The sequence below is a fragment of the Yersinia aleksiciae genome, assembly GCF_001047675.1.
Classification (GTDB): Bacteria; Pseudomonadota; Gammaproteobacteria; order Enterobacterales; family Enterobacteriaceae; genus Yersinia; species Yersinia aleksiciae.
Genome location: NZ_CP011975.1, coordinates 3,742,461 through 3,800,131, shown reverse-complemented (window position 1 = coordinate 3,800,131; position 57,671 = coordinate 3,742,461). Strand labels below are relative to the sequence as shown.

Genomic DNA, 57,671 nt, shown 5'->3' with positions numbered 1-57,671 from the left:
AACCTAAATCATTGAGATTGCTTCCCTGACCAATACGCGGGTCTGATGCCATCGCTTTGCCATCGAGGGAGTGGGTTCTGGCCCCCATCTCGCGATGCCCATAGCCATGCTCAATAGCCACTACACCCGGCATAACGCCATCCAATAGGCTGACCTGCACCTCCATCTGCCCTCCCGGTGTCATCAGTTGCACGACATCACCCTGCTGTATGCCATAGCGGCTGGCATCAACTGGGTTAATGGCAACCAGATTGGTGGGTTTGACCGCCCGCAACCGCTCAATCATTGCCGTCGAGCTGCTCATCAGATGTGACTTGAATGACATCAAGCGCAGTGGCCACTCCGCCGCCGGATAGTGCTGGAACACATCCGAACCGTCGGCTAAACGCGGTGGATACCACGTTGGGCAACCGCTGTAGCGCTCGCCGGTAATGGCATGATGATGTTTCGCCACATTTTCATTCCAGATTTGCAGTGGTTTTTTCCACTGTGGGCCAGTGGCATCGCCATTCCAGCTTTTCTCATAGGGGGCAAAACGGCCACCACGCGCCAGCAGATAGGCGACACGGCGCTGTTCATCCCCTTGCAAACTGCGCTGTAATGCAGGCCACAAACGATCTACACCAGTGAGCTTGAGTTCCTCATCTGCCGCCGCAGGCAGCGGTTTCTCGCCGCCATAGGCGATATTGGCCGCCGCCCGCAAGTAGTAATCCTCCGCCCGATCCAGCGACAGATGATGGCCCTCACCGTCCTGCATGGCATTGGCACCAAAGCCCGGCAGTTGCAGCGCCTTCGCTACCGCAATCAAGAAACTCTCCATCGCCACTGGTTCGCCCTGCGCAGTGCGGGCAGTGCGCGACTCCACCACCGGCCAACGGGCGGTACTGGCTTTGACCAACACTCCCGCCCATGGCGCACTGAATCCCCAGCTCTCAAAGTTATGGGTATCCGGCACGATATAATCCGCCAGCGCGGTGGTTTCATTCATAAAGGCATCGATGGCAATGAACAGTGGCAGATGGCGCGGGTCTTGCAGTTTTTCCTCAATCAGATTGCGTAAACCCGCCACCCCATACAGGGGATTGGTCATGTGGCTGATCCAAACTTTTAACGGGTAAGGATATCCGGCCAATGCCGGAGCCAATTGCTCGGTCAGTTGCCCGCCGACAAAGGGATACCATGGGCCGCGAGCCGGATAGCCGGACTGGCCCTGCTTAATTTTTTGCTGATACTCCGCTGACTGCTCATAGGGCTGTTTGCTGCGCGACAGTGGCAACCCTTTGGGTTTGACCATGCCCTCAAAAGTTGCCAACTGATAGCGCGGCCCATCGGCAAAACCATCAAATTTACCGCCGCCGACTGACACCCCGCCTTTCAGATTCAGGTTACCAATCAAAGCATTGAGCATCATCACCGCCCACGTGGTATAGAAGCCATTGCCCCCCATCATCCCGCCATGGGAGATCACCGCCGCCTGCCGCTGATACGCGGTAAATTCACGTGCCAAACCAATCATCGTGGCTTCTGGCACGCCACATTGCTGGCTGTACTCGGTCAGTGAGAAACGCGCTGCCGCCTGTTGCAGGCAGCTCATGCCCGATTGCACCTGCACAGGCTGCCCATCATGTAAGGTCACTTCTCGCGTGACGAACAATTCCGCCTGTAGGGTGGAAGCGGCGGGTTGCAGTGCCGCGTCCGATGTCACTTGTACCAATACTGGGCTCTCCTCCCCCTCAGCCACCGATTCACCGCTTAAATGGCTCGCGCGCAGGAATTGACCCGCCAATGGATGAGTTGGCGTCATAATCACCAGATGGCTGGCATTGGTCCAACTGCGCTCTCCGGCAGCCTGCATCGCGGTTTCACCGGGCAGCGACAGGTAACTGTTATTGAAGCGATTTTGTTCAATAATCCAGCGGATCATCCCCATCGCCAACGCAGCATCGGTTCCCGGCAACACAGGCACCCAGCGGTTATGCTGATTGGCTAAGGTGGTGGTGAGCGGCAAGGCGGGGGCGACCACCACATAGTTGAAATCATCACGCTGGCGCGCATTGGCGAGCTGACGCCCCTGGCGTTTGAAGGGGTTACCCGATTGCGCGGGCGAGGTGCCGAGGAACAGCGCAAAACGGACATTATCCCAATCAGGTTTCACGTGGGCATTTTTGTCTAAATCCCCCATCAGCGCACCGGAACCGGCACGGTAAGCCAGCCCGCAATACGCGCCGTGGCTGCCGAGATTTTTCGTCCCGAACGCCTGATTGGCAAAACGCTGGATAAAGGCGTCGCGCCCATCGTCACCGGCATTGGTCACCAGTAGCTGATTGGCTTTGGGGCCAAGAGAGGGCTGTTTGGTGTCAATTGGCGTCACCAAATCACGGATCGCCCGCAGCCCTTCGACTGGCCCCTCACCGAACAGATCACCGCCCTCGGTCACTTCTGCCACCAACTGCTCAAAGCTGATGCGCTGCCATTTTCCACTGCCCCGAGGGCCGACTCGCTTCATCGGTTCGGTGATGCGATAGGGGCTATCGACCCCCTCTAACAGCGTGGCCCCGCGAGCACAGGCGGTCGAGCGCCCCTCCATACCCTGTTCACCGCCGAGCCGTTGTAGCGCCTCACTCAGCGGCAATTGATAGGGGAAATGGTGGTCATGGGATAAGGGATGGTAAGGATTACCGGCGATGCGCAAAATCTTATTCTGCTGGGTATCGACCCGCACTCGCAGGCCACAGAGTGTCCAGCAACCGAAGCATTGCGTCATCGACACCGCTTGTTGTGGGTTGGCCTGCCACTGCGGCCCGACCCGCCCTTCAGGGGGCAAAGCATTGGCGCTGATAGGGTCGAGTGTGAGCTTGCCCGCGCTGCCATCCACCAGTCCGGCCACGGTTTTGCGCGCCACTTCATGGTAACTGGCAGCAAACGCCGCCACGCCACCCAAGGCTAAGCTGCCTTTTAACCATTGACGCCGTGTAAACTTAGCCATGATGCATTTCCCCTTCGAATGTTTTTCTGCCCGAGACTTTTTGTTCCAGCCAACAGATACCTTCCCGTGCCGCAATCATCACAGCTATCCATAATCCGAATGTGCCGATAATCGCCAGCAATCCCTCGCTGCCCAGTGGCAAGGCGTAAGGATTGGCTAAGATATTGTATTTAGGTAAAGTTTGAGTTTGCATCAGTAGCAACCAGCGCACCGACCAACACAGACTGAGGGCGATCAATACCTGCACCACCACCAGCGGGATTGATAAGTTTTTGTGCAAATTGGCCCCTGCCAGCCCAAGTAGTAGCAACCACAGCACGATGGGCAGTGCTGCCAGCATCGGGGCATCACTGGCCCAATCGCGCAGTGCCTGTGCCGACGGATTATCGCCACTGGCCCACAGTAGGGTCACCCCCGCCAGCGCCACCAAATTAATCAACTGCCAGCGCGCTAATGGCTGCTGATACTGTGGTTTACGCCATAGCCATGTCGCCAGCAGCGACGGTATCGCTTGCCAGGCGCTGAGGAAGATAAACAGTGGTAGCCATAGGCTAAACCACAATGGTTGGGCGCGTAATATCGACACCTCACGGCCGGTGTAGAGCAAAATACTGATGGCAGAAAGCGCACAGAGCAGTGCCAGCCCCGCCAATAGCCGTGGTCGTGCTTTGCCCCACAAACGGCTGTGGGTGAGCGCCAGAAAATAGGCCACCACCAGCAAGCTAAACAGCGGTAAGAACACAGACCCCCATGACATCCATGACCACGGCGTAAAATGGGCATAAAAGTGCCAGACACGGGCCGGTTGATGGAGATCCGCATTCAAGGCTAACGGAGCGACCACCACCGCCGTCACCGCCAACATCAGTGCGGCAAACTCCAGCGGGTTTGACTGTTGGCGAGAGACGATCCGCTGCCAGCCAGCAAACAGCACCGCGCTACAGGCCAGTCCGATAAAGAAGAAGTACTGCACCGCCCAAGGTAGCCAGGCGATATCCTGCGGGTGGGCTAACATTTCGCGGATCATGGATGTACCTCCTGCCACAGTGCGGGTTGGCCCTGTAATGGGCGGGTAAAGACCTCATTCAGCCCAAGGTAAAACACCTGCGGATGGGTACCCTGTTCCGGTTTCAACACTTTGATGTCGGCCGCATGTTCCAGCAGCATTTTGCGTATTGTGCTGTTGCCATCGCGTAAGTCGCCAATGATGCGCGCCCCGCCGACACAAGACTCAACACAAGCAGGCAGCAGCCCAGCATCCAGTCGGTGCACGCAGAAGGTGCACTTATCGGCGGTTTGGGTGCTGTGATTGATAAATCGAGCCTCGTAGGGGCAAGCCTGTACACAATAGGCGCACCCGACGCAGCGGGTATTGTCGATCACCACAATGCCATCTTGCCGCTGATAGGTGGCTTGCACTGGGCAAACCGGCACGCACGGCGGGTTATCGCAGTGGTTACACAGCCGTGGCAACAAGACGTTGGTGACACTTTCTGCACCCAACAGCGCTATCTGATACTGATTGACCGTGGTGCGAAACTGGCCTTCCGGCAGTTGGTTTTCGATGGCACAGCTGACGGTGCAAGCCTGACAACCAATGCAGCGGCGCAAGTCAATCAGCATGGCATAGCGCCGCTTGATATCCCCCTGTTTGCGCACTGGCTCCATCTGCCAGCCCGCGTCTGCCAAGGGCACCAGTGCGGCTCCGGCGGTTAACACCCCCAACCGCTGTAAAAATGCTCTTTTCCCGTGATCCATTTTTCTGCTCATCTTTTTTAATAAGAATCTTCTTGGTGATCAGCAGTGTAGAAATCCGCGAGCAGAAGCCCTATTGTGGTTTTCCACATTCCCTTTAGGGACTTGATCCAGGACAATTGCACACCGCGATCGGGATCATAAAAAGGACAATGCATGTATTTCAGAGTGCTGGCGATCTTGCTCTATTTGTGCATTTCAGCCGCTCATGCTCGTGATTGGACTATCGGCGTTTTGGCCTTGCGCGGCGATGCGCAGGCGCAGGCCCATTGGCAACCGCTGGCCGATCGGCTGAATCAGCAGTTGCCGGATCAACACTTTCAGTTGTTGCCGCTGGATTTGAATGCGATGAAAACCGCCGTGGCGCAGAACCGCATCGATTTTCTGCTCACCAATCCAGCACAATACGTGCAAATTGATAACCGCTACCCTCTGCGCTGGTTAGTGTCGTTGCGCTCCAGCCATGAACCGGACAGCACCAGCCGCAATGTGATTGGCAGTGTGATTCTGGTGCGCGCTGACAGTGATATCCATAGCCCGCAAGGCTTGATGGGCAAAGGGGTCGGCGCAGTTTCACCCGATGCGTTTGGCGGTTATCTCTTGGGCTACAAAGCCTTGCGTGATGCAGGGCTTCAACCTGAGCAGGACTTTCAGTTACATTTTTCGGGCTTCCCGGTGGATGCGTTGATCTATCTGCTGCGCGATCGTGCCATCTCCGCCGCCATTGTCCCCACTTGCTTGTTGGAGGATATGCAGGCCGAGGGGTTGGTGCATGCGGCTGATTTTCGCCCATTGCTGGCAAAGCAGACCGCCATTCCCTGCCTGACCAGCACCGAGTTATACCCTAATTGGTCATTTGCCGCGTTATCCCAAGTGCCTGATAAACTTGCCGACAGTGTCACGCGGATTTTACTCAGCCCCGATAGCAGCAAAAATCCACAGTGGGGCGCGGCCTCCTCCACCAGCCAAGTGGAAAGCTTGCTGCGCTCAGTCAATCAACACCCGCAACAACCGCAGATTTGGCAGCAGATGACCGATTGGGCGCAGCAACACCGATTATTGATCGCCGCGATTGGGCTGATTTTACTGCTACTTGGGGCTAATCATATCTGGGTGGCTTTTTTGGTCCGTCGCCGCAGTCGCCAGTTGGAGCAATTACATCAACAGTTGAGAAGCCGGGAGATCGCATTGGAGCAGGCGCAGCGCCTGAGTATCTTGGGCGAGATGGCCTCAGGCTTTGCCCATGAATTGAACCAGCCGCTCAGTGCCATTCAACACTATGCCGAAGGCTGCGCGATCCGCTTGCAGCGAGAACGAGCGGATCATCCCTTGCTGCCGATTCTCGGGCAAATCAGCCATCAGGCCCAGCGCGGGGCTGATACCATTGCCAATCTGCGCTTGTGGGTCGGGAAACAACCTGCGCCAAATTCGGCGGCCAATCATTCAGCCATCGACCAACCGCTGCATGCGTTGCTGAGCCATATCTGGCAGTTATTGGGAGCCGAGCGCCATCAACCACCCTGTCAGTTACAGCTGGATATCGACAACGCATTGACGCTGCATCTGCCGCCCACCTTGCTCGATCAAGTGTTATGCAACCTGATCACCAATAGTTTGCAGGCGGGCGCGCGTCAGTTAACCTGCAGTGCCTTTCAGCAGGCGGGCGTGGTCACCCTGATATTGCAAGATGATGCCGGCGGCTTAGGTGCGGAACAACTTAGCCAGCCCTTTATCCCCTTCCGCTCAACCAAAAGTGATGGACTGGGGCTGGGATTGGTGATTTGCCAGCGATTGATAGGCAGTCAAGGCGGTCATCTGACCCTGCTTAATCATCTGGCTATCAATGGTAAAATGGGGCTGCAAGTGACCCTGACATTGCCACTTAACCCAAGTAAGGAGCTGACTTTTGTCACTAATTCATCTGGTGGATGACGATATTGCCGTCACCGACGCCTGCCGCTTTTTGCTGGAGAGCCTTGGCTACAAAGTGAAGGTGTGGCACGACGGCGAGCGTTTTCTGGCACAAGCTGATTTACATCAGCCCGGCGTATTGCTGCTGGATATCCGTATGCCATTGCTGGATGGCACCGAGGTTTATACCCAGATGCGCCAAGTAGAGAGCACGCTAGCGGTGATCTTCCTGACTGCCCATGGCGAGGTGCCGCAAGCGGTTGAGCAGATGAAACTGGGGGCGGTGGATTTCTTACAAAAACCGGTGGCGACGGTCCCCTTGATTGCTGCCTTGCAGCAGGGTTTTCGGCAATCCGAGCAGTTAACTGCCCGTCGACAGGTTGAATTGCGCTATGCCACCCTTACATCACGAGAACAGATGATTGCGCAATGGGTTATGCAGGGTTTGATTAACCGCGACATCGCTGATAAAGCCTGTGTGTCAGTCAGAACAGTAGAAGTGCATCGGGCTAAAGTGATGGAGAAGATGGCGGTGAATAGCCTCGCAGAGTTAGTCAGTCTGCTGAGTCCGATAAAGTAGGTGTATGGAATTTAGGTTATTTTACGTTCATAGCTATGATTAACCTGTCGGAATATTCAACGAAATGGCATAAAAATGGTTTTTTGGTGCGGTCTTTTTTCCCGTAATACACTAAAAATGCCACAATAGTCTATCTTAAACCACTGATGAGACAGCTAAACAGGTCGGCATGGACTGCCCATCGCGATTCGCTAATGCACACTATGTCCGCCATCAAGACTAATTGTTAACTGTCCGAATAAATAACAATGACGCTGAGAACAGATATGCAAGTTCCTTCTTTTGATCGCTCACTGCTGCACCCTCGTTATTGGCTGACCTGGCTCGGCCTCGGTATTCTCTACCTGTTAGTGCTGCTCCCCTACCCGGTTATCTATGTCATGGGCACCTCCCTTGGCCGCTTTTCTATGCGTTTTCTCAAACGGCGCAAACAGATAACCCAGCGCAATCTGGAGCTCTGCTTCCCCAATATGCCGCAAGCAGAACGTGATGAGCTGCTGGTGAAGAATTTTGAATCGGTCGGGATGGGGCTATTTGAAACCGGCATGGCATGGTTTTGGCCAAACTGGCGCATTGAGCGCTGGTGCAGTGTCAGCGGGCTAGAGCATATCCAGCAAGCCCGCGATGAAGGCAAAGGTGTGCTGCTGATTGGCTTGCATTTTCTGACTCTGGAGCTGGGTGCGCGTATCTTCGGGATCTACAATCCGGGGATTGGCGTCTATCGCCCCCACGATAATAAAGCCATGGATTGGATGCAGACATGGGGCCGGATGCGCTCAAATAAGGCCATGCTGGACCGCAAAGATCTGAAAGGGATGATTCGTAGCCTAAAACAGGGCGAGATTATCTGGTATGCGCCGGATCACGATTACGGCCCGCGCAGCAGTGTCTTTGTGCCACTGTTTGCCGTCGAGCAAGCCGCCACGACGACTGGGACTTACCTACTGGTGCGCATGGGCAAACCGGCAATTATTCCCTTTACACCACGGCGCTTATCGGATGGCAGAGGCTATCAGCTGATGTTGCAACCCGCGGTAGAAGACTTCCCGCTGGAAAATGAAATAGCTGCGGCGGCGTTTATGAATAAAGTGATCGAAAAAGAGATTATCCAAGCCACAGACCAATATATGTGGTTGCACCGACGGTTTAAAACCCGCCCAGAGGGTGCACCTTCGCTCTATGAGTGACATGCCTTATTCTGAAAAGTCATAACACGAATGATAATGAGAATTAGTTTATATCAGTTTTTTTGATATAGTCTGTCAGTATTATCCGCTAGAAATGTAGTATCTATCTGACAGATAATTAAAAGTAATTAATCCTAGTTATTATATGGTTATTTTCTTAATAGGGATGTATATCCAAAGTAATTGGGGTTGCAGGTCAGCAGCAAACGAAAGAATCCCCCCTGAGCTTATGCAAGTAACAGTAAGTGATTCGGGTAAACAAGAGCAGCTCACAATGCTGCAACTTCAATTAAGAAGGATATACCCATGTTGGCAAGTTTAAATCTCTGGTTCACACGCATAACCAATCATCCAGACGGCGGCAAACTCTTATTACGCCTGACGTTCGGTATTCTTATGTTGTTCCACGGTGTAGCAAAAATTCAGCACGGCACCAGTTGGATCGCGGCATCTTTGCAAGCTCAAGGCATTCCCGGTTTTGTTGCTTATGGCGTTTACATTGGCGAAATCATTACCCCACTGCTGATCATTCTTGGCCTGTTTACCCGTCCTGCGGCATTTATTTATGCAGTTAACTTACTGGTGGCGGTATTGATGGTCGGTACAGGTAAATTCTTTACCCTGACTCAGGTGGGTGCATGGGGTCTGGAAAACGAAGCCATGTATTTCTTGGGTGGCGTGGCCATCATGCTGCTGGGTAGCGGTCGTTACTCTATTACCAAAAACGAAGCTTACCGCTAAACCCTTTGCGGTGATATTGAGCCACTCCGCGCATTTCGGGAGTGGTTTTTCATATTGGCGACCTATTTATAACTGCTAGCGAGGGCGTTAACTCAGCATTATCGCCAAAATGAATAAGCATATTCCAGCATTTCAAACTCCCCTTCCATTTTAATAAAAACTAATATTCATCTTATTGATGTCAATCTCCCAAAAGCGCATACTTACCAAGCTAACTGTTTTCTTCTTGCGCTTTGCCCCTTCGAACGCCCCAACCGACGAATAAAGAGATGCAAAGCGGCCTGCTTATTTAAAATCAGTCACTTGCTTATTCGGTAGATTATGACCCCGGCTCGACAACCTGTTAATTGGAAGCGAAACCTCTTTGTCACCTGGCTTGGCTGCTTTCTAACTGGCGCGGCCTTTAGCTTGATCATGCCATTCCTACCACTTTATGTGGAAGAGTTGGGCGTGAGCGGTCATCAGTCACTGAATATGTGGTCTGGGCTGGTGTTCAGTATCACCTTCCTGTTTTCTGCCATCGCCGCCCCTTTCTGGGGGAGCCTTGCCGACCGTAAAGGCCGTAAAGTGATGCTGTTGCGCTCCGCGTTAGGCATGGGGATTGTGATGGTATTGATGGGGATGGCGCAAAATATCTGGCAATTCTTGGCGCTGCGCGCGCTGCTGGGCTTGCTGGGTGGCTTTATTCCGAATGCCAATGCGCTGATCGCCACCCAAGTGCCGCGCAACAGAAGTGGCTGGGCGTTGGGTACCCTCTCAACTGGTGGGGTGAGTGGTGCATTAATTGGGCCACTGATTGGCGGCCTATTGGCGGATAACTACGGTTTGCGCCCAGTGTTCTTTATTACCGCGGGGGTGTTATTTGCCTGTTTTGTGATGACTTTGCTCTATGTCAAAGAGCAATTCGCGCCAGTGTTGAAAAAAGATATGCTCAGCGGGCGACAAGTCTTTAACTCGCTGAAAAATCCTAAGTTAATTTTCTGCCTATTTATTACCACCATGATTATCCAGATTGCCACCGGATCCATTGCGCCTATCCTGACGCTCTATGTCCGCGAGCTGGCGGGTGATATTCACAATCTGGCTTTTGTCAGTGGCATGATTGCCTCAGTACCGGGGGTCGCCGCGCTGATCAGTGCCCCTCGATTAGGGAAATTGGGCGATAAAATCGGGCCGGAGCGCATTCTGATTGCCATGTTGGCACTGTCCATTCTGATACTTATTCCGATGGCATTTGTTCAAACCCCGCTACAACTGGGCATTCTGCGCTTCTTATTGGGGGCAACGGACGGTGCGCTGCTGCCAGCGGTGCAAACACTGTTGATTTATAACTGCACCAATCAGGTGGCAGGCCGAATTTTCAGCTATAACCAGTCGTTTCGTGATGTCGGGAATGTCACTGGCCCGCTGCTAGGGGCCGCAGTCTCTGCCAGTTACGGCTTCCGCGCCGTGTTCTGCGTCACGGCGTTGGTGGTGCTGTTTAATGCCCTTTACTCTTACTGGTGTTTACAACGTCATCCGGCAAAGCCCCGCCAGAGTGATATTCAGCAACCGCAAGATAACTAAAGATTGCGCGATGACCACTTAACATCAGCCTAGGCGCAGGGATAAAACCGCCTATTTCCCTGCATTTTTTCAGCATCAAATCCCATCGCTGTGATCCCACAGGAAAAAGCTGAAAAAATAATTATATTCGGATTTAACTGGTTGATAATTGTTATGAGTGTCGACTTTTCATCTAAAAATACGATATAACCCAGAGTGAAAACAAAAAATGACGTTATTACTGCGTTAAATTCTATGGGAAGACCTTATGCAAACCTCTGTTAAATCTGAAGGTGGCCGAACGTTCTTTGGCCACCCTTACCCGCTTAGCGGACTGTTTCTTTCCGAAATGTGGGAGCGTTTCTCGTTCTACGGCATTCGCCCACTGTTAATTTTGTTTATGGCCGCCACGGTTTTTGACGGTGGTATGGGACTGCCTCGTGAACAAGCCTCGGCTATTGTTGGGATCTTTGCCGGTAGCATGTATCTGGCCGCCCTGCCCGGTGGTTGGCTGGCAGATAACTGGCTCGGTCAGCAACGGGCGGTCTGGTATGGTTCGATTCTGATTGCACTGGGTCACCTGTCGATTGCGCTATCCGCCTACTTCGGTAATGACCTGTTCTTTATCGGTTTAGTGTTTATCGTGCTCGGGACTGGCCTGTTCAAGACCTGTATTTCGGTGATGGTAGGGACACTGTATAAGCCGGGTGATGCTCGCCGCGACGGCGGTTTCTCACTGTTCTACATGGGCATCAATATGGGGTCGTTTATTGCGCCGCTGCTTTCTGGCTGGTTGCTTAAGACTCACGGCTGGCATTGGGGCTTTGGGATTGGTGGGATCGGGATGCTGGTGGCATTGCTGATTTTCCGTTACTTCGCCATCCCATCCATGAAACGCTATGACGCCGAAGTCGGTTTAGATTCCAGCTGGAATAGGCCCACCAATAAGCGCCAAGGGGTTGGCAAGTGGGTTGCGGCTATTATGGTATTAGTCGTGGCAATCATCGCCATGATTTCACAAGGGATTATTCCAATTCATCCGGTGCTGGTTGCCAGTCTGCTGGCCTATATTATTGCCGCCTCGGTGACACTCTATTTCGTCTATCTGTTCGCCTTTGCCAAGCTGAGCCGTAAAGATCGCGCCCGCCTGCTGGTGTGCTTTATTCTGTTAGTTTCAGCCGCCTTCTTCTGGTCAGCATTCGAACAAAAACCGACCTCATTTAACCTGTTTGCCAATGACTATACCAACCGTATGTTTATGGGATTTGAGATCCCAACGGTGTGGTTCCAGTCAATTAATGCCCTGTTCATCATTATCTTAGCGCCGGTATTCAGTTGGGCATGGCCTGCACTGGCGAAGAAGAAGATCCAGCCAAGCAGCATCACTAAATTCGTTATTGGAATTTTATGTGCCGCCGCCGGTTTCGCCGTGATGATGTATGCGGCACAGCATGTGCTTAACAGTGGCGGTGAAGGTGTTTCCCCGCTGTGGCTGGTGATGAGTATTCTGCTACTGACCCTCGGTGAGTTGTGTCTCAGCCCTATTGGGTTGGCGACCATGACATTACTGGCACCAGACAGAATGCGCGGTCAGGTGATGGGATTGTGGTTCTGCGCCAGTTCACTGGGTAATTTGGCGGCGGGCTTGATTGGCGGTCATGTTAAAGCTGATCAGCTTGATATGCTGCCTACTCTATTTGCGCGCTGCTCAATCGCCTTGGTGATTTGTGCCGCCGTGCTGATCTTGCTGATCGTGCCTATTCGTCGTTTGATGAATAACACCCAAGGGCAGCAAGCAGCCTGATAATGATTGATCTACCCGAAAATCTGCCCTAAAAAACCACCCCGTTCACTTAAGCTATTTTGAGTGAACGGGGATTTATATAACTCATTGAAGTGGTTATTATTTACTGCAAAGACTGTCGCTGGGATGGTGTGTGGCTACTGCCCGTCAGCGGGTGTGTATTTCGTATTAATGTTTAAAGCGACCATGGCCGTTGCTGCAATACCACCCGATAACCATCGGTATCTTCGAAGGTTTTACCGCTAATATCCCAATAAGGGTTATAAGACGCGACCACGAGAAAACCTGCCGCCAGCATTTGCTGACACTGACGACCCCACTGCGCTTCATCCGGCAAATAAAATACCAGCAAGTTATCTTGCGTCGGTGCTCGCCCTACCTGGATACCACGGTGATACGTAAACTCTAAATGATAAGCGTGGTAAGGATGACCAAGGATCACACCATCAAATCCCTGATGGTCAGCAAAACGGCCCAGTTCAGTGAATCCCAAACCACGACAATACATCTCGCTGATGGTATCAAGATGATCGGTGGGTCTGGCGACCCGCATCACCGCGGTTAACGGCAATACCGGTGAATGAGTCTCGGACGATTTGATTGATTCATCTGACATCTTTTTATCACCTAAGCATTGGCACCTAAGCATTGGCACCTAACATTATTCATACGGCCCATGCTGGGCATCGATTGGCAGCATAAAGGTATCCACAATCATTGACAGCGGCACGTCAATTACCGTGATGTATTTCCACATCCCATCCCTCATATCCCACTGCACACCGGGATAGTATTGGTGCCCATGGCCCTGCCCCGGCACAGTGCGGCTAATGATGCTGCCACAACCGGACAGCAGGACAATCCCCATCCCCAGCACGAGGGCGCGGATGACGATATTCGTGCGTTGTATCAGTTTAACGATGAGATTCACGCGGTCACTCTTTTAGATTCACAGAAAAAAGCGGGCAATACACATGTATGCCCGCTTTTTGTCCAGATGACAATCGCTCAGTTGCCGTTACTTCGCGGTAGGGATCGCCTCTCTATTATGCGCCAGTTGGCGATAATAACCGCTCCAGACTTGATACTGCTCCGGCTGCTGCCACACTTGCTGGTGCAGACGTGAGATCAATACTGGGTCACTGAGCAACTCTAACCGCTGAGATTTAGCCAATTTATCCGGTCCGGCTTCCAGCGCCGATGCGACTCGTTCGGCGCGAACTTGCTCGATAATCGCACGGGTGTGATGACGGGCAGTTGCCATGGCACTGGCGAGGGCGTTATAGGATGGATTCATCACCGCATGCAAGAAGCCATGACTCAGCGCCCGCTGATGGTTCAGCTTCAGATAGGTTTCCGTCGCCAGTAGCTCCTTCGGCGGATTGTACTCTTCCGGGATCAAGAACAACTTGGCGCGCTTACTGGCCAGCCCCAGTGTACGACGGCTGGAGAGCACCGAGACCACTGGAGAAAGAATCAGCGAGAAGACAATTGGCGATAACCACCACAGGAAGCGCAGATCCAGCCAAGCGACACCGCCAGCCCAGACTAAGCCCAGCAGCAGTTGTGGGCCGTGGCGCACCATGGCTTCACTCCAGGGCGTGGCATCATCATCACGCTGCGGCGAATTCCATTGCACCGACCAACCGAGGAAGGCGCTAACCACAAATACGGTATGGAATAGCATCCGCACTGGTGCCAGTAATACCGAGAACAACATTTCCGACAGCATGGACAGCAACAGTCGAATCGCCCCGCCGTACTCTTTCGCGCCTTTGGCCCAGATCAAAATGATGCTGAGTAATTTCGGCAAGAACAGCAAGACCAAGGTGGTGGAGAACAGCCCAATGGCTAACTCTGGTCGCCACTGTGGCCAGACCGGGAACAGCTGACGCGGTTGCAGGAAGTATTGCGGTTCCATCAGGGTATGCACCGCTTGTAACGCGGTACACAACACCAAAAACATAAACCAGAGTGGTGCAGAGAGATAGGACATCACGCCAGTAAGGAACACCGCACGATGAACCGGATGCATGCCTTTTACCAAGAACAGGCGGAAGTTCATCAGGTTACCGTGACACCAACGGCGGTCACGTTTTAACTCATCCAGCAAGTTAGGTGGCAACTCTTCATAGCTGCCCGGCAGGTCATAAGCAATCCACACTCCCCATCCGGCGCGGCGCATTAAAGCGGCTTCCACAAAGTCATGTGACAGGATGGAACCGGCGAAAGAGCCCTCTCCCGGCAGCGGCGCCAAAGCACAGTGCTCAATAAAAGGTTTCACCCTGATGATGGCGTTATGGCCCCAGTAGTGGGATTCACCCAACTGCCAGTAGTGCAAACCGGCGGTGAACAGGGGGCCATAAACCCGCGTCGCAAACTGCTGAATGCGGGCGTAGAGTGTATCCATCCCAGACGCTTTCGGCGCAGACTGAATGATCCCGGCATTCGGATTGGCTTCCATCAGCCGCACCAGTCCCGTCAAACACTCGCCGCTCATCACGCTATCGGCATCCAGAATCACCATGTAGCTGTACTGGCTGCCCCAACGACGGCAAAAATCATCAATATTACCGCTTTTGCGCTTCACCCGACGGCGACGGCGACGATAGAAGATGCGGCCATGGCCCTCAACATCACGACACAGCTCCAGCCAGGCTTTCTGCTCCGCGACACAAATATCGGGATCATAGCTGTCACTCAGCACATAGATATCGAAGTGCTCGAGTTGACCCGTCGCCGCGACAGACTCGTAAGTGGCACGCAAACCGGCAAACACCCGCTCCACGTCCTCATTACAAATCGGCATAATCAGCGCTGTCCGATGAGCCGGATTGAGTGCCTCATCCCCTTTAATCGTGGACGAAATGCTGTATTTGTCTTTGCCAATCAGCAGTTGCAGGAAGCCCATCAGTGCAGTCCAGAAACCCGCCGACACCCAGCAGAACAGAATGGCGAACAGGATCAGGATGCCGGTTTGCAGTAAATAGGGCAGCAATTGCATCACTGAAACCTGCCAGTTCTGCTGCCAAATCTCGAAAGGATCGAGTAGTGCCCAGCCCTGATAAGGCAGGATAGTCTTCATATAACTGGTAGCAATGGCAGTTTGCAGCACAATCAATATCAGCAATATGTAGCGGCGCAGAGAACCAACGCTACGCCATTTTTTCTCAGCGGCAGCCTGTTCATGTGTCTCGGCACGGGAAACAGGATTGCGACCCAGCAGTGAATCCCAAAAGCGCCCGACCGGATTAGTCCGCCAGGCTTGCGGCGCCATGCTGGTACGCTTGATGGGCGGCGTGGCATGAATCACCGTGCGCCCTTCGCTGTCTTGTCCCAGCACGTTATCGCCATTAACGGCGTCCGGCCATGCGGCTTGCAGACGGGCATTGACTGATGCCAATGCACTGTCCTCTGCACTGAAAGCAGTGCTTTCAACCCTGTTGGCCGCCAATTGCTGATGCAAACGCAACATGGCATCAGGGGGACTATCGGGTAGCATATCTTCAGGGAGAGCAGCGCGCAGTACCCCTTGCTGCTGTGCAGTCAGGGGCAACTCCGCAATGTAATCCTGAACAGGGGATTGAGTTGACTTATTCATTGGCAGGTAGCTGATAGCTCCAGGTTTCAGTCAAAGTTTTATCACCATTAACCAGCGCTGCGCGCATCTCTATGGGCTTTTTAGCGTCCTTAACTTTCAGCCGCAGTGTCAAACGCCAGCCCTTGGTCACCGGGTTATAGCGCACACTGTTTTCGATCAGTTCACCGTTATCATCAATACTGACTTGCGACGCCAACGGAGTTTTCTCATCCAGTGCTTTCAGCGATGGACCGACAAAATCGACCAAGAAAGCCACACTGCCGTCCGGTTGACGAATCAAGTTCGACTGTTTCACATCACCGGTTGAGCGCAGGGTCTGTTTGACGTAGCCCACATCAGCTGAATGTAATTTCTCTTCATCACGGGTGAAGTGCAGACGATAGTTCAGATCGAGTGATTTCTTCGCATCTGGCAGCACGTCTGGGGTCCAGAACGCCACGATGTTATCGTTGGTTTCATCGGCTGTAGGGATCTCCACCAGCTCGACTTTGCCTTTACCCCAATCGCCACGAGGTTCAACCCAAGCACTTGGACGCAGATCGTAACGGTCATCTAAATCCTCATATTGCGAGAATTCGCGGCCACGTTGCAGCAGACCAAACCCTTTTGGATTTTCAACCGTATAGGTGCTAACCGACAGATGTTTAGGGTTATTCAGTGGTCGCCAAATCCATTCACCATTACCGGCATGAATAGAAAGACCATTGGAATCATGCAATGCCGGACGATAGTTCAGCACCGCCGACGGTTGGCTTGGGCCAAACAGGAACATGCTAGTTAATGGTGCAATACCCAGTTTCTCCACTTTATCGCGCAGGAAGACTTTGGCCTGCACATCAATGGTGGTATCGCGGCCCGGATAGATAACAAACTTATAAGCGCCGGTGGCACGTGGGGAGTCCAGCAACGCATAGATCACCAGATGCTTATCATTGGGTTTTGGTCGCTCAATCCAGAACTCACGAAAACGCGGGAACTCCTCACCGGAAGCCAAGGCCGTATCAATCGCCAACCCGCGAGCAGAAAGACCATAAACCTGACCTTTACCAATCACGCGAAAATAGCTGGCACCGAGCATACTGACGATTTCATCTTTTTTATCCGCTCTATTAATCGGATAGAGCACTTTGAAACCGGCAAAGCCCAGATTTTTGACGGAATCAGGATCGTGCTTTACTGTTCCAAAATTGAAATAGTCGGGGCTGTATTTGATAGGTTTAACACTGGTCGCGGTGACTTCATTAATCTGCACCGGCGTGTCGAAGTACATGCCCTGATGATAAAACTCTAATTTGAATGGCGTATTCAGTTTGGTCCAATAGGACTTATCGTGGTTAAACTGAATCTGCTGATAGTCGGCAAATTTCATTTCGCGAAATTGCGATGGAAGGTTGCTTTTCGGTGCTTCGAAGCTTTTACCCGCCAGGGTCTGCGCCTGTTTAGCCACATCATCGAGCGAAAAGGCCATCGCCTGAGACGTCAATAATGACAGCAAGAGAGTGACCCCCACCCATCCGGCGCGGTTCGACCATGACCCTTTCGACATTTTATTAACGTTTGAAAAAATATTAACTCGCACATCTCCCCCTAAACCATAACAGCCAAATTATTGACGATTCATCCAACAGGCCAAGCAGATAAGCTCAGGTAAACTTGATGTCCGGAGTTATGCTGCCAGCTTATTGTGCAAACCAGTGGCTAAGCCACGAGCCATGCTAAAATACGCGATGGAAAATTATTAACCCTTATAGTAGTGTTTCTCGCCGTACTGATCCATTAATAACGTATAGAGTTATCAGCGATATGCTTACTATAAAAAATACGCTGGTCAAAAATCGATACCTTATTCTATTTTCGATAACAACTTGCGAATAAGTATGAAAAAAAACACTAACCAGCGGGAGTACTTTCTAGACGCCATTCGCGCCTATTTGATGTTGCTCGGCATTCCTTTTCATCTTTCTCTTATATACTCCAGTCATCATTGGGCGGTAAACAGCAGCCATCCCTCACTGGTATTTACTTTGTTGAATGACTTCATTCACGCCTTTCGCATGCAGGTATTTTTTGTTATTTCCGGCTATTTTTCATTCATGTTATATCAGCGCTATGAGCGCCAGCGCTGGCTACAGGTCCGTCTGGAGCGCGTGGTGATTCCTTTACTAGCGGCCATCCCGCTAATTACGCTGCCACAATTTTTTCTTCTCAAGAATTACACCAACAAATTACAAGATTGGAATTAATTTACAATTTATCAAAAAATAAACATTGCTATTTGGGAACTCGTTTCGCACTTATGGTTTTTGTTAACACTCGCATTACTGACGGGCATCTGTTTTTATCTGTTTAAAAGAATAAAGCACAACCTACAAAGAGTTCCGGCATTGATAAAGGGAATGAATAACATAGGAAAAGTCTCACTATATGTATTTCTGTTTGTATTAATTTATTCTGTAATACGCAGAATAATATTTTCTCTTAACCCTGAAATGCTCTTTAATAGCATCTTCAATTTCACCGTTATGGAGACGCTGTTTTATCTTCCCTTCTTCCTTCTTGGTGCCTACAGCTTTATCTACCCGCCACTCAAACAGGTATTTCTTACGTTTTCACCCGGTGCGTTATTCGCCTCAATACTGCTATTCGCGGCTTACTATGTGAATCAACATACTAATAGTGCTGAATTTTTTGCCTTTGAATTGGACCTGATTATCAAAGCATTAATGGGAGTGACCATGACGAATCTGGTCTTTTCCCTCGGGTATAAATTATTAAACTACCCCTCCCCTCGTATCACCTATCTGGTGAACGCTTCACTCTTCATTTATCTGGTGCACCATCCATTGACCTTGATTTATGGCGCCTTTATTACGCCACAAATTAGTAATAACGGATTCGGATTTATCGTAGGTATGCTGTTTGTTTGCCTGGTTTCATTTTCACTGTACGAGGTTCATCGCCGCATTCCTTTGCTTAAATTCTTGTTTTCTGGCAGAAAACCGCAGCAAAAGGTGTAATCAAATTATTATTCAAACGAATAATGTTATTGCTAAGCGATATTAATATCCGAATACCGCTTATGTGATAAACCCGCTACACTGATCAACCATCATTTAGATGCGGGATGGCTAATGCCTCACTGTGCGCTCTGCTTTCAGAGCAAGTATCCTGTAGATTCCTTATCAGGATTTGTTTCACTTGCAGTGACAACAAAAAGAGGAATTGTGATGAATAAGCAAAAATCTATTGAGAATAATCCCACGTCGGATACACCTGCGATCGCCGAGTTCGCAACCCTGTTAGCCCTAGTGAGTCGTCTTAGCGGCGCACTGGACAGCGCCATCACGGGGAAAGATCGCAGTGTTTTAGTCAATGAGCTTTCACAATTGTCTGTTGATAGCTTGCCTGAACCGGAAAAAACGCTGACAACTGAGGCGCTAAAAAGGGTACTGGCAACACTTAAACGCGACTAGTTTATCATCCAACGCTCACCCTTGATTCCCCGTCGGGCGATTAAAGGTGAGCGATCTGCCCGTGCTTCCCCCCATATACAACAGCTAAATATCCTGATTTAACACATTGAATTGGGTCATATCTTCCCATCGCAGCCGAAAAATTTGTGTATAATAATCTTTCATTAACATTCGCTCGCCATCCATTCGTTTGCGTATTACATCAGGAGAACTCCCACATTGGACGCCATCACTATTAATAGCCTCTTTTTGATCGGCGCAGTGCTGGTGGGAGCCAGTATTTTACTCAGCTCATTCTCATCCCGGTTAGGTATCCCCATTCTGGTGATCTTTTTAGCTATCGGGATGTTGGCAGGGGCCGATGGGATTGGTGGAATTGCTTTCGATAACTACCCCGTCGCTTATCTGGTCAGTAACCTGGCATTAGCGGTAATCCTGCTGGATGGCGGTATGCGCACCCGAGCATCATCCTTCCGTGTTGCCCTCTGGCCTGCCCTCTCCTTGGCAACCGTCGGCGTGCTGATTACCGCAGGGCTGACAGGTTTGGCGGCCGCCTGGCTGTTTGATTTAGATCTTATTCAAGGTCTATTAATCGGCGCAATTATCGGTTCGACGGATGCTGCGGCGGTTTTCTCACTGTTAGGCGGCAAAGGGCTGAACGAGCGCGTCAGCGCCACGCTGGAGATTGAATCCGGCAGCAATGACCCGATGGCCGTATTTTTGACCGTGACCTTGATTGCCATGATTTCAGCTGGCGAAAGCAGCCTGAGCTGGATGTTCTTGGTGCACTTGATTCAGCAGTTTGGTCTGGGAATTATGATCGGGCTGGGAGGCGGCGGGTTACTGCTGCTGCTGATCAACCGCATTGAGCTGGCGAACGGTCTCTATCCATTACTGGCTGTCAGCGGCGGGATTTTAGTCTTCTCACTCGCTACCGCGATGAACGGCAGCGGTATCTTAGCGGTCTATCTCTGCGGCCTATTGCTCGGTAACCGCCCCATCCGCAACCGCGCTGGCATATTGCAAACCTTCGATGGGCTAGCATGGCTCAGCCAGATTGGCATGTTTCTGGTCTTGGGACTGCTGCTTAACCCGAGTGAGCTGTTGCCGATTGCCATTCCGGCCTTGATCCTCTCATTGTGGATGATTCTGTTCGCCCGCCCGCTCTCGGTGTTCATCGGCTTGCTGCCCTTCCCGAGTTTTAATCTGCGTGAGCGGATTTTTATTTCATGGGTGGGTTTACGCGGTGCGGTACCGGTTATTCTGGCAGTATTCCCAATGATGGCGGGCATCCCCAATGCGAATTTATTCTTTAATGTCGCCTTTTTCGTGGTGCTGGTATCACTACTTCTGCAAGGTACCAGTCTCTCATTTGCCGCCCGCAAGACGAAGCTGGTGGTGCCACCCGCACTGGCACCGGTGGCGCGTATTGGCTTAGATATTGATAAGAATAATCAGTGGGAACAGTTTATTTACCAACTCAGTTGCGACAAATGGTGTATCGGTGCCGCCTTGCGCGATTTAGAGATGCCCCATGGAACACGTATTGCCGCCCTATTCCGCGGCAAGGATCTATTGCACCCCACCGGCAGTACCCGCCTGAAAGAGGGGGATATTCTGTGTGTCATTGGTCAGGAACATCACTTGCCCGCATTGGGGAAACTCTTTAGTCAGTCCCCGAGCATCCAGTTGGACGAGCGTTTCTTTGGTGATTTTATTCTGGACGCCGATGCAAAACTCGACGATATATCGCAGATCTATGGCCTCAATCTGGAACCAGGCATCGACAAGCAACAGACGCTGGGTCAATTTGTCTTATATCTGTTTGGTGGCGAGCCGGTTATCGGCGATCAGATTGAGTGGGATGGCCTGACCTGGACCATTGCCGAAATGGAATCTGACCGTGTCGTGCGAGTTGGGGTGAAAATCGTTACCGATAAAGCCTGATTACTCTTGCAATGGATGGTGGCTGTGCTGACCGAAATTTATCATCATAGAATTCCGGTTAGCACCCAACCATTACAGTCATAGCCGCTAGACTCTGCTCTGCTTAATTCTATTAACCATAACGATCCCCACACAGACCAATATCAGTGCAATGGCATACTTCCATTCTAAAATACTTTCGTTGAGGAAGATGGCGGAGAGAACTGCGCCAGATACCGGGATAAGAAAATTGAACGGGGCCACCATCCCAACCCGATTATATTTCAGTAATAAGCTCCACAGTGCAAACGCGGCCGATGATAACAGCACCAGATACCCCAGTAATAACAAAGCGCGCCAGCCAAAATCTGCCAAGTTGCCGCCAAATAGATAACCCCCAACCGTCAGCACCAATCCGCCAATCGCCAGCTGATAGCCGGTCATTACCGTGGTATCCATGGTCTGCGAAATACGCTTCCCGTAAATACTGGCAGCGGAAAGAATGAAAGCCGCGAGCACGACACTCCCCTCGCCTATCAGTGAAAAATTAAAATCCATTAAGCCTGAGCCGAAGTTCACCACCATGACGCCAGCAAAACCCAATGCGCAGCCAATAATTTTATTGAAGGTTAGCCGGTCATTTTGATAAATGTAATGTGCTAACAGCACACTGAAAAATGTCCCGGTCGCATTCATGATTGAGCCTTTCACCCCCGTGGTGTATGCCAGGCCAATATAGAAAAAGACATACTGTAGCGTGGTCTGTGTGAGCCCCAGAATAGCTATCTGCTTATATTGACCCTTGTTGAGGCGGCCAATAGCCTTACCGCTGACCATCGCCACAATAAGCAGTACCAAACCGGCCAACAGAAAGCGGTAACCCGCGAACACCATTTTGCTCGGAATATCATCAGGGGCAATATGAAACAGCACATAGCCATTTTTTATCGCGGGATACGCACTCCCCCAAAGGAGGCAACAGAAGGTCGCAACGAGGAAAACAAATTTTTTATTGGTAAAAAGCGGAGAACTGCGGTCCACGCGAACATCCTTTTCGAACAAAAAAAATGAAATAATGTTTCGTTATAACTATTCCCTATCGAAAAGTCTTGCAAGATATCACTATTCTCTTAAAAACCCGCTGATAACCCCGTGGTTCCGCACTAATAGTGCATGCTGACTAAAAATGAATTGTATACTGCCGCATGGTTCGTAGAATAATTGTACTGTGAATATGGCGTTAATGGGTTAGTCATACTCAAGCCAATCTCGTTCAATGTTTGCACTGACAGACAAAGATCGTGTACGATGCTGGTTTAATTAAATAACTTTGGTTTTCATTATGTTAAAACTATTTAACGTAAACTTTAACAGTATGCCTGAAAGAAAGTTAGATGAGATCTTCACACTTAGAAAAATAACATTTAAAGATCGGTTAGATTGGAAAGTAACCTGTATTGATGGTAGAGAAAGTGATCAATATGATGATGAGAATACCAATTATATATTAGGCACAATAGAGGATACTATTGTTTGTAGTGTTCGATTTATTGAAATGAAACACCCGACAATGATTACTGGGCCATTCTCCCCTTATTTTAACGATGTTAACTTACCAATTAATGGCTTTATAGAGTCCAGCCGTTTTTTTGTTGAAAAAGCATTAGTCCGAGACATGGTCGGTAATGATAGTTCACTTAGCACGATACTGTTTCTGGCGATGGTTAATTATGCCAGGAGTCGTGGATATAAAGGTATATTGACCGTTGTCAGTCGAGGTATGTATATCTTGCTGAAGCGTTCCGGATGGAGCATTACGGTTTTGAATCAAGGTGAATCCGAGAAAAACGAAGTTATTTACCTTTTAAATTTGGGTGTCGATATTGATAGCCAGCAAAAACTCATAAATAAAATATGCAAAAAACATCAAGTCGATCCTGACATCCTTAAAACCTGGCCATTGGCCGTGCCTGATATTATTAAATAGGCTTAATCAATTTCAATTCGATGCCAAGTCTTATTGCGTGCTTGGCATTCAAAACACCTAGCTTTCTGACCACATTGCCAATATGGAATTTAACCGTACTTCTTTTTATTCCCAGAATTATAGCGATTTCTGAGTAGGTTTTACCGACACTGGCCCAATATAAAATCTCGTTTTCTCGAGGGGAGAATATTTCTCGCCCACCAGGGGTTTCTTCTAGTGCCTTGTTTTCATTGCTATTTTTTTGATAAAGCCCAAGCATCTTATCATGTGTCAAAATAAGCAGCATTTGAATCTTTTCTTTATTGGTTTCAATGGTCTCATCAAAATAAATACTGTCATCGCTTCCATTTGAGATGTTTAGCGTTGCCATATTATTGTTATTATCATGGAGTACAAATGTATAGCCATTAACAATATTATATTCTCTCGCCAGATTAAATACAGCGGAGTCAGTTGATTTCTTATTGATAACTGAATTATCGTCCCAAGCAAACGGGGCAACCTTGTCTTTTGCCGTCAAAATAACAGGATCAATAAGATGGTAACTATTCTTTTTGTATTTTTTCACCCAATCCAATGGATAGTTAGAAATAATAGCCGGATGTAATGGTGTTTTCTTATTCATCACCAGATAAGAGTAATGAAGATCACCATAAGCCTTTATTCTTCTTTGAATATAGTTTTTTATGTCTTCATTAATGCTTTCATTATCAAAATAATCAATTATCATAACAAACCAAGCTCACTATATACATTGCGCAACAATACAATTTTATCACATTGTTTTCAATAGAAATCAGTGTATAAATAGACTTGCAGATATTCCTCAGATGCGACTAACACGCCGATAAAAATAACAAACCTAGACCAAAGGATAGTTTTTCAAACTAGACCTAAGGTTAGCTATTATTATAGCCCCATGTTAATTAAACTGTTTTCGCTTTAAACAATTAGCTTTAAATATAATTGAACTAATATCTTAGCGCATCGATGCCAAGAAAGTTAGTCTGAAAAGAATATAATTCTGCCAATACCAGGGGACTTTTTAAGTCCAATAGTACCGTTTTACCCCGCCATCTGGATGTCTTTACATTCAGATGGCTGTAATGCCTCATCTACGTTAAACCTCCCCATAACACCGTGACAATCGCTTATTTATTAGCCCAACCCTGCAAAATACCCTGCACTGTGAGCGCAATCATAATGCTGCTGCATGATGTGCTAAAGATCACATTTCCGCTATATCGTTTAAAAATCAAGCAAATAATAACCTCCTTCGACAAATATCTACCAATTACAATGGATAAATACTCTTTTTACGTATATAAACATTAAACTTATTTATGTAATTTTGATAAACTTGACTTAAGTCATGTCCGTAACCGAAATTAATCGTATGATAAATCAACGGATATAATGTTTCCCTGGTGTTGGCCGAATTGGCATCCCTTACCAAATGAGATTGGTAAGGGTTTTTTTTGCCTACCATTCAGGCTCGGTGGGAGTTTTAAGACGCCTGTTGCATCATCCGAGCTAATGCTAGCGCTTGAATAATCACCGCACGATCGATCTCAGGATTATCGCTGTCCAACAGCCGCTGCCAAATAGCGATGGCCTCGACATAATGTGCATGTGTATATTTATCTGAGGCTTGCAACATTAATGCGGTGTACTGCAACGGCTCTTTTGCCAATGCCTGCTGTAGCCAATAGGCCACATCAGCAGTCATATTTTTGCCCGCCTGGTAATACAAGATGGTCGCGCGAGCCGCATCCAGCGCCGCATTAGCCCCCTGTAGACGTTCTGCCTGCTGCAATGCGATCAACGCATCGTCAAACTCATTACGATATAAATAATATTGCGCCAAACTAAACCAGCCGACACCGTTATCCGGTGATTGGCGAATGCGCTGCTGTAAGCGATATAAGGTGGGGTCACTGCTTTGCTTATCTAGCATATTATTTAATCGTTTAGCTTCTTGTTGCCTCAGTGCTTCCTGCTGCACCAAGGTATAACCGCCCAGCTGTTGATACCCCAAAAGAGTCAGGGTCAGCACCACCAGTGTGAATCCCACGGGCCAGCGCCAACTGATACGGCCATAGTGCGCGAACCATGGCCCTCCTATCCCGATAAGCATCAGCAGCAATAGGATCGCCAGCCCGATAGCCAACACCATTAACGTGATCCTCTCGGCTGTAAGGCGGTTCGCTGGCGTATTTTGAAAACTAATCCCCCCAACACGCATATCAACAGCACCCCTGGCCCAAACCACAGTACCAGTGTGGCGCGGCGCAGTGGGGGCTGATAGAGAATAAAATCCCCATAGCGCTGTGTCATTAATGTCATGATCTCCTGCGAACTATGCCCCGCCTCGACCAAGCGGTAGACCTCTAAGCGCAAATCTTGCGCAATGGGTGATGTCGATTCCAGCAAGTTTTGATTTTGACATTGTGGACAGCGCAGCTCTTTTGCCAGCGCCACTGCTTGTTGCTGACGTTGTGGTGAACTGAAGCTGTAGGTGTCCACCAGATCAGCTAGCCCCCAAGGCGAGATGAGCAGTGATAGCATCAGCAAAATGATTTTCATGATGGCCCCACATTTGTCCATTGCGCCAATAGCGGCATAAATTGCTGCTGCCATACCGCGGGTGTCATCTCCCCCGCATAACGCTGACGAATAACCCCGTTAGCATCAATTAGCCAGGTTTCTGGTGTCCCGTAGACCCCCATCGCCAGTGCTAAGATGCCCTGTGGGTCATATAGACTCTTTTGGTAAGGGTTGCCGTAGCGCTGAAGTGTATTCAATGCCGACTGGCGTTCATCACGGTAATTCAGCCCATAAAACTGCACTCCGGGTAAGCTGTTGGCGATCTGCCCGAGCACTGCCATCTCCTGCTTGCAGCTGGCGCACCAACTGGCCCAGACATTAATGACCGTGACCTTACCTAGCAGTTGCTCCCGCGTGATGAGTTGCGTGGGCTGCTGCAAGTCAGAGAGTGAAAATGCCGGAAAGGGCAGATCTTTAGCTGCCAACTCGATGCGATGGGGATCGCGCTTTAAACCACTGTAGAGCACCGCGCCCAAGAGAACAGCCAGTATGGGAACCATCAGCCAAGGCCACCGTTGTCTCATTCATCCTCCGCCAGATCATTGAAATGCTGAATTCGGTGCCAAAGGGCCAGCAAGCCGCCCAGTGTCATCATCAGTGCGCCCCCCCAGATCCAGCTCACTAACGGTTTATGATACAAACGCACGCTGTACTCGCCCGCGCCCAAGTTATCCCCCAACACCGCATAAAAATCGGCCAAGAGGCCACTGGCAATGGCCGGTTCAATCATCAACACCTCACGCACGGTATAGCGCCGCCGTTCTGGTAAGAGTGTGGCTATCGGTCGCCCCTGTTGGCTGACCATGATGTGCGCCTGTTCGCTGGTATAGTTCGGGCCAACCCGCAGCTCGGTTTGATGATAAGTAAACTGATAGCCCGCCAGTGTCACCTGCTGACCGGGCGACATGCGGCTGCCCTGCTCTACCGAGTGATACGACGCAAACTGCATACCCAGCAAGCTGACGGCAACACCACCATGTAGCAGCCATGGTCGCCAGCGTATTTTTGGCGCAAACAACGGGGCCAGCAAGGCCCAGAGGGCGAGTGTGACACCCGGCACCATCCCTGCTTGCCACGGCGATTGGCCCAATCCTGACGTCAGTAATGCCGCTGAGATGGCGAGTAACGCAGGAAGCACCAGCCGCCAGAGCGCGGTTTTTGGGCTGTGCTGCCAGCGGGCAAAGGGCATCAATCCCATCAGCAACAGCAGCAATAGCACAAAGGGGGTGAGCGTTTGATTGAAATAGGGTGCGCCGACAGACAATGATCCCAAGCCCAATGCGCTGAAAATCAAAGGGTATAAGGTGCCAATTAAGACCGTCACCGCCGCAACACTCAGCAGCACGAATGCCGCCAGCAGCAAAGTCTCCAGTGAGTACAGGCGGAAATCAGCGGAGCGACTGCCTCCCCTCACCCGCAGCACAAACAGCGTCAGTGAGACTAAGGTCACCACGCCAAACAGCAGCAGTAGCGCTTCGCCACGGGCGGTATCCACGGCAAAGGCGTGCACCGAGGTCAATACCCCAGAGCGCACAATAAAGGTGCCAAGCAAGCAGAGTTGGAAGGTGACCAGCGCCAGTAGAATCCCCCAGTGAGGGTATAAGCCACGCCGCTGATTGATCGCCAGCACATGCAGCAGCGCGGTTGCAGTGAGCCAAGGTAGCAGTGATGCATTCTCGACCGGGTCCCAAAACCACCAGCCGCCCCACCCCAATTCACTGTACGCCCACCATGCCCCCAGCAAGATCCCCATGGTCAGTAAGCTCCAGGCAGCCAATACCCACGGGCGACTATAGCGCGCCATAGTTTGACCACTTCGCCCGTCCAGCAGCGCCGCGATGGCGAAAGCAAAACTGATAGCAAAACCGCTATACCCCAGATACAGCAGCGGCGGATGGAAGATCAGCGCCAGATCTTGCAGCATCGGGTTCAGATCACGCCCCTCGGCCAAGGTGGGGAATAAGTGCTCAAAAGGATTAGAGAAAAACAGGATAAACAGACTCAACATCACCAGTAGCCAGCCCATCACACCGAGTGAGCAGGCAAAAAAACGCAGTGGGAAATGACGACGGAAAAAGGTCAGCGCGGCACTCCAAACACTCAATGCAAAGAGCAGAAACAGCATAGAGCCTTCATGTCCGCCCCAGATGGCCGCGATTTTGTAAAACAGCGGAAGCTGAGTGTTCGCGTGCTGCGCAACATACAGCAGCGAAAAATCGTCAGTCACAAAGCACCAGCCCAGTAAAAATAGCGCCAGTGAAAGCAAGAGTGTTACGCCATAACTGAGCGACGGCAGCCAATACAGCAAGGGCAACCGCCGCCCCTGTAGCGCAATAAAAGGCACACAACCGAGCAGTAGCGCCAGTGACGCCGCCGCCAGCAGTGACAACAGCCCTAATTCACCGATCATATTCGCGCTCTCATCACACCACCGTCATCTGTCCGGCATAGAGAATGAAAAAACGTAAAACGAATACGCCAAACAAGCTCAGGCCCGATACCGTGAGCAAAAATGAGGTCCGATGGCGCACGTTATGGCTGCAATAGCGGTTTAAGGCCAATGGCAGCACCATGCCGCAACCAATCACCCAGAACCAGAACATCGATGCCCAGAAGCCGCCGCCTATCGCCACCGCCACCGCGACCTCTTTCTGACCGCCGCCAAACCATAACCCGGTAAAGAATGCCAGCAGCAGAAAGAGCTCCAGCCAGACCACCGGTTTTTCCAGTCGATGGACAAATGCTAGTGCCGGGCTATCTACTGGCTCTTTAAAAAACGCCACCGCACACAGCACCATCGCCGCGATCCCCGACGAGACACCAGAGAACAGAAATAGTACCGGTAACACTGGGTTATTCAGCAGCGGATAACTTTTTAGCGCGGATAACAGGAAACCGGTATAAGCCCCCAAAGCCACCGCCAGAAACAACATAAAGGGCTCAAGTTTGCGCTCAATCGGCGCTATTTTGCTGAGTATCGTGCCAACCCAGCTCAATTTGGGATAGGGCTGTAGCAGCGCAGTGAGCCAGTGGCGGAATATCAGCGCCAGCCAGAGCAACAGCACCCCCATATAGACCTGAAACAGCATCACGCCCAATGACATCACAGAACTGGTGCTATAGAAGAACATCAGTTTCCAGAAGGTCCATGGCCGCGTGAGGTGCAGAATCAAGATGAATAGGCCGAAGATAACCGCCAGTGGTGCGATAATTGCTGTGGATTTGAGCAGCCCGCTCTGCGCCGCCTCCTCCCCCAGTACCCGCCGCTTCATCAGCAGGCTGACCACCACCATCCCCGCAGAGACACCAATCAAAAACAGATAGATGGCAATTGGCCAATCCCAGACTAACGATTCAAAGTGAAACGGCGTATTCGGTTTAGGACTCATCCGCTAATCTCCCCATACTGAAAAGGCACACGGTACAGCTTCGGCTGTGTCCCCAGATGTAACTTAGCGCGATACACCGTGCGCTGATGCAACAGCTTCACCAGTTCGCTGTTGGCATCGTCCAGATTGCCAAAGACCAGGGCTTTGGTTGGGCATGACAGCACACAGGCCGGTTGTTTCCCCTGCTTGAGGTTGGTCTTGCGGCAAAAATCGCACTTGTCGGCGGTCTTGGTCACGGGATGGATAAAGCGCACTCGATAGGGGCAAGCGGCAATACAGTACTGGCAGCCGACACAGAGGTCAGGATTGACATCGACAATACCGGTCGCCTTATCGCGATAGGATGCACCGGTCGGGCAGACATCGACGCACGGCGCTTTGTCACAATGTTGGCAAGAGTGGCGATAGAACTGATATTTCACCGCTGGAAACTCGCCGATGGGCTGACTGCGAATAATAGTGAGCCGCGAAACGCCAACTGGGACATGATTCACTTCGCGGCACGCATCCATGCAGGCGGTACAGCCGATACAGCGAGTCTCATCATGGAGCATCCCGTAGCGAACGCCGTCGATCGTGCCGCTCAGTGCCAGCGAACGTCCGGTGGAACCGGTGATGAAAATCAGCGCCCCCATACTGACCAGAAAGTGACGACGGTTGCTATTCATGGCGTCTCCTTCGGTATCAGCTCCTGCTGACGGCGGTGGCAATCGACACAGATTTTGACCCGCCCTTTGTCATCCAGACCCTGCATCGGGTCGGTTTTTGGGTGCAACTGATGACAACTGACACAAGAGAGCTTCAACATATGCACATCATGCGGCCAGAAGGCTTCGCGTAACTTTTCCGGCTGATGACAACTCATGCAGACGCTATTTTGTTGCGAGACGCTGAACAGCGCCTTATCGGCATTCAGCATGTCGCTGTTGAAGCGCATCACATCTTTGACGCCATTACGGTGCAGCACCGACGCCTTGCCGTGACAGTTGGTGCAGGTGACCGCCAATTGGGTATTCGGATTAACGGCACCGGCATGTTTGCCATGCAACTCATCTTTTTGCTCTTTATGGCATTGGACGCAAGCTGCATCCGGATTACGCTGCGGCTCCACGACATGACGCGAGACAGTTGTATTCGGTGTCGCGGTCGGTGTCGTGGCGTGAGTGGGCAGCGTGCACAGGGTCAACACTGCCAGCAGCGCTGCTGAACAGAATGAACGTAAAACGCGCATAGTGATTCCACCTTTGCTATGGCCCCAAACTGGAGCCAGTTGGTCCCTGGAAGAGAACCGGTGAGGGGTTTCCCACCGGTACGCCGCTTACTGGCTCAAACGGCCCGCTTTTCTGGCTTGATCATCCCAGGCTGGCACCACTTGTTGCAGAAACTCCTGCTTCTCCCGGTTCAGCTTATCCATATCCATCCCCAGTGCTTTTTGCGCATTGAGTTTGGTCGAGATATCCGGCAGCGGAATTTCATGGCTAATCCCTTTCGTCGCCAGCAAACGCGCCAGTTTGGTGCGAGCATCGGCGGCTTTATTTAACGCGCCACCCAGCACTTTCAAACCAATATCCGGTGCATGCATATGAATGCCGTGGGAGGCGATGGCGTAATCCCAACGCCACTGGGCATGACGGATATCTTGCAGAATCGGCTTCATCTCTTGCTCAGTCGCACCCGCATCCCATGCGGCTTTAGCCTCGTAATGGGCATGAACCAGCTGTTTCTCAACATTCAGTTTCAGCTCCTGAATGCTGGCTTTGCGTTCAGCGACAATATCTTGCAAGGTTTTTTTATCTTGGGTATGGCAGTTAACGCAGGTGCTTTCGAAGCTATCGAAGGGATTGCGGATCTGATGGTCGGTGTAGACCTTGCCCGCCGCATTTTGAATTTTCGGCATGTGGCAATCGATACAACTGACATTATTCTTGCCATGGATCCCCGCACGCCAGGTTTCGTACTCAGGGTGCTGCGCTTTGAGCATTGGCGTTTTCGACAGCGGATGTACCCAATCGGAGAAAGCAATTTCATCATAATATTTCTCCATTGACTCCACATCGGTGCCTTGATCCCACGGCAGTTTTACCGCTTTATCTTTACCCGCGAAGTGATACTCAACGTGGCATTGGCTGCACACCATGGATTGTTGATCCAGACGGCTGGCGTGTTCGAATGGTTTATTGATCGATTGCAGTGCGCGTTCAGTATAGGGACGAGACAGCACCAAGGCGGGTTTGCCCGCGGCAAAATCAGCCGAGGCGGTATCATGACAATCGGCGCAACCCAGCTGATTGACGACTTCCGGCCCGCCTCTGGCCCACGTTCCCTTGAAGTAGCCCTCTTCCCCCTGCTCATTGATCAAGCGGGCGACATCCGGACTTTTACAGCTCCAGCAGGCCATGGGTAATGGGCCATCTTCTGCGGTTTTCGGCGCAGCGGTCCGCAACGTTTCCCGCACATCGGTGACCGCATAATAGTGCCCACGAGGCTTGTTATAATCTTTTGCAAAGGGATAGCCCGCCCAGAGAATGACCAGATTGGGATCATCCGCCAAGGCATCTTCACGTGGCCCACTCTCTTTGGTTTTTAACCATGAGGTGAACTGATCAACGTGCTGCTCGGCGAATTTATCGTTGCGGGCCTCAATCGGCGGCGTGGGGGCTGCCGACAGAGAAAAGACGCCCCCTATTGCCAAAAGAGCCAATATCCCTACCGACATCTGTCTTATAAATTTGCTCACAATAGGTACTCCAGTGTGTTTTTCCATCCCGGGCGCTGTCACTACCCGCACCAGATAGTTATTTTTATTTTTAAGCCCGCATAGGATGAAAAATACTCAGCCAAGAGAGAGTCCATGACCGATATCACCCACTGGGTTAAGGCGATATTAAGGAGGTTTTGCCGTAAATTATTTGTAGTAGTAGGAATGCTTGTTTTAGATCAAACAATTTTTGTGTGGGTATTCACTTTTATGAAGTCGGTCAAATAAAAAGCAGCTCGTCGATCATTTTTTACATAAAAGTCAACGATATAACTCTTTATAGGTAGTTGAGGCGGTATGAGATAGTGAGGCAGGTGTTCACCCCACCTTTTTTATGATGGGGTTCACTTTTTCTTCCCTGAGGGGGTCGAGCTGAGTAAGCAAAATGTGTTGTGACCAAGATCCTTAACACCAATACGCCATAAAGTTCACACTGGAGCGATCCAAACCACATTCGCCAATCAGATAACGGCGCAACGCTTTCACCGTTGAGGATTCCGCCGCGATCCAAGCGTAGAAAGCCTTTGCTCCTTCGGCGCGCTCCCACAGCACTTCACCACCCAGACTGTTTTCTGCCAATGATTGCCCTTCCACCCGCGCCACGATCGGAATCTGAACCCACTGACGCACAGCGTTAACGAGCATGCTGCCATGGGCCGAGTGCGACTCAGCATCGCGGGGCAACCAGTGCACCTGCGCAAAGGGGTATTGTTTAAGGCTGATACAATCACCGGTAACCGGCACCTCAAAAAAAGCCTGAACCTGTGGCGGATTAGCCTGTAATGCCAATTGTGCCAAAATAGCCACCGCCGCCGGTAACGCAGTTTCATCCGCAATCAGTAGCACCTGCGTCATCTGCGCAGGCGGAGCCCACTCATAACCGCCACTGTCGAGTGGGTAATCTGCATTCGGTGCCACCACCTGAATAGCATCACCCGGTTTGGCATGTGTTGCCCAGGCTGACGCCGGACCCGTCTCACCGTGCAGAACAAACTCCACATCCATCTCGTTCTGCTCCGTACGCAATGCGCGCAGTGTATAGGTGCGCATCACCGGGCGCTGTTGCTTCGGTAAAGCCAGGTAGCTGCGATACCAGTCATCGCTTTTTTCCAACTGCGGGATTTGGCCATCGGCTGCCGAGAATAGCAGTTTGATACGCTGATCCGGCGCTTCAAGTTTCATGCGATTCACCTCTGCCCCTTCAAAGACGCAGCGCAGTAGCGAAGGTGAAATATTCTCTTTTACTTTCAATTTGATATCAAAAATTCGGTAGCTTGATGGGCCGGACATATCAGTTACTCTCCTACAGAATGTGCTGTTTCTCGATGCTGACACCACAGCCAGCCACTTATACCGCCCAACAGAACGGCCATCATCAGAGCCGCAGCTATTAACTGTGACTCACCGTAAAATTTTGCCACCACGGGTACCATTAACGCACTCATGCCATAACCCAATGTATGACTGGTTGCTATTACGCCTGAACCTTTGCCCGTGGACAACTTGTCGTTCAGCATCAATTGATAACCCGGTGTTGCCATAGCAGCGCCAAAAGAGGCCAATGCACAACCCGCATAAAATAGTACCAATGGTTGAGCACACATTAGCCCTAAGCCCAACACCATCAATAAGGCCGCCATCAACAGCAACTGAGGAGCCGTGAAGCGCTGTGGCCGCACCACCAGAAACTGGGCTAACAACGTACAACCGGCAGCCACACTGAGTAAAATGGCAACATGGTGGCTCACCGTCGTCGCCGAATCACTGAATAATTGACTCAGATGAGGTGCCAGGCCAAGTTGCATCAGGCTGACCGTCGCCGCCAGCAATAGTGCGCAGAGCAAATAGGGCAGCATGCTGATACGTAACCGATTTTGCTGATGAGCACTCGCCGGTAACGGCGGGTCATTATATTGGAAGCACACCACCAGCAGTGCAAGCAAAGGGGCTATCGCCATCAACCAGAGCGGGGCCATTGGGTGTAGCGAGAGGGCCAGTGCGGCACAGAGTGGGCCAAGTAGGCGGCCACAGCTTAAACCTGAGCTGATGGTGGCCAGCGCTACCATCCGTTGCTCATATCCGGCGCGCTGCAAAGCCCACGTCTGACAGGCAGGGACCATGCCCGAAACCGTCAGGCCGTAAATAATACGCGCCACAATCAACCCAGCCAACCCTGTCATCTGGGTTAACCACCCTGCCGCCAATCCCCAGACCGCCAAGGCTAACAGAGCAAAACTGAGCAAGTAGCCTGTCAACGCCATGGTAACCACAAACTTACAACCACGAATCTCCGATTGGCGGCCCCACCACGGCGATCCCACAAGAAATAGCATTGAACCGAGGGTCAACAAACCGGCCCATACCGACAGTGACAGGTGAGTCTTACTTACCAATACAGGTAACACCACCAATAACCCATTTTGCCCAATACCTAATAGCCCAGCGCAAAAAGCTAACGGCCAATTGGATGAAGACCTTTGCCCATGTGAATGGGGGTCAGACTGTAGGGAGATCCGCATAAAAAGTGAATTTACCGTTAATAACATTGATGATTTAAAGGTTTTTGATTGAAAAATTGTATCATCATTATCATTGATAATGGTAATAATTATTGATATAAGAACTATTCTCATTTGAACTAAGGAAAGTGTGGGATCATGACTCTCCAGTTAGAAACCGCGACCACCAATGTGGCTGCACAATGTTTCCTCAACGCACTGATACGTGAAACCTGGGATTGGCAAATAGCTCCGGCAGTCAGCGATCAACAGTATCCGCAGTTGCATATCCCTCTTTCGTCTTCGCACGCTATCCGCATTACCTTGCGGCATATCTCCCCGACACAGCATCACCACTATCTCTTCCCAGCCTATTTACATCGGCCGGATGATGGGGCAGATGTTGCTATCAGCGTGGAGCAACTGGTGACTTTATTGCTGGAGAAGCCCGCAGTAAAAGGTGAACTCTCAGAAAACGTCGTGGCACGTTTCCGTCAGCGGGTGCTGGACAGTCATGACAATACCCAACAAGCGATCAAGATGCGGCTAGATTGGCCGTCACTGCGCGATAAACCGCTCAATTTTGCCGAGGCTGAACAAGGGCTGTTGGTCGGTCACGCCTTCCACCCAGCCCCCAAGTCCCATGAACCTTTCGATGAGAAACAGGCGCACCGCTACCTACCCGACTATGCCGCGCGCTTTCCACTGCGCTGGTTTGCCGTGGATAAGCGCTATCTATGTGGTGATAGCCTGAAGTTGACACTGCAACAACGCCTACAACGTTTTGCCTGTGAGAGCGCCCCACAATTGTTGCCGTACTTTACTGATGACGTTTGGCTATTGCCGATGCACCCTTGGCAAGCCGACCATCTGTTGGCACAGGATGGGTGCCAACAATTAGTGCAACAAGGTCTGTTACGGGATCTGGGTGAAGCGGGTGAACGCTGGTTATCCACCAGTTCTTCACGCTCACTCTACAGCCCATCAAACCGCGATATGGTCAAATTCTCACTCAGTGTGCGCCTGACCAACTCAGTACGCACCTTGTCAGTGAAGGAGGTCAAACGCGGTATTCGTCTGGCTCGGCTGGCGCAAACCCCACGCTGGCAAACGCTGCAAGCACGCTATCCAACCTTTCGTGTGATGCAAGAAGATGGCTGGGCCGGTTTGCGTTCGCTAGAGGGTTCGATTCAGGAAGAGAGCCTGATGGTGCTGCGTGACAATCTGCTGTTCAGCCAACCCGATAATCAAACCAATGTGTTAGTGACCTTGACCCAGGCCGCGCCAGATGGTGGCGACAGCCTATTGGCTTGCGCAGTACGCCGTTTGGCCGCGCGCTTGAATCTGCCCTTACAGCAAGCCGCCCACTGCTGGTTAGATGCCTATTGCCAACACATCTTGCTCCCGCTGTTCAGCACCGAGGCCGACTACGGGCTGGTGCTACTGGCCCATCAGCAAAACATTCTGGTGGAAATGCAGCAAGATCTGCCCGTAGGTATGCTGTATCGCGACTGCCAAGGCAGCGGCTTTACCCGTGATGCGACTCCCTGGCTGGAAGAGATTGGCGAAGCCGATGCGGAAAACCGCTTCAGCGAGCAGCAATTACTGCGCTATTTCCCCTACTACCTGCTGGTGAACTCCAGTCTGGCGGTGACCGCCGCACTGGCGGCTGCCGATTTCGACACTGAAGAGAACCTGATAGCGCGCGTACGCGACGCACTCCACCGCCTGCGCTTGACTGCCAAAAATACACTGTGCCTGGATTACGTCCTCGACAGTGCACACTGGAGCTGCAAGGGTAATTTCTTCTGTTATCTGCAAGATCACAACGAAAATACCATTGTTGATCCGGCTGTCATCTACTTTGATTTCGCTAACCCTTTTCATGTCGCCCCCTTACAGCGCCAAGAGGTTGCCCAATGATGCTGCACGCCAAATTGATGCACTCCAGTGGCAGTTTTCGCTGTGAATCGCTGGACAAAAATCTCACTCTCGGTTTCGGACTGGATGGCAGCGCGGTGCTGCACCTCCCCGGTTCATTGCCACAGGGCTGGCTGGTGCAAGCCTTGGATCAATTATTCATCGCCGCACCGCAATTAAGCGGAATTGCCTTGCCCTATGCCGAGTGGCGTGAAGAGCCGCAAGCGCTGGCACTGTTTGCACTGGCAAGTGGCGACTATTTGACGCGGGAGCAGTTTTATCAGCTGCCGCTGTGGCTGGGAGCCGAACCCCAGCGAGCTTCGGGTCAGATGCAGTATGACGCCGAGCGTGATATCTGGTTCCCACAACGACCGTCCCGCCCTCACGGGGAAGTTTATCGCCGTTTTGACCCACAAATTAAGCGCACGCTGAGTTTTCGCTTACCAGAGATTGGCCGCGACGCGGAGCAGTTCACCCGCTGGATGAACTCACCGCGCGTGGATGCCTTCTGGGAGATGAGTGGCCCGCTTGAGGCACAGGTGGCCTATCTACAACGCCAGTTGAATTCCCGCTATTGCTACCCGTTATTGGGCTGTTTCGACGATCAACCCTTTGGCTATTTCGAAGTTTATTGGGCGGCGGAAGACCGGATTGGTCGCCATTACCGCTGGCAGCCTTTTGATCGTGGGCTGCATATGTTGGTTGGTGAAGAGTGTTGGCGTGGGGCGCAATACATTCGCAGTTGGTTACGTGGCCTGACGCATTATCTCTATCTGGATGAACCGCGCACGACACGTGTGGTAGCTGAGCCGCGCGCCGATAACCAGCGTTTATTCCGCCACCTACCCGCCGCTGGCTACCACACCGTGAAAGAGTTTGATTTTCCCCATAAACGCTCGCGTCTGGTCATCAATCAGCGCACGGACTTCTTCCAAGAGGGGGCGATATGACCACCCACGATTACACTGACTGGCCACGTGTTAACCGTCAGATGATTGCCAAGATCCTTGCCGAGCTGGAGTACGAGCGCACCCTGTGTGCCGAGCAACAGGGAGAAGTATGGCGTATCGCCTTACCGAACGCGGTTTATACCTTTCACGCCGCACGGGGTATTTGGGGCTGGTTGCATATTGATCCCGCCTCATTAGATTGCGACGGTGTGCCGCTGACGGCTGACCACTTGCTGCGCCAATTGGCTCAGGTTTTGGCGATGGATGATGCCCAAGTTGCTGAGCATCTGGAGGATTTATATGCCACGCTACGTGGTGACATGCAGTTGCTCTCTGCCCGTCACGGCTTGAGCGCCGAAGATTTGATCGCCCTCGATACTAATGCACTGCAATGTCTGCTCGCCGGTCATCCGAAATTTATCTTCAACAAGGGCCGCCGGGGATGGGGTCTGACCGCCCTGCAACAGTATGCGCCTGAATATCAGGGGCAATTCCGCCTGCATTGGGTGGCGGCGAAACGGGGCAGTTTTGTGTGGAGTGTCGATGCTGACCTCTCACTGGACTGGCTGCTCGATAGCGCCATGACGCGTGCTGAACGTCAGCGCTTTGAGGACCGTTGGCGCGAACTCCAGTTGAACGATGATTGGATACCCGTGCCTTTGCACCCGTGGCAATGGCAGCAAAAAATCGCCCTGCACTTCCTGCCGCAGCTCGCTGAAGGTGAGCTGGTCGAACTGGGTGAATTTGGTGATCACTATTTGGCGCAACAGTCACTGCGCACCCTGACCAACGTCAGCCGTCAGGTACAATTTGATATCAAACTGCCCCTCACCATCTACAACACCTCCTGCTATCGCGGCATCCCCGGTAAGTACATCAGCGCCGGTCCGGCAGCTTCTCGTTGGTTGCAGCAGATTTTTGCCCAAGACAGTACGCTGCGTGCAAGCGGTGCCGAGATCCTCGCTGAACCCGCCGCCGGTTATATGCTGCACCCCACCTACGCTGCGCTGGGTAAAGCCCCCTACCGCTATCAGGAGATGCTCGGCGTTATCTGGCGTGAAAATCCGTCCTGCTATTTACAGGAGGGTGAACAGGCCATTTTGATGGCGACGCTGATGGAGACCGATAATCAGGGCCATCCCCTGATCGCTGCCTATATCGCCAGTTCAGGGTTAAGTGCTGAAGCTTGGCTAACACAGATGTTCCGTACGGTGGTGGTGCCGATGTATCACCTGATGTGCTGCTATGGTGTGGCACTGATTGCTCACGGCCAAAACATCACATTGGTGATGAAAGACCATGTGCCGCAACGCATCTTATTGAAAGACTTCCAAGGTGATATGCGTCTGGTGGACGAGGAGTTTCCGCAAGCGGCCTCACTACCCAAGCGAGTGAAAGACGTCACTGCCCGCTTGTCTGCCGACTATCTGATTCACGACCTACAGACCGGGCATTTCGTCACCGTACTGCGATTTATCTCCCCGCTGATGCAGGCTCTCGGTATCAGTGAACAGCGATTCTACCAACTGCTGGCGCAGGTGCTGGAGAACTACATGGTACAGCATCCAGACATGGCAGACCGTTTTGCGTTATTCAATTTATTCAAACCGCGCATTATTCGTGTGGTTCTCAACCCGGTGAAACTCACCTATTCAGAGCAAGACGGCGGCAATCGCATGCTGCCGAATTACTTGCAGGATCTGGATAATCCTCTGTATTTAGTCACCAAGGAGCTAGCCCAATGAATCAAACACTGGATTTCATCGGGATTGGCGTCGGCCCGTTCAACCTCAGTATTGCCGCACTCGGCAGTGAAGTTTCTGGCTTTAACTGCAAATTTTTTGAGCGCAAGCCACACTTTTCCTGGCACCCGGGCATGATGGTGCCGGATTGCCACATGCAGACCAGTTTCCTGAAAGATTTGGTCAGTGCGGTATCACCCACTAACCCTTACAGCTTCCTCAATTATTTGGTGCAGCGGAAAAAGTTCTACCGATTCTTAACCACCGAACACCGTACCGTCTCACGGGAAGAGTTTGCAGATTATCTTAGTTGGGCCGCCAATGACCTGAATTCACTGGCGTTCAGTCAGGATATTCAGAGTGTAGATTTTGACGATCTGCGACAGCGTTTTGTCGTCACCACACCCCGGAAAGTCTACCATGCGCGCCATATTTGCCTGGGGATCGGCAAACGGATCAAACTGCCAGCCTGCGTGACTGAACAAAACGACCGCTGTTTCCACGCCAGTGAGATGGCGCTGCGCAATCCAGATCTGGCCGGTAAACGTGTCACCATCGTTGGCGGCGGTCAGAGTGGCGCAGATCTGTTCCTGAATATCTTCCGTGCCGAATGGGGCCAACCTAAGCAACTGAACTGGATTTCACGCCGCAACAACTACAACGCACTGGATGAAGCCGCTTTTGCTAATGAGTATTTCACGCCGGAATACGTTGAGGGTTTCTACAGTCTGAACGACCACGCCAAACAACAGATGCTGACCGAGCAGAAAATGACCTCTGATGGCATTACCAGTGAGTCACTACTGGCTATCTACCGGGCGATGTATCACCAATTTGAGGTATTGCGTGAACAGCCTTGGGCCAGCTTGTTACCCAGCCGTTCACTGACAGCAATGCATCCCCAAGGCAGCGGTTACCAGTTAGTGACCCATCACCATCTCGATCAGGGCAAAGAGACCTTCGATACCGATGTGGTTATCTTTGCGACCGGTTATCAGCAAGATCGCCCCACTTTCCTCGATCCATTGGCCAATCGCCTGATAATGACCGCCGACTATCAATATCGTGTCGCCCCTGATTTCACCCTCGACTGGCGAGGCCCACACGATAACTGCTTGTTTGCCGTAAATATGGGGATGCACAGCCACGGTATCGCCGAGCCCCAGCTCAGCCTGATGGCGTGGCGATCGGCTCGTATCCTCAACCGGGCTTTAGGACGTGAACAGTTCGATTTAACGTCCACTCCGGCGTTGATCCAGTGGCGCAGTCAGCCATCGGGGGCCACAACCCATACTGAACAGGCCATGGCATCGTACTTGAAGCCACAGGGCTGTTAGCTTCCCGCGCCACCGATGGCGTTGGGTATAGCACCCTTTTTAAGTCAATTTTGCTTTTTAACACACAACAATATAGGAATACAGGGAGTTATTATGAAGCACCTCTGGGTATTAAATTCGTGCCTGCTGACCCTGCTCACACCCGCAGCTTGGGCTGAAGATCAAATGGTGGTTTCCGCCAGCCGATCACATCGCAGTGTGGCTGAAATGGCACAAACAACTTGGGTGATTGAAGGTCCAGAACTTGAACAACAGGTTCAGGCGGGCAAAGAGATCAAAGATATCCTCGCACAATTGATTCCAGGTATGGACGTCAGCAGTCAGGGCCGGACTAACTACGGTATGAATATGCGTGGCCGTTCAATGATGGTGATGATTGATGGCGTTCGCCTGAACTCTTCGCGCAGCGATAGCCGCCAGCTCGACTCCATTGATCCGTTCAACATTGGCCACATTGAAGTGATCTCCGGTGCCACCTCACTTTACGGCGGTGGTAGTACCGGAGGTCTGATCAATATCGTGACCAAAAAAGGCCAGCCAGAAAAACAGGTTGAGCTACAGGTTGGCGGAAAAACGGGCTTCAACAGCAGCAATGATCACGATGAGAATATCGCCGCCGCCGTGAGTGGCGGTACCGAACAAGCATTCGGGCGATTTTCTGTCTCTTACCAACGTTATGGCGGCTGGTACGACGGCAAAGGCAACGAAGTCTTAATCGATAACACCCAGACTGGTTTGCAATACTCTAACCGTTTGGACGTGATGGGCAGCGGCACGTTCAATATCGATGACCACCAGCAGTTGCAATTGACTGCTCAGTATTTCAACAGTGAATCCGACGGTAAACACGGGTTGTATCTGGGGAAGAATTTCTCGGCAGTGACCGGTACCGGGCTGGCGTCAAACAGCTCAAATCTGCACTCTGATCGTATTCCAGGTACAGAACGCCATCTCATCAATTTGCAATACTCCAACACCGATCTCTGGGGACAGGATTTGGTAGCTCAGGTGTTTTATCGTGATGAGTCTCTGACCTTCTATCCGTTCCCAACGCTAAACAAAGGCGGCACGGCGGTGACCAGTATTGGCGCATCGCAGCAGAAAACCGATTTTTATGGCGGTAAACTGACGCTAAACAGTAAACCTATCGACAGCCTGACACTGACCTATGGTGTCGATGCTGAACATGAAAGCTTCAACGCCAATCAGCAGTTTTTCAACCTGCCACTGGCGCAACAGACGGGCGGCATGACATTGCAAAATGCCTACAACGTTGGCCGTTATCCAAGTTACACCACCACGAATCTTGCGCCGTTCCTGCAAACTAGCTACGACATCAACCCAATCTTCACCTTGAGCGGTGGGGTCCGTTATCAATATACCGAGAATAAGGTGGATGATTTCGTGGGTTATGCGCAGCAACAAGCCATTGCCCAAGGGACTGCGACCTCAGCAGATGCGGTGCCTGGGGGGAAAACCGATTATAACAACTTCCTGTTCAATGCCGGTTTACTGGCACATCTGACAGAAAGCCAACAGACCTGGTTAAACTTCTCACAAGGATTTGAGATCCCGGATCTGGCGAAATATTACGGTTCCGGTACCTATAAGTTGGTCAACGGCCACTATCAGTTGCAAAATAGCGTCAACGTCAATGACTCCAAACTGGAGGGCATCAAGGTTGACGCCTATGAACTAGGCTGGCGCTACACCGGTGATAATCTGCGTACACAAGTCGCCGGTTATTACTCGCTATCAGACCAGACTATTTCAATCAACAAAACAGACATGACCATCAATGTGTTGCCGGACAAACGCCGCATCTACGGGGTTGAGGGTGCCGTGGATTACTTCTTCACCGATAGCGAGTGGAGCACTGGCGGAACATTTAACTTGATCAAATCTGAAACCAAAACTGACGGTAAGTGGCAGAAATTGACCGTCGACACCGCAAGTCCATCGAAAGCCACCGCCTATGTTGGCTGGGCTCCGGGCGACTGGAATCTACGGGTGCAGTCCCAACAGACCTTCGATGTTTCCGACAGTAAGGGACGTAAGATCGACGGTTATAACACGATCGATTTCCTCAGCAGCTACACCCTACCAGTGGGTAAAATCAGCTTCAGCATTGAAAACCTGTTGGACAAGGACTACACCACGGTTTGGGGTCAGCGCGCACCGATTCTGTATAGCCCAACCTACGGCTCACCCGACCTCTATACCTACAAAGGTCGCGGCCGCACTTTCGCGGTGAACTACTCGGTACTGTTCTGATATAGCGGGTGCTAGCAAAAAAGAACCCCCTAATAGCGCCACTCCAGGCATAACTCTGCGGTTAACCGCAGAGTTATGCGCTTGCTGACAAACCTCACTTATAGCTTGGTGACTGGCGGGGCGACTGCATCGATTAGCGCTCCGACGGCTTGCACCGTGACGACCCATTCGGCACACTCCCCGCTAATCAGCTTTGTCAAGGGTCTGAGTTATCTGCCCAATGCAAGAGCAACAAAGCACTATTCGGAATCGGTTTTTAGCAACAGCTTGGCGGTATTTTAATTGAAGAGTTGAGTCTACTGACAGCCGATAAGAAGTGGTTGTACTAGTAATTTATATGGGAGAGAAAAACCGGAATAACAAGGAGATACAGAGAGAAGATGGCGGAGGAGGAGAGATTCGAACTCTCGAACGGTTACCCGTCGACGGTTTTCAAGACCGTTGCCTTCAGCCACTCGGCCACCCCTCCGCAACGGACCGAACTATAAACAGAGCACTGCCGCTTGTAAAGCTTGTTTGTGCTTAATCGACCAAAAAATCAGCATCTGATTATCGAATGATGAATTAATCGTCATGGCTGACGATTCGCTGCGCAACAGGCCGCACTTTTGTCTCCTACTGAGGCCCTTGCTAGGTGAATACACAGATTTTTTTGGGCTGTAGGTAAATATTTGCTAAATTAGCGGCCGTTTCATTGATTTAATCACCGAGGTGGTATGTTGGAGTTTGAAGGTCGGACGATTGATACCGATGCACAGGGTTATCTGAAAAACAGCGCAGACTGGAGCGAAGCAATAGCCCCGATATTGGCTGAACAGGAAGGCATCACACTCACCGAGCCTCACTGGGAAGTGGTACGTTTTGTGCGCGCGTTTTATCAGGAATTCAATACCTCACCCGCCATTCGCATGTTGGTCAAAGCCATGGCACAGAAATATGGCGAAGAAAAAGGTAATAGCCGATATCTGTATCGCTTATTTCCCAAAGGGCCAGCAAAGCAAGCAACGAAAATTGCCGGTTTACCCAAGCCAGTAAAATGTATTTAACCGGCGGCACGCTTGCCGCCGTGGTGCAAGCTCAGTTGGCACGTTAATAGCGAATGTTAAATGTTTCAAACGCGGTGGTGGGATGAGGTTCAGTCAGCACGCGATCCACGCGCGCCCCACGAGGCCCACCCTGCTTAATCCACGCCATTAAGCTTTCAACGGCTTCTGGCTCACCGTAAGCCACCACTTCCACACTGCCGTCATCGCAATTTCTGGCATAGCCCGTCACCCCCAATTTTTGGGCCTGACGTTGCGTGCTATAGCGAAAACCGACGCCTTGGACGATGCCGTAAACATAGACAGCGGTGCATATTTTTGCCATATCGACTCCCCATCTACGTGATAATTTGCATTTTCCGGCTCATACTCCGACAATACCGCTCTTTTTTACCTAGCTGGCAGCCACTTAATTATGACCCTACGCCTGATTCTTGCCAAAGGACGTGAAAAATAAATTATTTGTTTTAATATCAAATGGATAGGCAAGTAAGCGCTCAATAAACACACTATCAATAAACACACTATATTATACGACAAGACACAACATTTCAGTCATTACACATCAATAACTTACCAATTCGTTTTGACCTCGATAATCACCTCAATAGGCATCCCTGCCCACCCATCACTCCGGCGCTATCGGCCATTCAATATCCGGCGCAAGGGAAGTATCGATATTTTTCACTCTCACCCGATACTGTTTCCACGCCTTCAAATCAGTTCGCAGTTTACCAACGTCTAATTTCAGAGGGCATTCTTAATGGGTATGGTGAAACTCGGTTACGCATGGATTCATATTGAATCCCTTTTTTATGTTTATTGGTACATCGATAAATCAAATAATGGATCACATGGAATCACTTGTCGAGTAAGCAGCATGCACTTAGACTGATATTTAGTGAGTCTAAAGGAGTCCATATAGTGTCAAGAATCGCACCGTACCCATTGCGAATGCCGCCAGAGATGAGGGGCTTAAGCAGCGTCAGGCTGGATTAATGGCAACGCTAAATCTATCTGAAACAGACAGGTTCATGCGGATAAGCCAAAACGCTGATATCATTGAAAAGGCGATAGCAAATATAACAAATGCACTGCCAATTGATTTTCTACCTAAAAAAGAAAACGAAGAGAAAGATAAAAAATAGCACCACCGGCGCACGGACGCGCTAAAAGACCGATTAACAGCAATCAGGTGTTAAAAGCAATATGGAATAAGGAGTAAAAATGAAATTAATAATAGCTATGTCCCTCATTACTATATCTTTTGTATCAACTGCCGCAACTCAGGAACAAAAAAACAATACCAAATTTATCCAAGACTTAATGCTTCACTCCAAATGGGCCGGAATGTGCGGTGCCATTAAGCAGATGGGTAATTTCCAAGAGTCTACAAAAATGCCTGGCGGTGATGAATTTATTGCTAGATTCATTGCTACTGAACAAGCAAGACTCAATATATCGCCACAACAATTTCTTGATGTATGTGAAAAAGCGACATCGACTTACAATGATTACGCGCAAATACAACCATAATAAAATCTCATCAGATGGTCGCTCCAAACCGGCGTACGGACGCGCTAGAATGCAAAAACCCGCCGGAGCGGGTTTAGTTGTATATCATGCAACTTAGTGCAATTGGTCTTTGCTTATCACTAATAGTCGGTGTGAGTGACAGTCTTTATCATCACCCCAGCAGAAATCAGCCCATGTCCCGTAAAAATCATCCCATGATGTCATGAATGTTAGGGGGCGATCTTCCTGTGTGCCATCTGACACATAAACGTGATAACCATCTTCTTGGATGGCCCAAGCAATCATACCTTCCCAGAAACGACGACCATCATTAGTTTGTTCACTATCTGAAACAACAATGGAGTAGTTTTCCAAAAAGTATTGGAAGAATATTTTTGGCAACCCAGTCACAGCAGAATTGTATTGTGGCTGAACAGTACGCCATACCATTATCTGCGTGCAGCTTCTTCTTGCTGGGACGATATCGCCAATAAACTCCAAGCACACAGCATAGACAGTCACAGGATCAATTGAGTCAGTAACTAAGCGATAATGGTCTTCTCTAAGAGATTTGACCAGCCGATATCCATGAGGTGTCGTATATCCAGGCAAAGAGAAGTCCACAACACCTTTGCTCATGAAAGCTGTTGTATGTTCAATGTTGTTGCCTGTTACGTTTAGCTTGGTGTTAAATCCAGCTTCAGGGATATTAAACGGCATGTTCTCGTTCGCTATAAATTTGTTCATTATTTCCTCCAAAAGCAGCCGGAGTACTTATGACAAAAAATCGAAGTTTCGTTTTCGATATAACGTCACAACTGTTATCGCAGTTATGATCTAACAAGAAGTCTACTTGACGAACTCGTCAACATACAACCGCAGTTGTTTATCAGATAGATAAACCTTTGGTTAATCGAGTGATTTATTTTCTACGCAGTTCACGAATTTAACTCGAACTTACGCGTTCTTGCTTGAAACAACTGGATGGTTGCACAGCTTTTGAGTCAGTAGTGTTTTATATCAACCCCAGCAATCACGTGCCAGAAAGCAAAACTATCATCAAGAGCACAGATAAGATGCTTCTAAATTATAGCCCCTGATACCTAACCGCCTTCACTGTTCTTTCCTGCCAATAACCACCGTAAGGCACTCTCTAGCTTAGCTACCCAGCCTGTGGGGTCGAGATGAAACTGTTCGGTCGGGTTTGTCGCCAAGGTTATTACACGGAAAGTATTTCTCGACCCGCGACTTCTGAGCCATCACTCCACAGCACTCTTTGGGGTATTCAGCCTCGGCGTGGGCCAATATCGTTTTAATCGTTTTGTCTCTCATGACTGCCTCTTTATCAAGGCAGCGCCGGGGAGGTGTATTACTTGATCTGTTCAGAGAGGCTATAGCTGAAGGTCACATTAATGCCAATCCAGTTGAAACAACAAGAAGTCCAAAGGTTGAAATTAAGCGGTCCAGACTGACACTGGAAAGCTATAAAGCAATCAGAAAATCAGCTGATTCCCTCCCTCCGTGGGCTTGTTTAAGCATGGATTTGGCGCTTGTCACCGGGCCGCGGCTTGGTGATATCTGTAAGCTAAAATGGGAAGATATTCACGATGATAAGCTATGGATAATACAGAAAAAACACAAGCAAGATTATCTATACCATTATCAATAAGTATTGACGGGATCAGCTTGAGGTTGGTGATCGATAAATGCAAATCCCTATTTGGTAATACAGAGTTTGTACTTTCAACAAATAAAGGGGGATTTGTAGCTGAGAGAACTATGACCGAGGGATTCATGAATGCACGCTTACTGTCTGGGCTTCAATGGGACGGATCTCCACCATCTTTTCATGAGATAAGAAGTTTGTCCGCTAGGCTGTATACTGACGCCAAAGGCGGTGAATTCGCCCAACATCTGCTAGGCCACAAATCAGCCCAAATGACAGCTAAGTACCAAGATAGTCGCGGTAGTGAGTGGGATGATATTACTATATGATTGTGACCTTATTTTGATTGATAATGACTTATCAATTTTAACCATCTGATTTTAAAAGAATATTATAATGCGCTTATTTCTTGCCAAAGGACGTGAAAAGTCCTTACTTCGTCGCCATCCATGGATTTTCTCTGGGGCTGTTCTGCGCCTTGAAGGCGATGCCCTTCCCGGTGAAACCATCGATATCCTTGATAGCCAAGGTAAATGGCTGGCCCGTGGCGCCTACTCACCTGAATCACAAATTCTGGCACGAGTCTGGACGTTCAAACAAGATGAAGTGATAGACCGCGAATTCTTTGTCCGCCGTCTACAGCAAGCGCAGAGCTGGCGGGATTGGTTGGCACAGCGTGATGGCTTGAATGGCTACCGTCTGATCGCCGGTGAATCCGATGGCCTGCCGGGCATCACTATTGACCGCTTCCAGAACTTTTTGGTATTGCAGTTGCTGTCTGCTGGGGCTGAATATCAGCGGGCTGCGCTGGTCAGTGCGTTACAGCAATGCTACCCAGAATGCTCTATTTATGACCGCTCTGATGTTTCGGTGCGTAAAAAAGAGGGCTTACCACTGACCCAAGGGACGATTTGCGGTGAAATGCCCCCTGCTCTGCTGCCCATCAGTGAAAACGGTATGCAACTGTTGGTTGATATTCAGCAAGGCCATAAAACAGGCTTCTATTTGGATCAGCGCGATAGCCGCCTGGCCGCACGCAATTACGCCGATGGCCGCCGTGTTCTGAACTGCTTCTCCTATACTGGGGCCTTTGCTGTAGCCGCGCTAATGGGCAATTGCCAGCAGGTTATCAGTGTTGATACTTCGCAGTCAGTATTGGATATCGCAAAGCAGAATATTGAGCTGAATCAGTTGGATATGAGTAAGGCCGAGTTTGTTCGTGATGATGTGTTCCAGTTGCTGCGTAATTATCGCGCGCAAGGGGAGAAGTTTGACATGATCATTATGGACCCACCGAAATTTGTTGAAAATAAGAGCCAACTGGCGAGCGCCTGTCGCGGCTATAAAGACATCAACATGTTAGCGATACAGCTATTGCGTCCGGGCGGGATTCTATTAAGCTTCTCCTGCTCGGGATTAATGCCAACAGATTTATTCCAGAAAATTTTGGCGGATGCCGCGTTAGATGCAGGCAATGATATACAATTTATAGAGCAGTTCCGTCAGGCCGCAGATCATCCGGTTATTGCTACATATCCGGAAGGTTTGTACCTAAAAGGGTTCGCTTGTCGGATAGTGTGACTTGAAATACCCCGCAAAGCCCTCATATAGAAGGCAGAGTAACGTTTCTCAGGAGGTTATCATGATCGCCAGCAAATTTGGTATTGGCCAACAGGTCCGCCACAGCCTACACGGCTATTTGGGTGTGGTAATTGATATCGATCCTGAATATTCTCTTGAGCCACCAGAGCCAGATGAAGTTGCAAACAACGATACTTTGCGCTCATCACCTTGGTATCACGTGGTCATTGAGGATGATGAGGGGCAACCGGTACATACTTATCTCGCGGAAGCACAGCTGACGTATGAAGATGTGGATGCTCATCCTGAGCAGCCGTCATTGGATGAACTGGCGGCGTCGATTCGTCATCAGTTACAGGCTCCGCGTTTGCGTAACTAGCGCTCAGTCTCAACACCTATTGATAAAACCCGGCACAATCAGCCGGGTTTTTTATAGACGCAATTAGACCCGATGAGTACGTGAATATTACTCTTTTTCTAATCCTAACCGGGGTATTTCAATTTTCGGGCAGCGATCCATGACCACCTTTAGCCCTGCATCGGCCGCTAAGGTTGCCGCCAACTCATTAATAACACCAATTTGTAGCCATAACACTTTAGCACCGATAGCAATCGCCTCCTGTGCGACGCCATATGCAGCTTCGGTATTACGGAAGACATCCACCATATCAATTGAATGGGGAATATCCGCCAACTCAGCATATACCTGCTGCCCCAGTAACGTTTTCCCGGCCAGTTTTGGGCTGACAGGAGTGACCTGATAGCCCTGCTGTAACAGATAAGCCATAACACCATAGCTGGGGCGCGATGGATTATCACTTGCCCCGACTAGCGCAATTGTTTTTACCTGCTGGAGAATGTCTGCAATGTCTTTATCATGCATTTTTCAGTTCCTCTGATGCGCTAAAAGAATATTCCTATCCATTTGCATTTAGGTGGAATGACAAATATTAGGCGACGTCTAAGTGTACATCATGGGGAAAATCGAGGATAAACGCGGTCTAATTGATTTCGTTTAATAGACATAGCACTAATAACTGTTAGATTGCCTCTTTTATCTTTAGAATTCATTAGGATAAAAACGACACATTTATACCGAATGTTTCAAAAAGTAAATAAATGTGGGCGCACGGAAAGACTTTGACACATAATCTAGCCTGTCTGACAATGTAAGTGGATATCACCTTCAGGAGCAACACATGAAATTTGGTCTGGTGGTCGCAGGGATTTTGGCCGTTTGTTGCAGTGCTTCAGCGCTAGCCACGACCTTAAAACTTGCACCGGAAATTGACCTGTTGGTGGTCGATGGGAAGAACATGTCGGGCTCCTTGCTCAAGGGGGCCGATAGTTTGGAGTTAAACAGCGGCCAGCATCAAATCCTGTTCAAAGTGGCAAAACCGCTGCCGACAGATCCGAAAATATTGTATGCATCGCCGCCGCTGGTGGTGGTGTTCAATACCCGAAATATTCGCTCAGTTGCCATCAAATTACCGGTTATCGATACTGAACGAGATGGGAATAAATTCTCTAAAAACCCCTCATTTCAGTTGATCGGTGATAATGGACGCCCGTTATCGGTGCGCCACGATGTGCTGCACGAGGAGAACCTCAACACTGCGGCAACACTCGAAACCGCCATGGCTACCTATAACGTGGGGCAATACAGCGCTTCCGTACCCTCATTTGCCACAATTCCACCGTCACCTGTGAGTGCTGTGCCTGGAACCACCATTGCGGTTGCAGGAACCAATGCAACGCAAAAAACAACCCGTCTGCAAGGTGAAAATGTCGCCGAGCAGATGCTGCAATACTGGTTCCTGCAAGCCGATGCCGAGACGCAACAACGCTTCCTGCTATGGGCCAAAAAACCACCCGCTAAGTAGCGCAGTCAGTTTAGGCCCTTCTTAAACATCAGGTTATGCCGGTTTCCTCGCATTTCTTTGCGTTAACGCTATGCACAAAATATCCATTTCAGTAATCTGTCAGCAAACCGCTAGCTCTTATTGAAGGATATTTTGATGGAACTCACCACCCGCACTATCGCGGCACGTAAGCATATTGCCCTCGTATCCCATGACCACTGCAAAAAATCACTGCTTGAGTGGGTCATGGAAAACCGCGATCTTTTGGCACAGCACGAACTTTATGCAACTGGCACCACAGGCAATCTGGTACAAAACGCGACGGGGATTGATGTCCGCTGTTTGCTCAGTGGCCCAATGGGGGGTGATCAGGAGGTGGGTGCACTGATCTCTGAGAAAAAGATCGATATGTTGATTTTCTTCTGGGACCCGCTCAATGCGGTTCCCCATGATCCCGATGTAAAAGCCCTGCTACGCCTGGCGACGGTTTGGAATATTCCCGTTGCCACTAACCGCTCGACCGCTGACTTCTTAATTGGCTCCGCCTTGTTCAGCGGTGAAGTGACCATTGCCATCCCTGACTATGATCACTACTTGAAGCAACGCCTGAAATAATCTTTAAGCCCGGTGATAATAGACTGACCCCATAACCACCGGGCTTAATCCTAGCTAGGGTTTACGTTGAATCGGGACGCCCATCTCACTCAGTTGATCAACAAAAACAGAGGGTTTGTCGGTGTCTTGCAGCAACCATACTTGATGTTTTGCTCGAGTCATGGCGACATAAAGCAAGCGCCGTTCTTCTGCATCAGGGAAATCCTCCGGTGCCGGTAGCAGCACATCTTCCAAAATGGACTCTCGTGCCACGGCTGGAAAACCATCACTCCCCTCATGTAAACCCGCAATAATCACATAATCTGCCTGTTGCCCTTTACTGGCATGGATCGTCATAAAATCAATGGTCAACTTTGGCCACCGCGTTGCGGCCTTTTGCAAAATATCTGGTCGCAGATGGTGATAACGCGCCAAGATCAGGATGCGCTCGTCATCTTTAACAAAGCCACTTAACTTATCCAGCAGTGTTTCAAGTTGTTCGTTCGGCAAAATCATCACCGATTTTTTATTGCCTTTGCTTAGGCTGTTCAGCGGCTTTTTCAATTGATAGGGGTTTTGCTGAATAAACCGATTAGCAATCTCACCGATACGATCATTAAAACGATAGGTTGTATCCAATGCACATTCAGCCCCTTCGCCAAAGTTCTGGCTAAATGCCGTGGTGAGGGAGAGTTCTGCACCACTGAAACGGTAAATTGCCTGCCAATCATCACCAACCGCAAACAGACAGGTCTGCTTATTTTGCTTACGCAGCGCTGTCAGTAGCATGGCTCGCTGCGGCGAAATATCCTGAAACTCATCGACCAAAATATGTTTCCACGGGCTGACAAACCGCCCTTTCTCCAGCAAATTCACCGCCTGATGAATCAACCCAGAGAAATCGACGGCCCCCTCCTCTTTCAGCGCTGTTTTCCATGCTTTGAGTAAGGGTGCCATGAGTCTTATACGTTTCTGGAAGATATCGCGCACGTCTTCATCAGCCTGCTCAATCATTTCGGCCTGACTACCGCCATGCATGCGCATCAACCCTAACCAGCGTTCAAGTCGCCCTGCCAGTCGTGCTGCAAGTCGTTTATCCTGCCAAAAATCACCTTCAGCGACCTCCCACTCTAACTCATCGGTCAACCACTCGCGCCACCCCTTAGCCTGCGCTTTTTTCTCGCTGCACTGCTGCTGCCAATGCTGAATCAGCAGTGACCTTCTGGCTTTGCTGTCAGACTCCAATTTACTGATCGTGGGAGTCTTGCGGCTGCCTTGCTGGATAATCTGCAATGCAAGCGCATGGAAGGTTTTGGCCTGAATATCATCCACTGCCAACCGATCTTTGATGCGACCATTCATTTCGTCAGCCGCCTGACGGCCAAATGCCAGCAGTAAGATCTGCTCGGGCAGTGCTTCATTACGGCGTAATAACCAACCAGCACGGGCCACCAGCACCGATGTTTTACCACTGCCAGCACCTGCCAATACCAACACTGAATCTTCACCATTGACCACCGCGCGGCTCTGCGATTCATTCAGCGGCGAGCTTTCAACGCTTTGGAAGAAATCTTGATGCTCTTCCAACATGCGGTGAGTCCATTGCTGATTACGACGCTCTACGCTGCGGCTACCTTGCTGCAACCACCCCAAACAGAGCTCATAATCTGCGCGACAAGACTCAAACTCCATTAACCGTTCTACCGGCATAGGTAACGCCGCGAAAGCCTCACGAATAGCCTCTTGCACCTGACCTAATTCACTGCGTTTAAACCATTTATCCTGCTGCTCAATTCGCTTAATTGATTCGACTTGTTTATGCAAAACCTCAACACAAACCAGGCTCATCTCCTCGCTCCATTGTTGCCAGATACCCAGTAAGTATTGATAGAAACGTTGGGTCTCTTGCCATTCAGTACCATGCAAGCGCACAACCTGCTGATTTGGCAATTCAAATTCCATCTCGCCCCAGACAATACCGCGCTTACACTGGATGTTAACCAGCTGGTTAAAGGGGATCAGGTATTGATGTTTATCACCGCATACTTCGATGCCCGCATTCAGCAAGCGGACCCGGTTATAGGGGTGTTGAGCCAGATGCTTGCCAAAAGATGTCGCTTTAAGTTCCATATCTGCGCGCCATACTCGTATTAAGTGAATTGAAATAACATAATGGAGTGTAAATAAAATAATTGAGTTTAAACAACAGGTATCCGATAGTTGAAGAAGGAAACTCACCCGCGCTATCCGTATAGAATGGCTAGTCGGGGTTATCACTCATCCGCATTGCGGTTTTTTTATTCAGCTAGGCAGATTAATCACTATGCGTACTGTACTGAACGTTCTTAATTTTATTTTAGGTGGTTTCTTCACCACGCTGGGCTGGCTATTAGCCACAGTCGTCAGCGTCATTCTGATTTTCACCTTACCATTAACCCGCTCTTGCTGGGAAATTACCAAGTTATCATTTCTCCCTTATGGTAATGAGGCGATCCATGTCAATGAATTATACCCAGAAAAAAGCAATGCTCTGCTAACAGCGGGCGGTTCTTTATTGAATATTGTCTGGTTTGTTTTATTTGGCTGGTGGCTCTGCTTATCACATATCGTCACCGGTATTGTGCAATGTGTAACCATTATCGGGATCCCGGTGGGGATTGCCAATTTTAAGATTGCTGCTATTGCACTTTGGCCAGTGGGCCGCCGTGTCGTCTCAGTCGAAATGGCGCAGCAGGCAAGAATAGCCAATGCTCAACGCCAATATCAGCAACGCTGAATTTCAGTTTTAGAGGTTTTTTGTGCTCACTTTCGTCACTGCTCTACGCCGTAATGTCTACAATAGTAGCCTGCTTTATCATGTTCGTATTTTTATCGCGTTGGCGGGAGTAACAGCGGTTCCATGGTGGATTGATCAGCCTAAATTGACCATTCCCCTGACCCTCGGTGTCGTTGCTGCAGCACTGACTGACCTAGATGACCGCCTAACCGGGCGGTTACGCAACCTATTCATTACGCTGATCTGTTTTTTTGTCGCATCAGCCTCCATTGAGCTTCTATTTCCTTATCCCTGGCTTTTTGCCCTTGGCCTGACCTTCTCAACCTGCGGTTTCATTCTGCTGGGTGCCTTAGGCCAACGCTATGCGACCATTGCTTTTGGCGCATTGTTAATTGCTATTTACACCATGCTCGGCACTTCGATGTACCATATTTGGTACCAGCAGCCGCTGTTACTGATACTGGGGGCCGTTTGGTACAACGTATTGACCTTGTGCGGACATCTCATTTTCCCAATCCGCCCTTTACAGGATAACTTGGCCCGCTGTTATCAACAGCTTGCTCGCTATTTAGACGCTAAAGCCAATCTATTTGACCCCGACCTTGAACCTGATGTCGATCAGCCGATGATTGATGTGGCGATGGCGAACGGGACATTAGTTGCCACCTTGAATCAGGCCAAAGCCTCGCTGGTTACACGGCTGAAAGGTGACCGTGGCCAACGTGGAACTCGACGAACACTGCACTACTATTTTGTCGCGCAAGATATTCATGAGCGAGCCAGCTCGTCGCATGTTCAATATCAAGCGCTACGGGAAAAGTTCCGCTACAGCGATATCCTCTTCCGCTTTCAGCGCTTATTAAGTATGCAAGCCAGAGCCTGTATGCAGTTGTCACAATCCATTTTGATGAGACAAAAATACCAGCATGATCCCCGGTTCGAACGCGCCTTTACTTTTTTAGATGCGGCACTGGCTAGGGAACTCGCTCAAAACGAAAATGTGCAGCAAGTTAAAGCGCTTTCCCATCTGCTGAAAAACTTGCGAGCGATTGATGCCCAACTGGCTGGGATTGAATCAGAGCAGGTTCTAGCCGAAGATCCACAGCCGGAAAGCCGTTTATCTGACGATCGCCTCACCGGTTGGAGTGATATCAAGCTGCGTATCAGCCGCCATCTGACGCCAAAATCGGCACTCTTTCGCCACGCAGTACGCATGTCTGTGGTGCTCTGCGTCGGCTATGCCTTTATTCAGTTTACTGGCATGCGCCACGGCTACTGGATTTTGCTAACCAGTCTTTTTGTCTGCCAGCCCAACTATAATGCTACTCGCCGCCGCCTTGCATTGCGCATTATCGGTACTCTGGCGGGTATCCTTATCGGCTTGCCTATCCTCTATTTCGTGCCCTCCATTGAAGGGCAGTTAATCCTGATTGTAATTACTGGCGTGCTATTCTTCGCCTTCCGCAATGTTCAGTATGCTCACGCCACCATGTTTATTACCTTGCTGGTTTTGCTCTGTTTTAACCTATTAGGCGAAGGGTTTGAGGTGGCTGCACCACGGGTATTCGACACGTTGCTGGGATGCGCTATTGCCTGGGTCGCCGTGAGCTTTATCTGGCCTGACTGGAAGTTCCGCCAACTCCCTGCTGTGGTCCACAAAACACTTAATGCAAACTGCCGCTATCTGGATGCCATTCTGGTGCAATACTATCAAGGCAAAGATAACAGCCTGCCCTACCGCATTGCGCGCCGTGATGCACATAATTGTGATGCCGAGTTAGCCTCAGTTATTTCAAATATGTCAGCGGAACCCAAGAACGATAAAGAAACTCAGGAGGCGGCATTCCGTTTACTCTGCCTGAACCACACCATGCTCAGTTACATCTCTGCACTGGGCGCTCATCGCGAGAAACTGACCAATACCGCCACACTGAATTTACTCAACGATGCTATTTGTTATGTCGAGGGCACTCTTGAGCAAGAACAGCCAGATAGTTCGAAAATGGCACTGGTGCTAGCCGGCTTATCTACCCGACTGCAAGAGTGCAATCCTGAGCCAGAGAGTAAAGACCAATTGGTTTTACAACAGATTGGCTTATTGCTTGAACTGTTACCTGAACTCAGTGAACTGAATAAGCGCATCAGTCAGATACGTTAATCAAACACGGGCTATTCTTGATGGCCCGTAACTATACTGTCTCATACACAGCACTGATGTGGGTTTCAAACCATTCGATAAGTTCAATACGTATCATTAAGGGCAATGCAGCATAGTGATAGCCACTGATAGCCCCCGCCAGTGAGAACAATACATTTATCCCCAGTGAGTGCCGCACAGCGCGTAATTTCAAGTAACAACGTTTAGCGCCCTCAAGCCGTAACTCCGCTGCATCCTTGATACCAACTTTCCATAATAACCGCTCGAGGCTAGCACTAAGATTGGGTAAATCTTTCAGCCGAACTGTGGGGCCTTTTTTACTTAAAACCTCAGCTCTGGCCTCTTGATAAGCCCGTTGTGCAAAGTTGCACAACGTGCGTTCGTCACGCCATAAAAAAGCATCTACCCAATAGTAGCGTAGCAAAATCGGCACCCCACGCTTGGCATAAACAAGGTTCGTCATCCCTCTGGCGCGAAATAGTCCCTCCACCTGATCATTGGCACGTAAATACAGTTCCCCCTCAGAAACCACAGCAAACATAATCCCATTAGCTAATAGGCCATAGCCGCCAAACTGTGAGCGAACTGTGATCAGGCCTAAAAAATCAAAACAATCCCGTGCCTGCATGATTTTGTTTTCTGATGCGTTTTCCATGACTACTCCTTTAGTAAAAATCCGAACTAACGTCCCTATTCAGTTGCAATAAGTGTAAGAGGAACAACTAATTAGAAAATACGCAAAATGGATTGGCTAGCCAAATACAAAATGAATTTGCACGGATTTACTTCGCAATTATGCGAAGCGTCTTGTAAAAATTTAGTTGATCTTCGAACAAACAGTGACTACTGTATATGCATACAGCACACTACGGGCGAGGTTCATTATGCGTACTCAATCACTAAAACCTTATCATGCTAATTATCATTCTCTTGTTACCCGCGATGCAGCACAAAGAGTTGATGCTCCAACAGATAGTGGCCTTATCAGTGAACTTGTGTACAGTGAAAACCAGCCTGCGGTAACTCAGCTATTACTTCCTTTATTGCAACAACTTGGTAAGCAATCTCGGTGGCTATTATGGTTAACACCGCAACAGAAATTGAGTCGTCTATGGTTACAACAGTCAGGTTTACCAGCGCATAAGGTTGTTCAGCTAAGGCAAATCAATCCATTGTCGACGGTTGATGCGATGGAAAAAGCATTACTGACGGGGAATTATAGTGTCGTGCTTGGTTGGCTGCCGGAGCTATCGGAAGATGATCGTATCCGTTTACGTTTAGCCGCAAAGTTAGGAAATGCTTATGGGTTTATTATGCGTCCGCTGAATGACACAAAATCGGGTCAAGGACAGTGCGCAACGTTAAAAATTCATTCTTCTTTGTATCATTAAGTAAATTTAGGATTTATCCCATGAATTATTACAATATTTAGCGCTTACTCCTGCAAAACCGGCATAAAGCGAGTCGGAATGCGGCTTGCAGCAGAAAATGTCGCATAAAAAAGG

50 protein-coding genes, 1 tRNA gene and 2 pseudogenes (1 of these 53 only partly in view) are annotated in these 57,671 nt (G+C 50.1%); 26 read left to right on the top strand and 27 right to left on the bottom strand.

Annotated elements, in window-relative coordinates:
• The 3 genes in view from ttrA to ttrB are tightly spaced (each overlapping or abutting the next) and all read right to left on the bottom strand, a layout consistent with a single transcriptional unit that may run on beyond the window.
• Nucleotides 1–2,986: the 5' portion of a tetrathionate reductase subunit TtrA gene (ttrA, locus tag ACZ76_RS16960; protein WP_048619962.1), read on the bottom strand. Its footprint begins 101 nt before the window's first position; the window shows 2,986 of its 3,087 coding nt (coding positions 1–2,986); it begins with the start codon at nucleotides 2,984–2,986; its stop codon lies off the left edge, out of view.
• Complete coding sequence (ttrC, locus tag ACZ76_RS16955; RefSeq protein ID WP_048619961.1) at nucleotides 2,979–4,013, bottom strand: tetrathionate reductase subunit TtrC; 1,035 nt, start codon at nucleotides 4,011–4,013, stop codon at nucleotides 2,979–2,981. The genes ttrA and ttrC overlap by 8 nt, the downstream gene beginning before the upstream one ends.
• Nucleotides 4,010–4,744, bottom strand: coding sequence for a tetrathionate reductase subunit TtrB (gene ttrB, locus ACZ76_RS16950; protein WP_048619960.1), 735 nt, complete (start codon nucleotides 4,742–4,744; stop codon nucleotides 4,010–4,012). Before ttrB ends, ttrC begins: the two co-directional genes overlap by 4 nt.
• Nucleotides 4,745–4,897: 153 nt before the next feature.
• On the opposite strand from ttrB, the gene ttrS reads away from it, so the two are divergent.
• The 6 genes from ttrS to ACZ76_RS16920 all read left to right on the top strand — a co-directional run bounded on the left by ttrS (nucleotide 4,898) and on the right by ACZ76_RS16920 (nucleotide 12,509).
• A complete protein-coding gene (gene ttrS / locus ACZ76_RS16945) occupies nucleotides 4,898–6,673 on the top strand; it encodes a tetrathionate respiration histidine kinase TtrS (protein WP_048619959.1) in 1,776 nt (591 codons plus the stop codon).
• Nucleotides 6,648–7,232: a tetrathionate respiration response regulator TtrR gene (gene ttrR / locus ACZ76_RS16940; RefSeq protein WP_048619958.1), complete on the top strand. Its 585-nt coding sequence runs from the start codon at nucleotides 6,648–6,650 to the stop codon at nucleotides 7,230–7,232. The genes ttrS and ttrR overlap by 26 nt, the downstream gene beginning before the upstream one ends.
• 266 nt (nucleotides 7,233–7,498) lie before the next feature.
• Nucleotides 7,499–8,419, top strand: coding sequence for a Kdo(2)-lipid IV(A) acyltransferase (locus ACZ76_RS16935; RefSeq protein WP_048619957.1), 921 nt, complete (start codon nucleotides 7,499–7,501; stop codon nucleotides 8,417–8,419).
• Nucleotides 8,420–8,725: 306 nt separating this feature from the next.
• Nucleotides 8,726–9,160 carry a DoxX family protein gene (locus ACZ76_RS16930; protein ID WP_048619956.1) on the top strand — a complete coding sequence of 145 codons (435 nt, stop codon included), beginning with the start codon at nucleotides 8,726–8,728 and terminating at the stop codon, nucleotides 9,158–9,160.
• Nucleotides 9,161–9,481: 321 nt separating this feature from the next.
• Nucleotides 9,482–10,726 carry a multidrug efflux MFS transporter MdtG gene (gene mdtG / locus ACZ76_RS16925; RefSeq protein WP_048619955.1) on the top strand — a complete coding sequence of 415 codons (1,245 nt, stop codon included), beginning with the start codon at nucleotides 9,482–9,484 and terminating at the stop codon, nucleotides 10,724–10,726.
• A gap of 247 nt (nucleotides 10,727–10,973) precedes the next feature.
• The gene (locus ACZ76_RS16920; RefSeq protein WP_048619954.1) at nucleotides 10,974–12,509 is read left to right on the top strand and encodes a peptide MFS transporter; all 1,536 of its coding nucleotides are present in this window, start codon (nucleotides 10,974–10,976) and stop codon (nucleotides 12,507–12,509) included.
• A gap of 175 nt (nucleotides 12,510–12,684) precedes the next feature.
• Here the strand turns inward: ACZ76_RS16920 and ACZ76_RS16915 are convergent, their stop codons facing one another.
• The 4 genes from ACZ76_RS16915 to ACZ76_RS16900 form a co-directional block, all read right to left on the bottom strand.
• Nucleotides 12,685–13,125, bottom strand: coding sequence for a VOC family protein (locus tag ACZ76_RS16915; RefSeq protein WP_048619953.1), 441 nt, complete (start codon nucleotides 13,123–13,125; stop codon nucleotides 12,685–12,687).
• 45 nt (nucleotides 13,126–13,170) lie between these two features.
• On the bottom strand, nucleotides 13,171–13,377 hold the full coding sequence (locus ACZ76_RS16910; protein ID WP_235428232.1) for a YceK/YidQ family lipoprotein: 207 nt from the start codon (nucleotides 13,375–13,377) through the stop codon (nucleotides 13,171–13,173).
• A gap of 150 nt (nucleotides 13,378–13,527) precedes the next feature.
• Nucleotides 13,528–16,110: a glucans biosynthesis glucosyltransferase MdoH gene (gene mdoH, locus ACZ76_RS16905; protein WP_048619952.1), complete on the bottom strand. Its 2,583-nt coding sequence runs from the start codon at nucleotides 16,108–16,110 to the stop codon at nucleotides 13,528–13,530.
• A complete protein-coding gene (locus ACZ76_RS16900; protein WP_374700768.1) occupies nucleotides 16,103–17,578 on the bottom strand; it encodes a glucan biosynthesis protein G in 1,476 nt (491 codons plus the stop codon). Before ACZ76_RS16900 ends, mdoH begins: the two co-directional genes overlap by 8 nt.
• A 409-nt stretch (nucleotides 17,579–17,987) precedes the next feature.
• On the opposite strand from ACZ76_RS16900, the pseudogene mdoC reads away from it, so the two are divergent.
• The 3 genes and pseudogenes from mdoC (at nucleotide 17,988) to ACZ76_RS16885 (ending at nucleotide 21,530) form a co-directional block, all read left to right on the top strand.
• A pseudogene (gene mdoC / locus ACZ76_RS16895) lies at nucleotides 17,988–19,127 on the top strand (glucans biosynthesis protein MdoC).
• A gap of 210 nt (nucleotides 19,128–19,337) precedes the next feature.
• Complete coding sequence (locus ACZ76_RS16890) at nucleotides 19,338–19,583, top strand: hypothetical protein (RefSeq protein ID WP_048619951.1); 246 nt, start codon at nucleotides 19,338–19,340, stop codon at nucleotides 19,581–19,583.
• A 219-nt stretch (nucleotides 19,584–19,802) separates the two neighbouring features.
• Nucleotides 19,803–21,530 (top strand): potassium/proton antiporter, encoded by a 1,728-nt coding sequence (locus ACZ76_RS16885; protein ID WP_048619950.1) that lies wholly within the window; start codon nucleotides 19,803–19,805, stop codon nucleotides 21,528–21,530.
• Nucleotides 21,531–21,617: 87 nt separating this feature from the next.
• On the opposite strand, the gene ACZ76_RS16880 is transcribed toward ACZ76_RS16885, so the two are convergent.
• Entirely contained in the window at nucleotides 21,618–22,550 is a 933-nt protein-coding gene (locus ACZ76_RS16880) for a DMT family transporter (protein ID WP_048619949.1), read from the bottom strand.
• 301 nt (nucleotides 22,551–22,851) lie between these two features.
• Between ACZ76_RS16880 and ACZ76_RS16875 the strand changes: the two genes are divergently transcribed.
• Complete coding sequence (locus tag ACZ76_RS16875; protein ID WP_048619948.1) at nucleotides 22,852–23,496, top strand: acyl-homoserine-lactone synthase; 645 nt, start codon at nucleotides 22,852–22,854, stop codon at nucleotides 23,494–23,496.
• Here ACZ76_RS16875 and ACZ76_RS16870 read toward each other — a convergent pair.
• From ACZ76_RS16870 to ACZ76_RS16820, 11 genes are all read right to left on the bottom strand, one after another.
• The gene (locus ACZ76_RS16870; protein ID WP_048619947.1) at nucleotides 23,489–24,226 is read right to left on the bottom strand and encodes a helix-turn-helix transcriptional regulator; all 738 of its coding nucleotides are present in this window, start codon (nucleotides 24,224–24,226) and stop codon (nucleotides 23,489–23,491) included. The two genes, ACZ76_RS16875 and ACZ76_RS16870, sit on opposite strands and share 8 nt — an antisense overlap.
• Nucleotides 24,227–25,003: 777 nt before the next feature.
• Nucleotides 25,004–25,672 carry a TPR domain-containing protein gene (locus ACZ76_RS16865; RefSeq protein WP_048619946.1) on the bottom strand — a complete coding sequence of 223 codons (669 nt, stop codon included), beginning with the start codon at nucleotides 25,670–25,672 and terminating at the stop codon, nucleotides 25,004–25,006.
• Nucleotides 25,672–26,082: a heme lyase NrfEFG subunit NrfF gene (gene nrfF / locus ACZ76_RS16860; protein WP_048619945.1), complete on the bottom strand. Its 411-nt coding sequence runs from the start codon at nucleotides 26,080–26,082 to the stop codon at nucleotides 25,672–25,674. Before nrfF ends, ACZ76_RS16865 begins: the two co-directional genes overlap by 1 nt.
• Entirely contained in the window at nucleotides 26,079–26,627 is a 549-nt protein-coding gene (locus ACZ76_RS16855; RefSeq protein ID WP_048619944.1) for a DsbE family thiol:disulfide interchange protein, read from the bottom strand. The genes nrfF and ACZ76_RS16855 overlap by 4 nt, the downstream gene beginning before the upstream one ends.
• Nucleotides 26,624–28,513, bottom strand: a complete 1,890-nt coding sequence (locus ACZ76_RS16850) for a heme lyase CcmF/NrfE family subunit (RefSeq protein WP_048619943.1) — start codon at nucleotides 28,511–28,513, stop codon at nucleotides 26,624–26,626. Before ACZ76_RS16850 ends, ACZ76_RS16855 begins: the two co-directional genes overlap by 4 nt.
• 13 nt (nucleotides 28,514–28,526) lie before the next feature.
• A complete protein-coding gene (gene nrfD / locus ACZ76_RS16845) occupies nucleotides 28,527–29,492 on the bottom strand; it encodes a cytochrome c nitrite reductase subunit NrfD (RefSeq protein WP_048619942.1) in 966 nt (321 codons plus the stop codon).
• The gene (nrfC, locus tag ACZ76_RS16840; RefSeq protein WP_048619941.1) at nucleotides 29,489–30,160 is read right to left on the bottom strand and encodes a cytochrome c nitrite reductase Fe-S protein; all 672 of its coding nucleotides are present in this window, start codon (nucleotides 30,158–30,160) and stop codon (nucleotides 29,489–29,491) included. The genes nrfD and nrfC overlap by 4 nt, the downstream gene beginning before the upstream one ends.
• Nucleotides 30,157–30,723 (bottom strand): cytochrome c nitrite reductase pentaheme subunit, encoded by a 567-nt coding sequence (gene nrfB / locus ACZ76_RS16835; protein WP_048619940.1) that lies wholly within the window; start codon nucleotides 30,721–30,723, stop codon nucleotides 30,157–30,159. The genes nrfC and nrfB overlap by 4 nt, the downstream gene beginning before the upstream one ends.
• 87 nt (nucleotides 30,724–30,810) lie before the next feature.
• The gene (nrfA, locus tag ACZ76_RS16830; protein WP_048619939.1) at nucleotides 30,811–32,208 is read right to left on the bottom strand and encodes an ammonia-forming nitrite reductase cytochrome c552 subunit; all 1,398 of its coding nucleotides are present in this window, start codon (nucleotides 32,206–32,208) and stop codon (nucleotides 30,811–30,813) included.
• 447 nt (nucleotides 32,209–32,655) lie between these two features.
• Nucleotides 32,656–33,540 (bottom strand): siderophore-interacting protein, encoded by an 885-nt coding sequence (locus ACZ76_RS16825; protein WP_048619938.1) that lies wholly within the window; start codon nucleotides 33,538–33,540, stop codon nucleotides 32,656–32,658.
• 5 nt (nucleotides 33,541–33,545) lie between these two features.
• Nucleotides 33,546–34,769 (bottom strand): MFS transporter, encoded by a 1,224-nt coding sequence (locus tag ACZ76_RS16820; RefSeq protein WP_048620343.1) that lies wholly within the window; start codon nucleotides 34,767–34,769, stop codon nucleotides 33,546–33,548.
• A 138-nt stretch (nucleotides 34,770–34,907) separates the two neighbouring features.
• On the opposite strand from ACZ76_RS16820, the gene ACZ76_RS16815 reads away from it, so the two are divergent.
• The 5 genes from ACZ76_RS16815 to ACZ76_RS16795 all read left to right on the top strand — a co-directional run bounded on the left by ACZ76_RS16815 (nucleotide 34,908) and on the right by ACZ76_RS16795 (nucleotide 42,971).
• Nucleotides 34,908–36,671 carry an IucA/IucC family protein gene (locus ACZ76_RS16815; RefSeq protein ID WP_048619937.1) on the top strand — a complete coding sequence of 588 codons (1,764 nt, stop codon included), beginning with the start codon at nucleotides 34,908–34,910 and terminating at the stop codon, nucleotides 36,669–36,671.
• Nucleotides 36,668–37,618, top strand: coding sequence for a GNAT family N-acetyltransferase (locus ACZ76_RS16810; RefSeq protein ID WP_048619936.1), 951 nt, complete (start codon nucleotides 36,668–36,670; stop codon nucleotides 37,616–37,618). Before ACZ76_RS16815 ends, ACZ76_RS16810 begins: the two co-directional genes overlap by 4 nt.
• A complete protein-coding gene (iucC, locus tag ACZ76_RS16805) occupies nucleotides 37,615–39,363 on the top strand; it encodes an IucA/IucC family protein (protein WP_048619935.1) in 1,749 nt (582 codons plus the stop codon). The genes ACZ76_RS16810 and iucC overlap by 4 nt, the downstream gene beginning before the upstream one ends.
• Nucleotides 39,360–40,697 carry a lysine N(6)-hydroxylase/L-ornithine N(5)-oxygenase family protein gene (locus ACZ76_RS16800; RefSeq protein ID WP_048619934.1) on the top strand — a complete coding sequence of 446 codons (1,338 nt, stop codon included), beginning with the start codon at nucleotides 39,360–39,362 and terminating at the stop codon, nucleotides 40,695–40,697. Before iucC ends, ACZ76_RS16800 begins: the two co-directional genes overlap by 4 nt.
• A 93-nt stretch (nucleotides 40,698–40,790) precedes the next feature.
• Nucleotides 40,791–42,971 carry a TonB-dependent siderophore receptor gene (locus ACZ76_RS16795; RefSeq protein WP_048619933.1) on the top strand — a complete coding sequence of 727 codons (2,181 nt, stop codon included), beginning with the start codon at nucleotides 40,791–40,793 and terminating at the stop codon, nucleotides 42,969–42,971.
• A gap of 381 nt (nucleotides 42,972–43,352) precedes the next feature.
• Here the strand turns inward: ACZ76_RS16795 and ACZ76_RS16790 are convergent.
• Nucleotides 43,353–43,440 (bottom strand) — tRNA-Ser (locus tag ACZ76_RS16790).
• 247 nt (nucleotides 43,441–43,687) lie between these two features.
• Here ACZ76_RS16790 and tusE point away from each other — a divergent pair.
• Nucleotides 43,688–44,017, top strand: a complete 330-nt coding sequence (tusE, locus tag ACZ76_RS16785) for a sulfurtransferase TusE (protein WP_048619932.1) — start codon at nucleotides 43,688–43,690, stop codon at nucleotides 44,015–44,017.
• Between the two features lie 43 nt (nucleotides 44,018–44,060).
• Here tusE and yccX read toward each other — a convergent pair whose 3' ends face one another.
• On the bottom strand, nucleotides 44,061–44,339 hold the full coding sequence (gene yccX / locus ACZ76_RS16780; protein ID WP_048619931.1) for an acylphosphatase: 279 nt from the start codon (nucleotides 44,337–44,339) through the stop codon (nucleotides 44,061–44,063).
• Between the two features lie 303 nt (nucleotides 44,340–44,642).
• Nucleotides 44,643–44,702, bottom strand: coding sequence for a tail fiber assembly protein (locus tag ACZ76_RS19725; RefSeq protein WP_327213649.1), 60 nt, complete (start codon nucleotides 44,700–44,702; stop codon nucleotides 44,643–44,645).
• 310 nt (nucleotides 44,703–45,012) lie between these two features.
• Between ACZ76_RS19725 and ACZ76_RS19365 the strand changes: the two genes are divergently transcribed.
• On the top strand, nucleotides 45,013–45,162 hold the full coding sequence (locus ACZ76_RS19365) for a hypothetical protein (RefSeq protein WP_156312866.1): 150 nt from the start codon (nucleotides 45,013–45,015) through the stop codon (nucleotides 45,160–45,162).
• Between the two features lie 79 nt (nucleotides 45,163–45,241).
• Nucleotides 45,242–45,550, top strand: a complete 309-nt coding sequence (locus tag ACZ76_RS16775) for a hypothetical protein (RefSeq protein WP_048619930.1) — start codon at nucleotides 45,242–45,244, stop codon at nucleotides 45,548–45,550.
• A gap of 93 nt (nucleotides 45,551–45,643) precedes the next feature.
• On the opposite strand, the gene ACZ76_RS16770 is transcribed toward ACZ76_RS16775, so the two are convergent.
• Nucleotides 45,644–46,276, bottom strand: a complete 633-nt coding sequence (locus ACZ76_RS16770) for a hypothetical protein (protein WP_048619929.1) — start codon at nucleotides 46,274–46,276, stop codon at nucleotides 45,644–45,646.
• Nucleotides 46,277–46,692: 416 nt separating this feature from the next.
• A pseudogene (locus tag ACZ76_RS18630) lies at nucleotides 46,693–46,861 on the bottom strand (Mov34/MPN/PAD-1 family protein); the annotation flags it as partial.
• A 285-nt stretch (nucleotides 46,862–47,146) separates the two neighbouring features.
• Here ACZ76_RS18630 and ACZ76_RS19610 point away from each other — a divergent pair.
• The 3 genes from ACZ76_RS19610 to hspQ all read left to right on the top strand — a co-directional run bounded on the left by ACZ76_RS19610 (nucleotide 47,147) and on the right by hspQ (nucleotide 49,155).
• A complete protein-coding gene (locus tag ACZ76_RS19610; protein WP_235428200.1) occupies nucleotides 47,147–47,524 on the top strand; it encodes a tyrosine-type recombinase/integrase in 378 nt (125 codons plus the stop codon).
• 61 nt (nucleotides 47,525–47,585) lie between these two features.
• Complete coding sequence (rlmI, locus tag ACZ76_RS16760) at nucleotides 47,586–48,776, top strand: 23S rRNA (cytosine(1962)-C(5))-methyltransferase RlmI (RefSeq protein ID WP_172684438.1); 1,191 nt, start codon at nucleotides 47,586–47,588, stop codon at nucleotides 48,774–48,776.
• A 61-nt stretch (nucleotides 48,777–48,837) separates the two neighbouring features.
• Nucleotides 48,838–49,155, top strand: a complete 318-nt coding sequence (gene hspQ, locus ACZ76_RS16755; RefSeq protein WP_004873797.1) for a heat shock protein HspQ — start codon at nucleotides 48,838–48,840, stop codon at nucleotides 49,153–49,155.
• Between the two features lie 87 nt (nucleotides 49,156–49,242).
• On the opposite strand, the gene ACZ76_RS16750 is transcribed toward hspQ, so the two are convergent.
• Complete coding sequence (locus tag ACZ76_RS16750; RefSeq protein ID WP_048619927.1) at nucleotides 49,243–49,659, bottom strand: CoA-binding protein; 417 nt, start codon at nucleotides 49,657–49,659, stop codon at nucleotides 49,243–49,245.
• Between the two features lie 316 nt (nucleotides 49,660–49,975).
• On the opposite strand from ACZ76_RS16750, the gene ACZ76_RS16745 reads away from it, so the two are divergent.
• Together ACZ76_RS16745 and ACZ76_RS16740 are read left to right on the top strand one after the other, a co-directional pair.
• Nucleotides 49,976–50,659, top strand: a complete 684-nt coding sequence (locus ACZ76_RS16745; RefSeq protein WP_048619926.1) for a DUF2057 family protein — start codon at nucleotides 49,976–49,978, stop codon at nucleotides 50,657–50,659.
• Nucleotides 50,660–50,794: 135 nt separating this feature from the next.
• On the top strand, nucleotides 50,795–51,253 hold the full coding sequence (locus ACZ76_RS16740; RefSeq protein ID WP_048619925.1) for a methylglyoxal synthase: 459 nt from the start codon (nucleotides 50,795–50,797) through the stop codon (nucleotides 51,251–51,253).
• 54 nt (nucleotides 51,254–51,307) lie between these two features.
• Here the strand turns inward: ACZ76_RS16740 and helD are convergent, their stop codons facing one another.
• Nucleotides 51,308–53,362 (bottom strand): DNA helicase IV, encoded by a 2,055-nt coding sequence (gene helD, locus ACZ76_RS16735; RefSeq protein WP_048619924.1) that lies wholly within the window; start codon nucleotides 53,360–53,362, stop codon nucleotides 51,308–51,310.
• Nucleotides 53,363–53,555: 193 nt separating this feature from the next.
• Here helD and ACZ76_RS16730 point away from each other — a divergent pair, with 193 nt between their 5' ends.
• Both ACZ76_RS16730 and yccS read left to right on the top strand, forming a co-directional pair.
• On the top strand, nucleotides 53,556–54,008 hold the full coding sequence (locus tag ACZ76_RS16730; RefSeq protein WP_048619923.1) for a YccF domain-containing protein: 453 nt from the start codon (nucleotides 53,556–53,558) through the stop codon (nucleotides 54,006–54,008).
• A 22-nt stretch (nucleotides 54,009–54,030) separates the two neighbouring features.
• Complete coding sequence (gene yccS, locus ACZ76_RS16725) at nucleotides 54,031–56,166, top strand: YccS family putative transporter (RefSeq protein WP_048619922.1); 2,136 nt, start codon at nucleotides 54,031–54,033, stop codon at nucleotides 56,164–56,166.
• Nucleotides 56,167–56,197: 31 nt separating this feature from the next.
• Here the strand turns inward: yccS and ACZ76_RS16720 are convergent, their stop codons facing one another.
• Nucleotides 56,198–56,821 carry a TfoX/Sxy family DNA transformation protein gene (locus ACZ76_RS16720; RefSeq protein ID WP_048619921.1) on the bottom strand — a complete coding sequence of 208 codons (624 nt, stop codon included), beginning with the start codon at nucleotides 56,819–56,821 and terminating at the stop codon, nucleotides 56,198–56,200.
• 229 nt (nucleotides 56,822–57,050) lie between these two features.
• On the opposite strand from ACZ76_RS16720, the gene sulA reads away from it, so the two are divergent.
• The gene (sulA, locus tag ACZ76_RS16715) at nucleotides 57,051–57,557 is read left to right on the top strand and encodes an SOS-induced cell division inhibitor SulA (RefSeq protein WP_048619920.1); all 507 of its coding nucleotides are present in this window, start codon (nucleotides 57,051–57,053) and stop codon (nucleotides 57,555–57,557) included.
• Nucleotides 57,558–57,671: the final 114 nt, after the last annotated feature.

Coding starts and splice junctions, on each gene's coding strand:
- ttrB (WP_048619960.1), bottom strand. CDS start 4,744: ATGGATCACGGGAAAAGAGCATTTTTACAGCGGTTGGGGGTGTTAACC.
- ACZ76_RS16900 (WP_374700768.1), bottom strand. CDS start 17,578: ATGGCCTTTTCGCTCGATGATGTGGCTAAACAGGCGCAGACCCTGGCG.
- ACZ76_RS16855 (WP_048619944.1), bottom strand. CDS start 26,627: ATGAGACAACGGTGGCCTTGGCTGATGGTTCCCATACTGGCTGTTCTC.
- ACZ76_RS16745 (WP_048619926.1), top strand. CDS start 49,976: ATGAAATTTGGTCTGGTGGTCGCAGGGATTTTGGCCGTTTGTTGCAGT.
- ACZ76_RS16730 (WP_048619923.1), top strand. CDS start 53,556: ATGCGTACTGTACTGAACGTTCTTAATTTTATTTTAGGTGGTTTCTTC.
- ACZ76_RS16850 (WP_048619943.1), bottom strand. CDS start 28,513: ATGATCGGTGAATTAGGGCTGTTGTCACTGCTGGCGGCGGCGTCACTG.
- ACZ76_RS16740 (WP_048619925.1), top strand. CDS start 50,795: ATGGAACTCACCACCCGCACTATCGCGGCACGTAAGCATATTGCCCTC.
- ACZ76_RS16875 (WP_048619948.1), top strand. CDS start 22,852: ATGTTAAAACTATTTAACGTAAACTTTAACAGTATGCCTGAAAGAAAG.
- ACZ76_RS16865 (WP_048619946.1), bottom strand. CDS start 25,672: ATGGTGTTGGCTATCGGGCTGGCGATCCTATTGCTGCTGATGCTTATC.
- ACZ76_RS16825 (WP_048619938.1), bottom strand. CDS start 33,540: ATGTCCGGCCCATCAAGCTACCGAATTTTTGATATCAAATTGAAAGTA.
- nrfF (WP_048619945.1), bottom strand. CDS start 26,082: ATGAAAATCATTTTGCTGATGCTATCACTGCTCATCTCGCCTTGGGGG.
- ACZ76_RS16775 (WP_048619930.1), top strand. CDS start 45,242: ATGAAATTAATAATAGCTATGTCCCTCATTACTATATCTTTTGTATCA.
- helD (WP_048619924.1), bottom strand. CDS start 53,362: ATGGAACTTAAAGCGACATCTTTTGGCAAGCATCTGGCTCAACACCCC.
- mdoH (WP_048619952.1), bottom strand. CDS start 16,110: ATGAATAAGTCAACTCAATCCCCTGTTCAGGATTACATTGCGGAGTTG.
- ACZ76_RS16920 (WP_048619954.1), top strand. CDS start 10,974: ATGCAAACCTCTGTTAAATCTGAAGGTGGCCGAACGTTCTTTGGCCAC.
- ACZ76_RS16890 (WP_048619951.1), top strand. CDS start 19,338: ATGAATAAGCAAAAATCTATTGAGAATAATCCCACGTCGGATACACCT.
- ACZ76_RS16750 (WP_048619927.1), bottom strand. CDS start 49,659: ATGCATGATAAAGACATTGCAGACATTCTCCAGCAGGTAAAAACAATT.
- ACZ76_RS16770 (WP_048619929.1), bottom strand. CDS start 46,276: ATGAACAAATTTATAGCGAACGAGAACATGCCGTTTAATATCCCTGAA.
- mdtG (WP_048619955.1), top strand. CDS start 9,482: ATGACCCCGGCTCGACAACCTGTTAATTGGAAGCGAAACCTCTTTGTC.
- nrfA (WP_048619939.1), bottom strand. CDS start 32,208: ATGTCGGTAGGGATATTGGCTCTTTTGGCAATAGGGGGCGTCTTTTCT.
- nrfC (WP_048619941.1), bottom strand. CDS start 30,160: ATGAATAGCAACCGTCGTCACTTTCTGGTCAGTATGGGGGCGCTGATT.
- yccX (WP_048619931.1), bottom strand. CDS start 44,339: ATGGCAAAAATATGCACCGCTGTCTATGTTTACGGCATCGTCCAAGGC.
- ACZ76_RS16870 (WP_048619947.1), bottom strand. CDS start 24,226: ATGATAATTGATTATTTTGATAATGAAAGCATTAATGAAGACATAAAA.
- sulA (WP_048619920.1), top strand. CDS start 57,051: ATGCGTACTCAATCACTAAAACCTTATCATGCTAATTATCATTCTCTT.
- ACZ76_RS16795 (WP_048619933.1), top strand. CDS start 40,791: ATGAAGCACCTCTGGGTATTAAATTCGTGCCTGCTGACCCTGCTCACA.
- nrfD (WP_048619942.1), bottom strand. CDS start 29,492: ATGAGTCCTAAACCGAATACGCCGTTTCACTTTGAATCGTTAGTCTGG.
- ACZ76_RS16930 (WP_048619956.1), top strand. CDS start 8,726: ATGTTGGCAAGTTTAAATCTCTGGTTCACACGCATAACCAATCATCCA.
- ACZ76_RS16720 (WP_048619921.1), bottom strand. CDS start 56,821: ATGGAAAACGCATCAGAAAACAAAATCATGCAGGCACGGGATTGTTTT.
- iucC (WP_048619935.1), top strand. CDS start 37,615: ATGACCACCCACGATTACACTGACTGGCCACGTGTTAACCGTCAGATG.
- ACZ76_RS16915 (WP_048619953.1), bottom strand. CDS start 13,125: ATGTCAGATGAATCAATCAAATCGTCCGAGACTCATTCACCGGTATTG.
- ACZ76_RS16810 (WP_048619936.1), top strand. CDS start 36,668: ATGATGCTGCACGCCAAATTGATGCACTCCAGTGGCAGTTTTCGCTGT.
- ACZ76_RS16800 (WP_048619934.1), top strand. CDS start 39,360: ATGAATCAAACACTGGATTTCATCGGGATTGGCGTCGGCCCGTTCAAC.
- ACZ76_RS16820 (WP_048620343.1), bottom strand. CDS start 34,769: ATGCGGATCTCCCTACAGTCTGACCCCCATTCACATGGGCAAAGGTCT.
- ACZ76_RS16910 (WP_235428232.1), bottom strand. CDS start 13,377: ATGGGGATTGTCCTGCTGTCCGGTTGTGGCAGCATCATTAGCCGCACT.
- hspQ (WP_004873797.1), top strand. CDS start 48,838: ATGATCGCCAGCAAATTTGGTATTGGCCAACAGGTCCGCCACAGCCTA.
- ACZ76_RS19610 (WP_235428200.1), top strand. CDS start 47,147: ATGGATAATACAGAAAAAACACAAGCAAGATTATCTATACCATTATCA.
- nrfB (WP_048619940.1), bottom strand. CDS start 30,723: ATGCGCGTTTTACGTTCATTCTGTTCAGCAGCGCTGCTGGCAGTGTTG.
- tusE (WP_048619932.1), top strand. CDS start 43,688: ATGTTGGAGTTTGAAGGTCGGACGATTGATACCGATGCACAGGGTTAT.
- ACZ76_RS19365 (WP_156312866.1), top strand. CDS start 45,013: ATGGCAACGCTAAATCTATCTGAAACAGACAGGTTCATGCGGATAAGC.
- ttrC (WP_048619961.1), bottom strand. CDS start 4,013: ATGATCCGCGAAATGTTAGCCCACCCGCAGGATATCGCCTGGCTACCT.
- ACZ76_RS16815 (WP_048619937.1), top strand. CDS start 34,908: ATGACTCTCCAGTTAGAAACCGCGACCACCAATGTGGCTGCACAATGT.
- ACZ76_RS16935 (WP_048619957.1), top strand. CDS start 7,499: ATGCAAGTTCCTTCTTTTGATCGCTCACTGCTGCACCCTCGTTATTGG.
- ttrS (WP_048619959.1), top strand. CDS start 4,898: ATGTATTTCAGAGTGCTGGCGATCTTGCTCTATTTGTGCATTTCAGCC.